This window comes from Gordonia effusa NBRC 100432 (genome assembly GCF_000241305.1).
Classification (GTDB): domain Bacteria; phylum Actinomycetota; class Actinomycetes; order Mycobacteriales; family Mycobacteriaceae; genus Gordonia; species Gordonia effusa.
Genome location: NZ_BAEH01000132.1, coordinates 1 through 56,255, shown reverse-complemented (window position 1 = coordinate 56,255; position 56,255 = coordinate 1). Strand labels below are relative to the sequence as shown.

The following is a 56,255-nucleotide window of genomic DNA, read 5'->3' as shown; positions in this document are numbered from 1 at the left end:
CAGGAGGACATCGCCGGGCGTAGGACGATCGAACACCGCACCCGAGCGTTCGCTAGGTCATCGCGTTGAGTAGCGTGCCTCACAGTGAGTGAAAGTGAGGCCCAGATGTCCGAGAATTCCGAGTCGACGGTTGCGCCGCTGAAAGCCGCCTCGACGGTGGTGCTGGTCCGCGACGGTGAGCAGGGCATCGAGGTGTTCTTGCAGCGCCGCGTCAAGCAGATGGCATTCGCGGGTGGGATGACGGTGTTCCCCGGCGGTGGCGTCGATCCACGCGACGGCGGCGCGGATATCGCGTGGTCGGGGCATGGAATCGATTGGTGGGCAACACAATTCGGCACCGACGAGGATGTTGCGCAGAAGCTGGTGTGCGCCGCGGTTCGGGAGACCTACGAAGAATGCGGTGTGCTCCTGGTCGGCACCGCCGACGGTTCACCGCTCGACGTGACTAGTTTGGCTCCGCAGCGCTCGTTGCTGGAAGATCGGACTCTGTCCCTTGCCGAGTTCCTGGCGGCGAATGATCTCACCCTGCGTGCCGATCTCCTTGTCCCGCTGGCACACTGGATTACGCCGAAGAATGAGAAACGTCGCTACGACACCCACTTCTTTCTCGCCGCACTGCCCGCAGGTCAGGTTGCCGATGATCGAACAACAGAGGTCGAGGAGGCATACTGGCGTTCTGCCGCTGGGGCCCTTGAGGATTGGGCGGCCGGGAAGTGTTTTCTGCTGCCCCCCACGTGGACTCAGTTGCGAGAACTGGCGAGATACTCCACGGTCGCGGATTTGCTTGCGGTGCAACGAATCATCGAGCCGATTGAGCCCGAGGTGCCGTCCGACGGCAACTTCGCAGGACTCGCGTTCACCGATTCCGTCGAGTATTTCGCATCGCTGTCCAGCCAGAACCGAGACGAGCTGAAGTTCTAGGGCGACGAAATCCGTTGTCGGCGAATCGACGTTACGATTGCGCGTCCTCGAGCGGAAGATCGTCGCGATCGGCCCAGTCCAGCAAGGTGTCGAGGCGATATGCGACGTCGTCGATCTGCGCATGTAAATCGCCGAGCTCGGCGTAGCGTGCCGGCATCGTCGCGATGGTGAAGTCATCGGGGGCGATATCGTCGATCTCGTTCCAGCGCAACGGAGCTGAGACGGTCGCGCGTGGGTTTCCTCGTACCGAGTATGCCGACGCCATCGTGTGATCGCGCGTGTTCTGGTTGTAATCCACGAAGACGGCCGCGGGGTCGCGATCTTTGCGCCACCAGGTGGTGGTGACCTCTGATGGAGCCCGGCGCTCGACCTCACGGGCGAATGCGAGGGCTGCCCGCCGCACCTGCGGGAATCCCCACTCCGGTGCGATACGTACGTAGATATGCAGCCCCCGGCCACCGGACGTCTTCGGGAAACCGCGCATCCCCAATTCGTCCAGGATCTCTTGCACCACGTGCGCGACCCGCTGGATGCGGTCAAACGAGCAGTCGGGCATCGGGTCGAGGTCGATCCGCCACTCGTCGGGCGCTTCGGGATCGAATCGCCGTGAGTTCCACGGGTGAAACTCGACGGTCGACATCTGCACCGCCCAGATGACACTGCCCAGCTCGGTTACGCACAGCTCATCGGCGGTGCGGCCGTAGCGCGGGAAGTAGATCTCGCAGGTTTCGATCCAATCCGGAGCGCCCGCGGGGAGCCGCTTCTGGTGCACCTTCTTCTCGGCGACGCCCTTGGGAAAGCGGTGCAGCATGCACGGTCGGTCGCGCAGCGCGCGCACTATTCCGTCGCCAACCGAAAGGTAGTAGTTGACGAGATCGAGTTTCGTCTCGCCGCGCTCCGGGAAGTAGATCCGGTCCGGACTGGAGACGCGAACCGCCTTGCCATCGACGTCGAGTTGGATCGGCTCGCCATGTGCGCCCACGACGTTGAGCATAGCCGGGACGGCGGGGGTGGCGGCTACAACTCGTCGTACCGGGCGAGCGCTTCGAGGCGCTGCGCGGCGTGGTCGACGATGGGGGCCGGGTAGTCCGCGCTATCGAATGACTCGGAATGCTTCCACGGTTGATGAACGGCTTTTCCCTTGATGCCGCGCAGTTCGGGTACCCAACGGCGGACATAGTCGCCGTTCGGGTCGAATCGTTCACCCTGGCCCGTCGGATTGAACACCCGGAAGTAGGGAGCCGCGTCGGTGCCGCAGCCGGCGGTCCACTGCCAGCCATGTTGATTCGACGCGAGATCGCCGTCAACGAGGTATGTCATGAAATGTCTTGCGCCCCACCACCACGGCAGATGGAGATCCTTGGTCAGGAAGGACGCGACGATCATCCGCACTCGGTTGTGCATCCAGCCTTCGGCGAGTAACTGACGCATCCCGGCATCGACGATGGGGTACCCGGTCCGGCCCGAGCACCAGGCCTCGAACGCCGCATCGGCGTGCGGTCCAGAGTCGTGGCGGAGGTTGTCGAATTTCTTGTTGTAGTTGTGCCGGGCAGTATCGGGGCGGCGATACAAGACGTCCGCGTAGAAGTCGCGCCAGGCCAGTTCACTGCGCAAGGTTCGGGCGTTTTCGTCACTGCGCGAACGTATGTCGTGCAGGATCGTCCGCGGATGTAGACACCCGAATTTGAGATAGGCCGACAACCGCGTAGTCGTGTCCAGATCGGGCCGGTCGCGCTCGTCGGAATATGAGTCGAGATCATCGTGCAGGTAAGCACGCCAACGCTTTTGGGCAGCTCGTTCGCCGGCCGCGAGTAGCTGGGGGCCATCGCTGCCGGGATCGCCGAATGCGGAATCGATTGCCACCCTGCCCGTTACATCGGTCGGGTCGAGCCACCGTACCGTGTTGGCGTCGGTGTGAGCGGGTGTGTGCCAACCGTGATCGAGCCACGCCCGCCGGAACGGCGTGAACACCTGGTAGGGATTCCCGGTCTTGTTGACGATGCGTCCCGGTGACACCGCGTACGGCGAGCCGGTGGCAATGAGTGGCACACCGGATCCGGTGGCACTCAACGCGTCCCGGACCGCCGAATCTCGTCCAGTGCCATAGGGGCCGAAGTCGGCGCTGATATGTACCGAGTCAGCATCGACCTGACGAACCAGCGCGGGTATCGCTTCCTCCGGCGGCCCACGCAGGATCAGCAGCCGTCCGTTGAGATCGTCGTTGAGCGCGTTCACACACCCGGCGAGAAAGGCCATTCGCGGCCCACCGGCGGTACGCAATAGAGCGTCGTCGAGTACGAACACCGCGATTGCCTCGGCGGTACGGTCAACCGCGGCGAGCAGCGGTGGCAGATCCGCGAGGCGAAGGTCGCGCCGGAACCACATGATGGCGGGACGGGTCATCGGCTCACTCCCGCAGCGGTACGGACACGACGACCTTCGTCGGTGCGGATGACCCGCCGGGTGGTTCGACGCTGACCGAGATCGCCGATGTCGCTTCGATATTCGGCACCGAGACCTGGGTCGACGGGGTAATCGCCGCGGCATCCATCACACCGAGGGATTTTGGTGCGCCGGCTCCCGGTATCTGCCACATCTGGTACGCCGACTGCGCCGCGGGTGCTGGGACGTCGTTGAGTACCACGACGGCGGAGTTCGCGCTGCGTGAATAGAGGACCGTCATCGTGCCGCCGCCGGGCACCGCGGCCGTCGACGTCCGCAAGTCGCGCGCCGACATCAGTTGTTCGGCCGCCGACGGTGGCGATGTGGGGGATTGGCCGAGCCGCGAGGCGATACCGATGCCGCCGAGCACCACCGCGACCACGGCAGCGGCGGCGGCCAACGCGACGTACAGCCGCCGACGCCGTGCGGTCAGGTCGGTGACCGTGCCGCCGACCGACGCCGGGGCGACCTCGGCCATCAGTGATTCGTAAGCGCGAGCGGGCGGGGCTAGCGCGAGAGTTGCCGAATGTGCGGCCAGCGTCTCCCGAACCTCGGTGACCACCGATTCGAATCGTCGGCGCACGTCGGGCGCCGCAGCCGCTAACGCGATCGAGATGTCGCGCCGCTCGGCGTCGTCCAGTGCGTCGAGAGCATAGACCTCGGCGAGGTCGACGAGTTCCTCAGAAGACAGCTCAGGCATCGTTGTTCACCCCCGACACACACTCGCGCAGTCGGCGTAGGCCGTCTCGGATCCTGGCCTTGACCGCTGAGAGCCCAAGGCCGAGGTCGGATGCCACCTCCCGATAGGTCCGGCTGTTGTAGTACGCCGATTCGACCGCCAGCCGTTGAGCGTCACTCAAGGTGTCCAGGCAGTCGACGACCACCGCTGAGTCGGAGCGGTGCACAACCGTATCGGCAACATCATCACGCGGCGGCATATACGTCGCCGCTGAGTAGGTGGCGTCCCGGGTGCCCGCCGACTGTTCCGCGCGCACACGATCGACGGCGCGCCGGTGTGCGATAGTCAGCAGCCAGGCCATCACCGAGCCGGTGGAGGAGTCGAAGGATCTGGCCGAGCGCCAGACGTTGAGATAGACCTCTTGCAGTACTTCTTCGCTATATCCCGGATCGCGCAGCACGCGCAGGACCAGGCCGTAGGTACGTGCGGATGTGCGGTGGTAGAAGTCGCTGAATGCGGCGGTGTCGCCGTCGCCGACGCGGACGAGCAGTGCGTCCAGTGTCGCGGTTTCGGCAGACGCCCGCTGATTCATCCGTGTCCCTTCGATCGCGTCCGCGCGGACCCGCATTCGCTGGCGCCCGGTTCTCTCGACGTGCTCGGTCCGGTCCGTCCTGGTCGCCATCATCTCAGACCTTGGGCGGCCACGGGATGAAAAAGCTTGTGCGGCGCTGGTATTCGGCGAATCCAGGGCGGTCGGCCATATGTTGTTCTAGTAAGCGAGCCCCGGTGCCGACGACGAGGAAATATGTCATCAATACCGGCGACACGATCATCAACACACCCGGCCACGTCGCGGCCGATATGCCGTAGATACCCCACCATACGCACGCGTCGCCGAAATAGTTGGGGTGACGTGTCCACGCCCACAGTCCACGATCCATCACCACACCGCGATTGCGCGGGTCGGATTTGAACCGGCGTAACTGCCAATCGCCGGTTGCTTCGACAACAAATCCGGTGACCGACAGCGCGGTGCCGATCGCGACCAGTAGCCAGCTGACGCCGCTGACCGGACCACTGACCGCAGCCACTTGCACCGGCAGCGAGATGACCCACTGCGCGAGCGCCTGAGTAAGGAAGATGCGAGTGATCACCGTGACCGGGCGTGCGCCACCATGACGTTCCAGTAGGGCCACATAGCGTGGATCTTCGCCCGCGCCAGCGCTTTTGAGCCACATATGCCACGACAGACGCAGCCCCCAGACGGACACGATTGCCGCGAGCAGGATTCGTCGGGTCAGATCGCCGTCGCCGGCGACCAATGCGACGAGCGCGACCGCGACCAGACCAACGCCCCAGGCGACGTCGACAACGTTGTACCGGCCGATCCGACGTCCGACAAGGTAGGTGACGGCTTGAACGAGGGCGAGTACGGCAGCCGACAAGGCGGCGACATAGAAGAAGTCAGACATGATGATCCTCTTCGGCGCGCAGGGTGAACTGTTCGACGTCGAGATAGTTCGACCGGAAACCCGCCTCGGAATAGGTGAGATAGAAATGCCACATCCGCACGAACACGTCGTCGCTGCCGGGTGGGAGAGACGACACCCCGACGGTGTCGAATCGGTGCCGCCACAGCATCAGTGTCTGTGCGTAATGCGCTGCCATGCTTAGGCGATCGACTACCCGCAGTCCTGCCGCTGCCGCGTTGTCGTCGATAGCGCGAGTCGAGGGGAGCAGGCCGCCCGGGAAGATGTACTTCTGAATCCAGGTGTGCGTGTTGCGGCTGGCCAGCATTCGATCGTGCGGCATCGTAATCGCTTGCAGGGCAACTCTTCCGCCGGGAGTGAGGAGGCGGCGAAGCGTGGCGAAGTATGTCGGCCAATAGGCGTAGCCGACGGCCTCGATCATCTCCACCGACACCACCGCGTCGTACTGCCCGGTCACATCGCGATAGTCGGTCAGCGTGATATCGACGCGGTCGGACAATCCGGCCGCCCGCACCTTCGCTTGCGCGGCCCGAAGCTGTTCGCTCGACAGCGTGACCGAGTGGACATGTGCGCCGCGGGCTGCCGCGCGCAAGGCCAATTCACCCCAGCCGGTACCGATTTCGAGTAATCGAGTTCCCCCGCCGACGCCGGCCTGGTCGAGCAGGCGATCGATCTTACGATGTTGCGCGGTGGCGAGATCATCCCATCGTGCGGCGTCGGGATTGTCGAATAGTGCGGCCGAATACGTCATAGTATCGTCGAGAAAGCTGGCGAAGAATTCGTTGGAGAGGTCGTAGTGGCGGGCAATATTGTTGCGCGAGTTGGCTATTGCCGGGTCGTCGGCATCAGGTGGTGAAGCCAGGTGCAATGTGCGTAGCCGTTGTAGCCAGCGTGGTACCGACGTCGAGATTACCCCAGCCAGCCGGGTCAAAACGTCGACGAGGTCGGGCGAATCCCATTCGCCGGCCATATAGGACTCGCCGAGTCCGATCAGTCCGTGTGTCCCCACGCGTCGGGCGAAGGCATCGGGGTCGGCGATCATCATCGTCGGGGCGTCGATATGTGATGGTGTGCCAGAGGCTAATTCGACGCAGATGCCCGCTCGGTCAGCGGCCCGCCGCAACAGCGCCATCGTTATTGGCGCGGCAAGGCGGGCGCGTAGGCCATGGGGCACCGCTGCCACATCCGGCCACGTGCGAGTGTCCACCGCTGGCGGTCGTAGGTGGAATTCCATCGTCATGAGTGTCTCCTCACTCGGCTGTTGGGTCGGGGGATGATCTGAAGTCCTTTGCGCCACAAGGTGATGCCCTGTAAGCGAATTCGCGCCGATACCACAATCGGGGCGAGTGGCGCGCGTAGCTGCGCGGTGAGTACGCCGCGCGTAGTCACCGCGGTTCGCGTGCCGCTGACCGCCGCGTGAAACGGCGGTCCGCTCGGCGGATACCAGGTGATATCGATTCGCAGGCGGTCGTCGGGCTCGGGTACCCGCATCGAGTAGCTGCCGCCGACGACGTTGAACGGGGAGACGTAGAACTCCTTGTCGACCTGTGCCCGGTCCTGATCATCGGGAACCACGGCGTAGCAATGCCGCCCGCCGTAGGTGTTATGTACTTCTGCGAGAACCGCATACAGTTGCCCGTCGCGGCGGTGGCACCAATACAGCGTGAGTGGATCGAAGACGTAGCCCAGCGTGCGGGCGTTGAGCAACGCGGTGACCGTCCCCGGTTGCGGGGTGATCCCGTGACGTTCGAGTTCGGCGTCAACTCTGTTCCGCAGGGTGTCGCGGCCATGCTCTGGCGGGCTCAGATGGTCGCGTGCGCGAAAGCTCGCGAAGGGCCGTAGCCACCGAGTGATCGGTGGGAGGTCATCGATATCGATGAACCAGGACAGGCTCCGGTAGCGGAATCGGTTGACAACCGGCGCGGTACGTCGGTGAGTGATCTCCGTGCGATACATCGCTGGGGTATGTGTCATCGGCGAGCCAGTGCTATCGGCGAATTCGACTTGGGTGTCCAGCGACCACCGAGTCGCTGCGCGGCCCGGAGCCCCGCGAGCGCACCGTCCTCGTGAAATCCCCATCCGCGATATGCTCCGGCGAAAGCGATTGTGCCTGAATCGATTTCGTCGAGCGCAGCGGCGGCGTCGACCGCCGCCGCGGTGTAGAGCGGGTGTTCGTAGGACATCTCGTCGATAACCATGGCCGGATCAACGAACTCGGATCCGTTGAGGGTCACCAACATTCGAGGGCCGCCAGCTGACAGGCGCATGAGACGGGTCACGTCGTAGGTGACAACGACGCCGTCGGGAGTCGCGCGATTCGACGGCGGTACTAGATAATTCCACGACGCGCGGGCATTCGCGGTTATCGGCAATACCGATTCGTCGGTGTGTAGCAATGCCCGGTTGGGCGAATAGGTGATGGCGCTCAACAGTTCTCGCTCACGAGAAGTCGGCTGGGCCAGTAGTCGTAACGCTTGATGCGGATGAGTGGCGACGACGGCCCCGTCGAACTCTTCGGATGAGCCGGCCTCGGTCGTCACGGTGACGCCACCGGATCGTCGAGTCAATGCCGCAACCGGAGTTCCGATGCGAACGTCAGGTAACTCGGCGGCGACCCGGTCCACGTAGCGCGCCGAGCCGCCGACGACGGTGCGCCAGGTCGGCGACCCGGTGATAGAGAGCATGCCGTGATGGTCGAGGAAGGTGAACAGATACCTCGCCGGATAGTCCAGCGCGTCGGCCGGATCGCAGGACCAGACCGCGGAGACCAGCGGGGTGATGAAGTAGTCGTGGAAGTCCGCATCGAATCCGACGTCGTCGAGGAAGCCGCGCAGTGATACCGGCATGGATTCCGGTTCGGCGAGTAGTCGTCGCGCGGCGCGGTGAAATCTGGGCACCTGGGTGAGTAGGCGCAGATATCTACGATTGCGCAGCGAACTCGATGAGGGGATCAGACCGCGGATACCTTTGCCGCCCGCATACTCCAGGCCGACGTCGGGAATGGCGACCGACATCGACATATCCGATTCGCGGGTTTGCACGCCGAGTTCGTCGAAGAGCCGAATGAGGGTGGGGTAGGTCCGCTGGTTGTGCACGATAAACCCGGTGTCGACCTGAACGGTCGTGGCGTTAGGTAGCGGCACATCGTGGGTGTGCGCGTGCCCGCCGAGCCGATTGTCGGCCTCGAAGAGGGTCACGTGGTCGTTGCGGGCCAGCACGTAGGCGGCCATCAGCCCGGAGATTCCGGAACCGATAACGGCGAAGCGTCGGGGACTGTCGGAGGACATCGGCATATGGGGTATTCGGAGCCGCGTCCAACCCGGATAGGTTGTGGCTTTAGGGTTGTAGGCATGCCTGAGTTCGTCACGCTAGAAGCCCATCCAGATCATCCCGGCGTCGGCACCATTTCGCTCAACCGACCGCCGATGAACGCGCTGAATCGCCAGGTGCAGACCGAATTGCAGGCTGCGGCCGAGGAAGCTTCGGTTCGGGACGACATCAAGGCGGTCGTGATCTACGGTGGGCCGAAGGTGCTCGCCGCGGGCGCCGACATCAAAGAGATGACTGACATGTCCTATGCGGATATGGCCAAGGTCGCCGGTCGGTTGCAGCGCGCGTTGGGGTCGATCGCCGATATCCCCAAGCCGACCGTCGCCGCGATCACCGGATATGCGCTTGGCGGCGGGTTAGAGGTTGCTCTCGGTGCGGATCGTCGGATCGCCGGTGACAACGCCAAACTCGGTGTCCCCGAGATTCTGCTCGGCGTGATCCCGGGCGGGGGCGGCACGCAGCGGTTGGCTCGACTGATCGGCCCGTCGAAGGCTAAGGACCTTGTGTTTACCGGCCGCTTCGTCGGGGCGGAGGAAGCGCTGGCCATCGGTTTGGTCGACGAGGTGGTTGCTCCCGACGATGTTTACGACGCCGCTGTGAAGTGGGCCGCGCAGTTCGAAAATGGCGCATCGGTGGCATTGCGTGCGGCGAAGGCGGCGATCGACCAGGGGATTGAAGTTGATCTGGCCTCCGGCCTAGCCATCGAAGAACATGTCTTCGCCGGTCTGTTCGCCACGGAGGACCGGAAGATCGGAATGGATTCGTTCATCGAGAACGGTCCAGGTAAGGCTCGATTTACCGGCAAGTAAGATTGCCACACGTTCTACAACCGGAAGCGAAACCCATGACTGCGAATCTCACGCCATCCTCTGATCCCAAGCCGAATCCCCACGCGACTGAAGAAGAGGTGGCCGCTGCGCTCAAGGACACCAAACTCGCCCAGGTGCTCTACCACGACTGGGAGGCGGAGACCTACGACGAGAAGTGGTCGATCTCCTACGACGAGCGTTGCATCGACTATGCGCGTGGCCGCTTCGATGCGATCGCGGGCGACGAGAAGCTGCCTTATGGTCGGGCGATGGAGTTGGGCTGCGGCACCGGTTTCTTCCTGCTCAACCTCATGCAGTCGGGTGTCGCGGAGAAGGGGTCGGTCACCGACCTTTCGCCGGGCATGGTCAAAGTCGCGCTGCGTAATGCCGAGGGTCTGGGCCTCGACGTCGACGGTCGCGTCGCCGATGCCGAGAAGATCCCGTACGACGACAACACCTTCGACCTCGTCGTCGGCCACGCGGTGCTGCACCACATTCCCGACGTCGAGAAGTCGCTGCGCGAAGTGCTACGGGTACTCAAGCCGGGCGGGCGATTCGTCTTCGCCGGTGAGCCGTCGACCATCGGTGACTTCTACGCCCGCTGGATTTCCCGTGCCACCTGGTTCGCGACCACTAACATCACCAAGCTGGGGCCGCTGCAGAGCTGGCGTCGGCCGCAGGCTGAGTTGGATGAATCGTCGCGCGCGGCCGCGCTGGAAGCCGTAGTCGATATTCATACCTTCGACCCCGACGATCTGGCGGGTATCGCCCGGTCGGCCGGTGCGGTCGAAGTGAAGACCGCGACCGAAGAACTGGCGGCGGCATTCCTGGGCTGGCCGGTGCGCACCTTCGAGGCGGCTGTTCCGCCGGAGAAACTGGGCTGGGGTTGGGGACGTTTCGCGTTCGGCGGCTGGAAGCGCCTGAGCTGGCTCGACGAGAACGTGCTGCGCAAGGTCGTGCCGCCGAAGTTCTTCTACAACGTCATGGTGACCGGGGTTAAGGCCGGGTAGGCCCTGGCCCGTGAGCTACCAGTTCACACTCGACGACGTCGCCTTTCTGACGTCGCGGCTTGGCGCGAAAGCGCTGGAAAATGTATCGGCACTTGAGCTTTCGCCGACGTCGATGATCGCCGATGTCGATGAGGTGAAAAGCCGCTACTCGCAACACGAGGCCGCGCTTATCGAGACGGTGCGGTGCCGACGTCGCGCGCGGGCGAAATTGCGTGACGTCGACGAGTTGCTGCTTACCGATGACGCCGCCCAGCAAGCAACGCCGACGTCGGTCGCTGCGCTACGTGCCGCGGAAATCGGCTCGCGGTTCGCGGGAGCGATCGTCGCAGACGTCACGTGTTCGATCGGTGCGGAACTTCGCGAACTCGTTGCTGCCGAAGGTATTTCGGCGGTTGTGGGTAGCGACATCGACCCGGTGCGATTGTCGATAGCCCGGCATAACGTACCCGGCGCGACCCTCCTGCGCGCCGATGCGCTGACCCCGACGTCGCGTGCCGACGTCGTGATCGCAGACCCGGCGCGTCGTATTGGTGGCTCACGAACCTTTCGGTTGGAAGATCTGCAGCCGTCGTTGCTCGGGCTACTGACCACATATGGCGGTCAGCCGCTGCTGGTGAAATCGGCGCCCGGCATCGACTATCTGGCGCTGCGGGCGCGCTTCGGATTCGAGGGGCAGGTGCAGATCACGTCGCTCGATGGCGGTGTGCGCGAGGCGTGTCTGTGGAACGACGTTGCAGCCGAAGGTGTTGCGGCGCAACGTGCGACGGTGCTGCGGACACAGACGGACGGCTCCGTACGCGTCGAGGAGGTCACGTCGGCCGACCCCGATGACTCCGATGTGCGCGACGTCGGTGAGTGGATCATCGACCCCGACGGCGCGGTGGTGCGAGCCGGTCTGGTGCGTCATTACGCGGCGCGGCACGGCCTTTGGCAGCTTGATCCCCAGATCGCATATCTGTCGGGCGACTCGGTCCCGTTGGGGCAGAGGGGCTTTCGAGTTATTGAACAGGTCGGCGTCGCAGAGCGGGCGTTGCGCACGGCGCTCGCAACATTGGACTGCGGGACGCTGGAGATCTTGGTCCGCGGGCTCGATGTAGACCCGGATAAGTTGCGAAAGAAGCTCAAGCTCAAGGGTTCTCGCGCGCTGACATTGGTGCTGACCAGGATTGGCAAACAGGGCGTCGGATTTATCTGCGAGCCCGGAGTCCGGTCTTAAGGAGACTTCGGATTCCAAGAATCTGGATATAGTCTGCGCGAAGAGGGCAAACTGCCCCTGGCACACCGACTATTTCCAGAATTCGACGGACCTGATAGACCTCATGGACCCGACCGGCAGCCCCGGACAGTGGCTCTACTCGAACTCAGCCTTGCTGTCGAAGAAGTAGACCTTGCCGATATTGGTCGCAACCGCGATCTGTCCCTTCGGCGACACTGCGACGCCGGTCGCGAAGCCGACCGAATCCGGAAGGGAGAGAGTGCGTTTGGTCTTTCCATCGGTTGACGACACCTCGACCAGCGACAGCGAATCCTTACCCGCATCGCGCACGACCGTCCATGCGGTCTTCGCCTCCGTCAGCGTCGACAGGCTCACCGATTTGAGGTCGTCGCGCTGCCACACCTGCTCGGCATGGTCGCCGGCATCGTGGAGCATCCGCAGCGGTGCGCCGACGACACCGGCCGGAATGATGTCGCCGCTCGGCGAGACTGTCATCGTGCCGAAGCCGTAGCCGCCGTTTTCGAAGCGCCACTTCACTTTTCCGGTGTCGGCGTGCAGCGCGTAGATCTGTCCCAATCGACTGTAGGTATAGACGGTCTTGCCGTCCGCCGAGAGCGTTGCCGGTCCGACGACGCCACCGGGAATGTCGGCATGCCAGGCTTCGCGGACGGTGCGCTTTCCGTCGACCACCGAGTAATCCAGTGCCCGAATCTGGGACGCGATCGTCCCTTCGGGCCAAAAGTTGATGAACATCCGCTCGGCGTTCATATCCACCGCTGCCGGAGCTGGAATGGCGCAGCGCGGCCCGTTGGTGACGCAATCACCGAAGCCGTAGGTGCCGTCCTCGGGATGAATATCCGAACGTAACCGCACCTCCGGCGCGGCAAACGTGTTGGTCTGGGTGTTAAGCAGAAGGATCTGCCCCTGCGTCGTCGCCACTAACACGACGCCCGGCGCGACGAACTTGGACGAAAGCGGGACGCCGATCACCGGCATCCGCCAGCGGATCGAACCGCCGGCGTTGAATGCGAGGAACGTGGTGGACTCACCGACATACGGCTGGTCGAATTGATCGACAAGCAGCGAGTTGACGGCGATACCGTCCCGCATGCGTTTGCAGAAGTTCTTGCGTCCGGAGTTCGGATCGAGCACGAAGAGGTTACATCCGCTCGGTGTCGTGGCGGTGACTCCGACGTTGGACTGATTCGACAGCGTGATCGGTGCGGTGATCGGGCCGCCAGTCGGCCGCGACCATCGCAATGCGAGGTCGTCGGGAACGCTCGGATACGCATAATTGGAGTTCGCCGCATTGCCGCCGAAGCTTGACCATCCCGGGCTAGCCACCGAGCGAACGTCGATGTGGCCGTCGGAGCAGGAAACCAGGGCGGTCGCGGTCACCGCGACGGTGGCGACTCCGACGGCGACCCGAACTGCACCGGATAGTCGGCGGACCACTGCACGCATCTGTTCTCCTCGCTGACTCGACGCCGTTGGTCTGGCATCAACGCATGTGAGCCTATCGTGTGCCCGCGCACCGCCGACCGACCACGGGTACGCCCATTCGGCGCGCCGATGTGGGGCGATAAAATCGCATGGCTATCCGATGCGGATTGCGTAGTGCGATGGGAGATCAATCGATGACGACGATGTGGAACGCGTCCTATAAGTCGCGCTGGCGGGCGGGCCGCCGACGTGACCCGATGCAGGCGCGTTTCCTGACTCGCGACTCACTGCGCTGGGTGCTTTCCAATCGTGCGTACACGCCCTGGTACCTGGTGCGTTACTACCGGCTCTTCCGCTTCCGGGCGGCCAATCCGCATATCGTGCTGCGCGGCATGGTCTTTCTAGGACGCAACGTCGAGATCCATGCGACGCCCGAGTTGGCGCGGATGGAGATCGGTCGATGGGTGCATATCGGCGATGGCAATTCGCTACGCGCACACGAGGGTTCGATGCGTATCGGCGACAAGGTGGTCTTCGGCGCGAACAACGTCGTCAACTCCTATCTCGATCTGGAAATCGGTGCGTCGACACTGGTCGCCGACTGGTGCTACATCTGCGACTTCGACCACAAGATGGACAATATCGAGATGCCTATCAAAGACCAGGGGATCGTCAAGGGGCCGGTGCGGATTGGCGCCGATACCTGGGTTGCGGCGAAGGTGTCGGTGTTGCGTAATACGACCGTCGGCCGCGGTTGCGTCCTCGGCTCCCATGCCGTTGTGAAAGGCGTCATCCCGGACTATTCGATTGCGGTCGGCGCCCCGGCCCGCGTCGTGAAGAATCGGCTCGACGATTGGCATGCGAATGCCGCCCAGCGCGCGGAACTAGAGCGCGCGCTGGCCGACATCGAACGTAAGAAGGCCGCTGCGGAAGCCGAGGAGCGGTGAGACCGACTTTCCAACGCCGTTCAGTCAGATAAGACGGCGACGTCGGGGGTGCTCTCCGAAGAGCTGACCGCCAGTTCGTAACTCAGGCCGCGACACAGGTACGAGCGAGTGCCGCGTCCTGTTCAGGCGTGCCACCTGATGCACCCAGGCCTCCGATGAGCGCACCGTCTTTGTCGAATAGTGGCACGCCGCCACCCATCAGGAGGAGTCCGGGGGAGTGGATGTGATCGAAATGCGGTGCTGGAGAGCCGATCTCGATCGGCGATGCGAGCGCCTCGGTCGGAGCCTGGAACATAACCGCGGTGCGCGCTTTCGCCTGTGCCAACTCGTTCGAGGCCAGCCACGCGCCATCCATCCGGGCGAAGGCGACCAGATTGGCTCCGGTGTCGAATACCGCGAACACAGCGTTGAGCCCGTCGGCCCGGGCCGCGGCGATACCGCGAGCGATTAGGCTCTCGGCGTGATCGAGGGTGATTTCAGGCATTCTGCGTCCACTCCGTGTCCTGCCACTGTTTTGCGGCGTCGATGGTCGCGAGAGGGCGCATGGTTCGGTAGAGGTGCTCATCCGCCGGAATGATCTCGACCATCGCATCGATCATTTCCTGCGGGTCGGCCTGGTCCGCGAGGCTGTCGCCGAAATCAGGCATTGGCACAACCGCCTTATCGGCGTCGTACCACTGGACGTAGCTCTCGGCCCCGGTGTCGTTAAACCCGGTGCCGAAGACCCCGGGATTCACGGTTGCCACCTGAATGCCGTGGGGGCTTAGTTCTGCCTTCATCGATCCAGCGATTGCTTCGATGGCGTGCTTGGTAGCGCAATAGGCTCCGAGGAACGGAACTACCAGTATCCCGCCCATGGATGAGGTCCAGACAACTTTTCCGGACTTCTTCTCCACCATCTTGGGGACGATCGCCTGCGCTAGCTCCAGATGACCGAACACATTGATCTCGAACGATTCCCGTACACGCCTTAGTGGGATGTCCACCATCGAGCCTCCCTCCATGACTCCGGCGTTCAGAACCAGGACGTCGGGCTCATACGTCGCGGCGTGCGCGATGTCGATCTCGTCGAGGAGGTTCAGCTTTATGACCTCGACCTCAACTCCCGCTGCTGCGGCATCGGCGCGAAGACTTCGCACCTGTGGCCAGGTCTCGGCGGTAGCCACCACCTTGTGTCCGAGTCGTGCGAGTTCAAGCGCGGTGCCTCGGCCAAATCCGGAGCTCGCTCCGGTGATCAAGATGCTCTTAGACATGGTTTCCTTCCGGTAATAATGGATGCATCGATAGGACTGATGTGTCAGTATAGTATTTCACGAGGCTGGCGACCGGAGGAGGGTGATTCATAAGTTCCTTGACGCAGACGACGGCTAACGGTCCGTTCCTGCTCGTGTCGCGCGCGGAGCAGAGCTACCTCACCCTTCGAGCTGACTATTTTGATATGTGAACAACGTGGTGAAATCGGCTCGGCACGCGCGTCCATTTTGCGCGGCGGGTGTTGATGCACAGACTTCGTCAAACGAGCGCCTTTTTCGCCCGAGCGGTAATTGATTAGTGCCACACTGCTGGCTCGATTTTGCGGGCGTCATTAATCTGTGCGCGACGAGTGCAATTCGCAAATACTCGACTGCTGAAAATGGTTGACATATGTCAAATCGGCCATCCGGTATTCGTGATCGTGCGATTGGTTAACCCCAATAGGTGGCACTACCACGGTCTTCTGTGACCACTTGGCGAAAGCGGCATTTGGACATATGTCCCGCTGGCTATGCTCGAATGGGAAGTCGAAGGCCGCCGCTACCAATTGGATGAATCCGACGTATCTCGGACTCTGGAAGAGCGTGCCCGTTTCGCAATATTTGAGCGTTTTGTCTGATCTAATTGGTAGTGTCACTGATGAAAATTTAGAGACTAGGAATTCTCATGAAAAGGCTTCTTACCCTGTTGGCTGCGCTATGTTGCGGGGCGCTATTCCTTGCGGGCTGCGGATCGTCCGACAATGACACCGATGTGGCATCTGAGTCGTCGTCCGTCAAGAAGGCGCGAGTGGTGGTGTACGGCGATCCAAGCAAGCCCGATCCCAAGGTGAAAGGTTGGGACACGAGCGGCAATCCGATCAACGGTGGGCCTGTCGGAGCCGATGGCTCTACTGGTAATAACCTGACACGCGACTATTGCTCGGCCAATCAAGATCCAGCCTGTCCTGCCGGCTCGTTTGTCGGTCCACACGTCAAATATCACTCCAAGCACGGTGGGTGGGATGACAGTGGAAAGCCGGTAAATGGTGGGCCGGTTGGCGCTGATGGCTCAACTAACAACAATTTGACACAGGAGTACTGCGCGAAGAATCAGGATCCGGGCTGTCCAAAGGGTAGCTACGTCGCGGCGAACGCGATCAAAGATCCCAAAGGTGGGCCAGGCTATGTCAAATGCGAGGGCACGATCTGCACTAACCCTAATCACGGCGCCGGTGGCGACCGGGGTAGTTGGGATGCCGATGGCAAGCCTGTCAATGGTGGGCCAGCTGGAGCAGACGGGTCAACGGGCAGCAATCTCACTCGCGAATACTGCGCGAAAAACCAGAATCCGGCCTGCCCGGCAGGCAGTTTCGTCGCACCTAACGCGGTCAAAGACCCGAAAGGTGGGTCGGGCTTTGTGAAGTGCGAGGGCACGGTCTGTACGAATCCGAATCACGGGGCTGGCGGCACGCCGGGTGTTTGGGATGCGGATGGTCAGCCCGCGAACGGTGGACCGAGCGGAGCTGACGGCTCAACGGGCAACAACTTGAGTCAGGACTACTGCGCGACGAATCAAGACCCGGCGTGCCCGGCAGGCAGTTACACGGCCGATGAATCACAGGGAGCGCCGCCGACAACGGACAATAGCGATGACACCGGAGACCAGTCGGATCCGACCACCGACGATGACGGGCCCAACTGAGTGCCGTTCGCCCGACAACGCTGAAGTGGTCAGTGAACTGACCGACCAATCGACGGGTCGATCTGGCGAGACCTGATACGAACGGTGCACCCACTTAATGAGTGGGTGCACCGTCGTCGGGCAGGCGCGGGCGGGGTGCCAGTCTTAGGGTTGCTAGTGGCACGCGCTGATTGCGCGACGGTCCACCGGATACGCGGTAGGCAATGCGTCGGCCGAGATCCCGTAAATCGCGAGTGCATCAGCCGGTGAGTGGGTGTAACGCGCCGGTGGCGAATTCCCGCCAGCTTAAATCGAGTATCGGATCAGAGGATGCGACCAATATCGGGTAACAACGGTAACAACTTTACCAATTTCCTCCCGATGGTGGACCGCTTCTTTAAATGAGAAGTAGGGGCCTAGGTATTGATGTCGAACATCAGATGGTGCTCGTCGTCGTTGGTCTCGAGAATCATCTTCCACTGCCCTGTCGGAGGTGTTAAGCGCTGTGCCAAACCCGCCGAATTCGCGAGCCGCGTCTTCGAATATGTCTGCGACAACCCGGGGTGCGTCACGCTTTCGAGGTGACCGAATGTGTCATCTCGTTGGGACGCGATTCGGCGTCGTTTACTTCCCGCGTCGGCGGAACGAAGCGCCGTTGTTATGAATGTCGACGTTGGCGGACTGATCGGTCAGTGCGCAGCTCGTGAGTCTGCCCATATTCTCGCTTGGCCCCGCGACAACGGTCGTCTTGGCCCCGCAATGAGACGGAAACTCCGCAATTTTGGGTTCTTATTGGAATATACCCAACCCCCACGGTGGGGATCATAGACAAAGAGACAACGTTGATTGCCAATAAAGTAGCTTGCTCAGCCCAATAGTAGCTTGTGCGTGCTTTAGGTGGTCCCTTTTTAGGCGCAGCGCAGCTACGTCGATATTTCTCCAGTCTGTAAATCCAGGACACTGATGTATCACTGCACGGGGGCGTGCACGGTCGGGTGGTTCGTTGCTCGAAGATCAGCCGGGCAGGACGCTGCGGCCTTCGCTCGGCTGAACCACAACGAATCCGGGGCCGTGGAAGGCGAGTTGGAACGCTTCACCTGAGCCGCGGCCGATGAGTGCCCCGAGCTTCAGATCGTTCTTTATGGTCGGCTGCAAACCGGCCGACCAGCACACCGCGGCCTGCGGGTCGACGAAGGTCGGCTGTTGTGAGCAGTCCAGCACGAGGGGCGTGCCATGGCAGGTGATGCCCGCGGTGCCATGACCGGCCACCTCGAGGTTGAACAGACCGCCAGCCAGCATGCCAGCGTTGCCGATCGTGGTGATCTTCCACTGAAGCTCGGCGTCGAAGGCCAGCAGGCTCGAGGTATTGATGGTTATGGCGTCGCCTTCGAGCTGCAGGGTGAAGACATTGTGGTTGTTCTGTGCGAAGTAGACCTCACCCTGACCCGAAACGCGCATCATCTGACCGCCCTCATTGGTCACCGCGCGTTTGAGGAAGTTGCCGACGCTGCCGGCTCCCTCATGTTTGAACTGGAACTGGCCCTGGTAGGCGACCATCGCGCCTTTGGCGGCGAGGACGTCGGGGCCGAAGCCGACCCGGAGCATCTTGGTGGATTGCAGGCTCCATCGTTCCTGGGTGGCGACCGCTTGGTTGGCCTGGTCAAAGATATTGCTGCGCATCGGTTCTCCTGTTGACAGTGCGACGATGCGGTAATCCTACGTCAGGCATATGTCGGATTTGCGAGGCTGGGGCCGGGCCGACTGGTGAAAATCGGGAAAATAACACCCCGGCGAGGGCATATTGCCCTTGCCGAGTAGTTATTCGGACGATTTTCTCGGAAGGGGTTAGGCCGGCTTATTCGGATCGCGTTCGGGCAGTGGACGTTCCACGATATTGGGACGGCCGATGGCGTGCCGGACCCTGCGTTTGGCGGCCAAGTAGACGCCGGCGGTACGTTCGGCGACCTCGACCCAGGAGAAGTCCTCGGTGAGTTGTGCCCGCGCACGTCGCGCACGCGCCGACGCCGCTGCCGGATCGTTGAGGGTAGCCCGAACCGCTGCGGCCAGTCCGGTCACGTCGGCCGGCGGGAAGGTCATCCCGGAGACCCCGTCGGTGACCGCTTCACCCAGACCGCCAGCGGTCGAAACCACAAGGGGCGCACCGGTTGCCGCGGCTTCCAGCGCGACGATGCCGAATGGCTCGTAGCGACTTGGCAGCACAATCGCATCGCAGCGGTGCATCAGATCGACGAGACCCTCGTGGTCGACGCCGCCGATGAACTCGACCGCTCCCGATACCCGATGCCGCTTGGCCTGCTCGGTCAGCCAGTCCAATTGTGTTCCCGCCCCGGCGATCGTCACCGTCGTGCCGGGGTGGCTACGCCGAATGCGGGGGAGCGCGGCGAGCAGATCCTGCACCCCCTTCTCATACTCCAGCCGTCCGGCGAATAGGAGTTCTGGACCGCCAGGGCGTTCGGATCGTTCCGCGAAAGGCCAAGTGGCAATGTCGATTCCGTTGTGGATGACGCTAATTTCCGGGATGTCCGGGCCGAAGAGGCGGTTCACCTCGTCGCGCATCGACGTCGAGCAGGTGATGAGCGCATCAGACTCAGCCGCGAGCCACCATTCAATTGAATGCACCTGTCGGTTGACCGGGCCCGACACCCAACCGCTATGCCGCCCGGCCTCGGTCGCGTGAATCGTGGAAACCAGTGGGATGTCGAAGAATTCAGCGAGTGCGATGGCCGGATGTGCGACCAGCCAGTCATGCGCGTGCACGACGTCGGGTATCCAGGGCTCGCCGGCATTGGCCGCACCGAATGCGGCCAGGGTCAGTCCCGCGCGGATCAGTGAATGGCCCATCGCGAGGGTCCAGGCCATCATGTCGCGGCCGAAGTCGAATTCGCTGGGATCTTCCGCGGCAGCGATTACGCGGACACCTTCGACCCGATGGTCGACGGTGGGGTGGGTGAGGGCATCGGTGCCGGTTGGGCGGCGAGTCAACACGACGACGTCGTGACCGGCGGCGGCCAACTCGATGGCGAGATTGTGGACATGCCGCCCCAGCCCGCCGACGACGACGGGCGGATACTCCCAGGACACGAGCAGGATTCTCATCGCAGATCCCTCCGGATGGCATTCGTTGGGAACGTGGCGGGTGCGGCTAATACGTCGCTTGCCGCTGGCAACCGACGCGCGTCGACCGCTGCGAAAAGATTATCCGCGCGGCCCCAGTTCGTCGCCAGTCGAACTGCGGTCGATGCGCGGCCCGACGCCGCGGCGTCGCAGATCTCCCGAGTGGCATGCGCGTGTTTATGGGCCCGGTCGGTGGCATATCCGGCCGCGGTGTCCTTGGAAACCATGAACGGCCAATCCGAGGACACCGTCAGTAACGCCTCGCGCAGAATCTGATCATTGACTCGATCACGGAAAGTGGTTGGGGCGCTTGCCATCTGCTTGTCGACGGTGTCGAGTGCGGTCTGCACCACTTCGGCATTCAGATCGACGAAATGCTCGACTTGCGGGCCGGCCCACACTCGCCAGTCCTTGCCCGAGCCCCACGACGAATCGGTGAGTTCGACTGGCGCGCCGAGGAACCCGCCTTGTCGAGCCCCGTCGAGAGTGCCGACGGTGACTCCCGCTTCGGGTAAGCGGCGCAAAACCCGCTCGAGCCACTGCGGACCCTCATGCCACCAGTGGCCGAAGAGCTCGGTGTCGAAGGCGGCGACCACCAGTGCGTCGCGGCCGATCCGCTCGGATTCGGTGATAAGGCGATCACGAACATGGCCGACGAATTCGTCAACGTGCCGGTCGAGTACGGCGTCGACGCGCGCGGGATCGTATGGAGCTTTGTCGGGACCGTCTACCGTGCGGCCGGTGACACGCGAGAGTTTGAGACCTGATTCGTGGTCGTAGGTGTGGAAGTCGCGGTAGGCGGCGTGGCCGGGATACCCGGATTTCGGCGACCACACCCGGTAGCTGACCTGCAGATCGCGGCCGAACGCGACGACATCGGTGTCGCCGACCGGACGGCCCAGAGCCGTGTCGCCGCGAAGCGTCGGGCCATCGACCATGAAATGCCCAATGCCGGCCGCGGAGTACTCGGCCTCCATCCCGGGGGTGAAGGCGCATTCGGGCGCCCAGATACCGGCCGGGGTGTGGCCCCAACGAAGTCGGGCGTCAGCGAGACCTTCACTTAGTGAGAATCGGCGCAGGCGAGGGTCCAGGAGCGGCTGGAACGGATGTGCCAGTGGGCCGCCGAGTAATTCGATGACGTCGGCGTCGATCAACGAGCGGATGGCAGCACTGCCGCCGTGGCGCCAGTGCTGCTCGAAGTCGGCCAAAGCCGTTGCGGCGGCGCGGTATTCGCGGTTGCCGTGCTCGCGGCGTAACGCGTCGCGACTGGTTGCCAGTTCCATCGCGCGTAGTTGCCAGTCGGCCAGCCATTCGTACATCGACGCGGTTGCGTGCGGGTCGTCGAGCTGGGCGGCCAAAACCGGTGTGATGCCAAGGGACACTTGGTTTTTCATGCCATCGGCGGCGAGACGTCGGAGGACGTCGAAGACCGGTTGATATGACGCGGCCCATGATTGATAGAGCCATTCCTCGCCAACCGGCCACCTGCCGTGGTTCACCAACCACGGCAGATGTGAGTGCAGGACCAGCGTGAACTGTCCGGGTACGCGGTCGGTCATGAGCCCCGAGTCGTCAGGGCCAGCAGATCCAGACTCGCGTCGACGTCGCCGGGGCGGATCGCGAAATCGGCCGTCGTCACGCCTGCGACGTCAGCGGTCAGCGATGCGGGCCATGGTTCACCGGCCAGCGCGCGGTTGATCTGCGCGTCGATGATCGAGCCGTCCCACTTGGCATCGAGGCCGAGCAGTGCGTCACCGTGGTGCACACCGAGCATTTCCGGAACCTCGAAGCCGTTCTCGACGAGAAGTTCGGTTAGTTCGAGCGCATTGAGTTCGCGGGTGTGGAATGGGTTGAGTGGAGTGTCGCGGCCGGGCGAGAAGGTGATGCGGTTCGGGGTAGAGATGAACAGTCGACCACCCGGGCGCAAGACGCGGGCACATTCGCGGATGAACAGTGGCTGGTCCCAGAGGTGTTCGATGACCTGGAAGTTGACCACGACATCGACCGATTCGTCGTCGAGCGGAAGGTCGATCAGGTTGCCCTGATGGACGGTTAGCTGTGGATATCGGGACCGAGTGTGTTCGACCGCGGACGAGTCATAGTCGACGCAGACAACGCCGGCGGCGCGGGTCGAGAGCATCGACGCCCCATATCCCTCACCCGAGCCGGCTTCCAGTACATCTTTGCCTTCGACAGCATCGAGGATGTATTCGTAGGCCACCTCGTGCCGTCGGAACCAGTAATTCTCCTCGGGGATTCCGGGGCTGGTCCGTTCGCCGGTCAATGCGAGTGTTGCCTGCTCATCGATGGTTTTCGAAGCATCGGTAGCGGGACTTGTCGATTCGGTCATCCCCTTGAGGGTAGCCGCAGGGTCCTGGGCCGCGACAATCGATCCGACCGAGCAGTCATATGTCCGCTCACAACCCATCAAACGGCTCTGTGTCAGCGACGATGTCGGGTGAACGCGTTTCAGTTTCGTGGGGGCGCTGCGATGCCTTGACTCGTCAACTACGACGGGTATCGCTTGGCGAGCGTGGGCCAAGCCGACGGCAGCGGTCATCGCCAAAATGCTGTTACCGTAATACTGACGTTGGCAATATCGAATATCAGCCCCACTGAGGGTTGGAATGAGTTGGAGTTGATTGTGCGGTCAGGGGTTGCGTCAGTTGCAGCGTTATTCGCTGTTCTGGTCCTCACCACGGCCTGCGCCAACGACGACTCCGCTGATGACTCTGAGACGCCCGCGGCGACGCCAACTGTCACCGGTCCGTCCTTCCGGGCGTGCGGCGGCATCGAATTGAATGAAGTTGCCACCCAGACCGGGTTCAGCGGCCTGCGATTAGTCGCCGAAACGACAGCGGAATGTCAATGGGTGGCGGGCAGTTCGGCGCGCGTCTCCTTCAATTGGTATCGCGGTTCTCCACTTGATCGCGAGCGCGGTGGGGTGGAGCTGACCAAGGACGATATTCAAGACATCACGATCAGTGGGCATTCGGGCTTCATAGCGTCGGCCGGTACGGTCTGTGAGACCGGAATCGGTTTCGACGCTGACTTCATCGAATGGAGTGCTCGGATGGATGAGGAAGGCGTCAATAACGTCGGCATCGATAAGGTGTGCCAGGCAGTACGCGAATTGGCGCGGATGTCGATCGAGCGTGCCAAATGAGGCGTATGTGGCCGGGGCTGGCGGCGGTACTCTGCGGAATTCTGGTCCTGACCGGATGTGGTGGTTCGAGCCAGGATTCTGCCGCGACGTCGTCGACTCCCAGCCGTCAGGCCCGGGTTGATACCGACAAGTTCGAACGGCTCAGTCTCGAATGCCAGTTGCTCACTATCACCGAAATCGCCAAGGCCGTCGGCGCTTCGATCAAGGACAACGAATTCAGCGGACCGATCTGCCGGTGGGAAGCCTCCGGTGATGTCTGGGTGAGTTTCCACTGGTTCGAGTGGAACACGATACGTCGGGAAAAATCGGTTGCCGCCTCGCTTGGCTACGCAACCGAGATTATCAAGATCGGTAGCGCCACCGGGTTTACTCAGACGAAGGCTGATCGACCGGGAACATGCGGAGTGACGGCCAAGTCACCGGGTCGCGGGATCTACACGTGGTTCGTGAATCGCCCTGCGGCCGTGGAGGATCCGTGCGCGGCACCGAAGAAACTGATGGAATTGTCGTTGGAGATGAGCGCGTAACAGGCGGCGTGCCCCCGGTCGTCAAGTGTCGACGTCCGAGCTCGCGAGGTCGCCGGTGTATCGAGTCGCGGTGATCCGACGTCGAGACCCCCGTCTCCGGAAAATCGTCCGAATAAGTCGCCGCCGAGGGCAAGTTGCCCTCGGTGAGTAACTATTCGGACGATTTTCCACGGCAAGCGGCGAACTCGGCGACGGAGTTCGCGTCCTTAAACTCACGCTGAGCCATTTTGTTGACCCCCTGCGCCGCCCGGTGGTGTTCTGAACGGGCATGCGACGACATCGAGTCGCCCACTGATAACCATCAAACCCGTAGCGCCACTTCATATTTGGCTCATTCCGCCCCAGGCGGCGAGCTGGTTGTCGTGTCGTGGCGAGGAGAGGACAGCATGACCACCGAACGCGTCGCAGACGAAGTCGAATTCGCCTACTGGGTACCCAATGTGAGCGGCGGGTTGGTCACCAGCGACATCGAACAGCGCACGAGCTGGGACTACGAATACAACAAGAAGCTCGCGCAGACCGCCGAAAACAACGGCTTCACCTATGCGCTCTCGCAGGTTCGTTACGAAGCGAGTTACGGCGCGGAGTTCCAGCACGAGTCGACGAGTTTCAGCCTCGCGCTGCTTCTGGCGACCGAGCGGTTGAAGGTCATCGCGGCCGTTCATCCCGGTCTGTGGCAGCCAGCTGTGCTGGCGAAACTCGGCGCGACCGCCGATATTCTTTCCAACGGCCGGTTTGCGGTCAACGTAGTGAGCGGCTGGTTCAAGGACGAGTTCACCCACCTGGGAGAGCCGTGGCTCGAACACGACGAACGTTACCGCCGAAGTGCCGAATTCCTTCAGGTGCTGCGCAAGATCTGGACCGAAGATGACGTCGATTTCCGGGGTGACTTCTACCGAATCCACGACTTCACGCTCAAGCCCAAACCGCTGAACACCCCCGAACGCCCCAATCCGGAAATTTTCCAGGGCGGCAACTCGCAAGCCGCTCGTCGCAACGGCGGCCGCTACGCCGACTGGTACTTCTCCAATGGCAAGGACTACGACGGTGTCACCGAGCAGATCGTCGACGTCCGCGCGGAGGCGCAGGCCAACAGCCGCGAGGTGAAGTTCGGACTCAACGGATTCATCATCGCCCGCGATACCGAGAAGGAAGCGCGCGACACCTTGCGCGAGATCATCGAGAAGGCGAATCGTCCTGCGGTGGAAGGCTTCCGGGACGCGGTCCAGCAGGCCGGCAACTCAACGTCGAGCAAGAAGGGGATGTGGGCCGACTCGAGCTTCGAGGACCTCGTGCAATACAACGACGGCTTCCGGACTCAGTTGATCGGCACCCCCGAACAGATCGCCGAGCGGATCGCGAATTACCGACGCCGTGGCGTCGACCTCATCCTTGGCGGGTTCCTGCACTTCCAGGAGGAGATTGAATACTTCGGCGAGAAGGTGCTGCCCTTAGTCCGTGAGATTGAGGCCGCGGAGCGCGAGAAGGATCAGATTCTGGTCGGGGTGTGACAATTTTCTCACCCAAACTGTGAGGTAGGCCCCGTTTGGTCTGTCGTAGCAACGCGTTAAAGTAGGGAGGACCCAAAGGCCTTACCCGCCGGTAAGTTGCCTGAACCCGACGCAGGAGGTCGACGAAGACCCATGACAAACATTGTCGTACTGATCAAGCAGGTTCCCGACACCGGGTCGGAACGCAAGCTCAATGACTCGGACTTCACCCTCGATCGCGAGATCGACCCGGTGATCTGCGAGATCACCGAGAAGGCCGTCGAAGAAGCCCTGCAGATCAAGGAAGCCAACGGCGGTGAGGTGACCGTGTTGACCGCCGGACCCGACAAGGCAACCGACGCGATTCGCAAGGCGCTGTCGATGGGCGCTGACAAGGCGATCCACATCAACGACGAGTTGCTGCACGGCTCCGACGCGGTGCAGACCGCGTACGTTCTGGCTGCTGCGCTGGGCACCGTCGAAGGCGTCGAGCTGGTCATCGCGGGTAACGAAGCTTCCGACGGTCGGGTTGGCGCGGTGCCGGCGATGATCGCCGAGTATGTCGAACTCCCGCACCTCACCTCGCTGCGTAAGGTCACCGTCGATGGTGAGAAGGTCACCGGCGAGCGCGAGACCGACGAAGGCATCACCAAGGTTGAGGGTGCTCTCCCGGCGATCGTAAGTGTGAACGAGAAGATCAACGAACCGCGTTTCCCATCCTTCAAGGGCATTATGGCCGCGAAGAAGAAGGAGATCGAGGTTCTGACCCTGGCTGACCTGGGCATCGACGCCGACGTCGTCGGACTGGCGAATGCTGGCAGCAAGGTCACCGCGGTGACCCCGAAGCCAGCCAAGCAGGCCGGCGAGCGCGTGGTCGACGAAGGCGACGGCGGCACCAAGGTTGCCGAGTTCCTGGTCGGTCAGAAGATCATCTAACTCAACCATCGATCTCGAGCGGCGGGCCTACGTCGGTAGCTGACCCCGCATCGGGCCGATCGTGTTCGAAGACACTCACACCACATACTCCAGGAGAGAAACCATGGCAGAAGTACTCGTGCTCGTTGAGCAGGATGCCGAAGGTGGGCTGAAGAAGGTCACCGCAGAACTCATTACCGCTGCTCGCGCGCTTGGCGAGCCATCGGCTGTCGTCATCGGGAAGTCGGGTTCGGCTGACGCCGTCATCGCCGGACTGACCGAAGCCGGCGCCGAGAAGATCTACGTCGCCGAATCCGACGAGAACACCGCTTACCTGCTGAGCCCGCAGGTCGACGTGCTGTCGTCGATCGCGGAGACCGCCTCGCCGGCCGGCATCCTGCTGGCCGCCGGATCGGACGGAAAAGAGATTGCCGGCCGACTCGCCGTACGACTGGGCGGCGGCGTGCTCGCCGACGTCATCGAGGTCAAGCCCGGTGGCGCCGTCCACTCGATCTTCGGTGGCGCGTACACCGTCGACGCCGAGGTCAACGGCACCGTGATCGCAACGGTCCGCCCGGGTGCCATCGAGGCTGCTCCGGCTGCCGGCGCGGGTACCCGCGTCGACGTCGAGGTGCCGGCACCGGCCGAGAACGCGGTCAAGGTGCTGTCGGTGGAACCCAACGTCGGTGGCGACCGTCCGGAACTCACCGAGGCGTCGATCGTCGTCTCCGGTGGTCGTGGCGTCGGCTCGGCCGAGAAGTTCTCGGTCGTCGAAGAACTCGCCGACTCGCTCGGTGCCGCTGTCGGCGCCTCGCGTGCGGCAGTCGACTCGGGCTATTACCCGGGCCAGTTCCAGGTGGGCCAGACCGGCAAGACCGTGTCGCCCCAGCTCTACATCGCGCTCGGTATCTCCGGTGCGATCCAGCACCGTGCGGGTATGCAGACCTCGAAGACCATCGTGGCCGTCAACAAGGATGAAGAAGCCCCGATCTTCGAGATCAGTGACTACGGCATCGTTGGCGATCTGTTCAACGTCGCACCGCAGTTGACCGAAGAGATCAAGAAGCGCAAGTAGTTCATAGGCGCTGTTCAACTCGATGACCCCCGGCGGTAAGCCGGGGGTCATCGCGCTTTTCACCATAGGTCGGGGCATGTTCACTACTCACCCCCCGACACGACAGTCGGCGGTTGCGGTGTAGTTGCCTGCTCTCGCTTTCATTCAAAACATGACTGGTAGCAGCGCAAATACGATTACCACCGGTGATCAACGCCGCACGATTCTGGCCGGGGGCGGCTACGTCCTCGACATCTCCAACAACCCGGACGACATCGTTGAAGCCCAACGCCTGCGCTACGACGTCTTCGCTGCCGAGCCCGGATTCTCCGATCAGATCGGCGACGCACAGACCGGCCTCGACGCCGATCGCTTCGACGAATTCTGTGACCATCTGCTGGCACGCGACGAGGAGACCGGTGACCTGGTCGGTTGTAGTCGGCTTCTGCCGCCACCCGGTGCGATCGCGGCGGGTGGGTGGTACTCGGCAGAAGAATTCGACTTGGGTGAACTCGACGTCATCCGGTCGCAGACCGTTGAAATGGGCCGGGCATGCGTCGCGGGTGATCAGCGCAGCGGATCAGTGACCGCACTGATGTGGGCCGCGCTCCTCGACTACCTGACGCAGACGGACTACCGGTATCTCATGGGCTGTGTTTCGGTACCGCTCGACGGTGCCGCGGTACGCGGCGGGGGAGCCCGCAACAGTCGCGGTGTCGACTTGCGCGGTATTCGTGACACCTTGGCGACCGACCACGCCGCACCGTGGCGCGCACACCCGCTGCGTCAGCCGATTATCGACGGAACACCTCTCAACGATATTGAGCCACCGGCCAAAGTCGTCGTTCCGCCATTGATGCGCGGCTACCTTCGGTTGGGCGCCAAGGTATGTGGCGATCCGGCTATCGACGACATCTTCGACGTCGGAGACTTCCTCACCGTCCTGGACAGTTCGGCCGGTGTCTCGCGATATCGAGAACGGTTGCAGGATACGGTTTCTCGGCTGACCACTCGGGGGATGGCATGACCGTCGCGACCGAGCATCGACACGCCTGGTTCCCCGCGAGCCCGTGCGACGCGAGTTGCGTTCGTTCGGAACTGCCCCGTGCTGGTCGATTTCGAGTGTCGCTTCGGGTGTGCGCGTTGGCGCTGGTCGTCGGATACCTCGTACTGACGGTGGTGTTCGTGTTGCCGACGCCGCGTGTGCTCCGACGTCGATACCTCAGGTCGGTAGCGCGAATGCTGTTGGGCGCTCTGGGAATTCGCATCGCCGTCGATGATCGGCGGCCGTTTCCGGCGCGAGCGCGAGGTCTGATCGTCGCCAACCATGTGTCGTTCCTCGATGTATTGGCGATTGCGTCGGTGAGCCCCGCCCATTTCGTGGCGAAATCGGACGTGATGGAAATGGGGCCGGTGTCACTGCTCGCCCGTGTCCTGGGAGTCATCGCGGTCGATCGCAGTTCACTGCGCGAGTTGCCCGGTTCCGTCGAGGCCGTTGTCGACGCGCTGCATCGGGACAAGTGTGCTGCCGTCTTCCCCGAAGGCACCACCTGGTGCGGGCGTAGTTCCGGGCGCTTCCGGCCGGCATTCTTCCAGGCCGCCATCGACGCCGGCGTGCCCGTGCTGCCGATGACCTTGGAATATAGCGACGTTGACGGAAACCTCTGCACCGCACCGGCTTTCATCGGCGATGATGAAATCAACGACACGATGGGCCGGGTGCTCGCGCAACGCTCGATGACGGTGACGGTGACGGTCCACGAGTTGCAGCTGCCGGTGGCCGATCGCCGACACCTGGCCGCGCGGTGTGAGGAATTGGTGTTCGGAACGCGCCCCGACGACCTCGGCCCGTTCGTCGTCGCCGACCCGCAGCGGCCTTACGCGCATGCCTTGGCCAGTTAGTCTCGCTGGTACTGTCCCCCTGAGGAGAGCAGGCGCTATATCGCCGTCTGCTCCCGCCACGGGGACAGTTTCAGCAGTTAGAGTTCAAGGCGCGGCACATCCCGGCTAGCTTCATCCATCTCGAAGAATTCGGCGCTGGCCATTCCGGTCCGCTTGGCAAGGACCGTCGCCGGAAAGGATTGCAGCGCAGCGTTATAGCGCGACACATTCCCGTTGTAGAGGCGCCGCGCCGCAGCGATACGGTCCTCGGTATCGCGGAGATTTGTGATGACCGCGCTGTAGTGCTCGGCTGAGCGCAGCTGCGGGTATGATTCGGCGACCGTGCGCAATTGTGTTACCGCGGTAGATAATTGGCTCTCTTGACGGGTTTCGTCGGCGATCACGTGATCGCTTAGTTCGGCCACAGCCCGCGTCGGGTCTGCTGATATGTCGCTGCCGGTGCGAAGTGCCACCAAGTTTGCCAGCGTTTGCGCCTCGTGTTTCGCGTACGCCTTGGCCACTGCGACAAGCTGCGGGATCAGGTCCCAGCGGCGCGCCAACTCGATGTCGACGTTGCGCCAGGATTCGGCAACGGTCGTCTGCATCGATACCAGGCGATTGCGTGCCCGGATCGGCCAAGTCGCAATTGTCAGCAGCACGACGGCGGCGATCGCGAGATAGAGCCAGATCATTGACCGTATTCCTCCCAGACATAAGGTGAAATGCCCTCGGCGACAATGCGTAACGCAGAATACATCCGAGTGGTATCGGCGCCGCGGGTGCCGCTGATGCTGATTGCGACAAGTTCATTGCCGACGATGGCGATTCGTGTGGTGGCGGTGACGGGAACGCCCAGTGCGAGTAGGCGGTCCATCGTCACCGGCGTGATGACGGCCTTCGCAAAGGCAGGGTCGGAACAGGTCACCCACCAGTACTTATTGAAATCGATGGATTCGAAGGGCACCGACGACCCGGCTTCGGTGCTGATAGTCGGACCGATAGTCAACGGCGGCAGAGCTTTCGGCAGCCGGAGAGCATAGACGTTTCGGTAGTGCGTCGAGAATTGCACCCAATTGTTGTTGACCCAGGTGTAGAAGATGTACCAGGCGGGAAACGCGCCGACCTGCCCGGTCATCCCGGTGCGGACCTTCTTACGTCGAGCCCTGGCGATGGTGAACGGCGCGATCGGCAAAGCGGGTATCGGCCAATCCGGTTTGTCGAGTACCGCGAAGCCATGAGCCGCCGACCATGTCGAGAGTTCTCGTTTGCGTAGGGCGCGGGTGATGGCACCGGCCGGACCGAACGCGAGTAACGGTGTCGCCAGAGCGATGGTGATACTCGGCACTAGGAAACCCAGCAGTGGCCAGTAGACAACCTGAACCACGACGAGTGCTGCAAAGGTGACCAGAGTCAGCCAATTGAGCACCGACTGCCGGGGAATATGCGACCGGTAGGGCGCCGGATCGTCGAAGGTCGGAACTGGCACGGACGTACCTTAGCCGTGGCGTCGGGGAGCGTCATTCAGACGAACGGCAGTCGTGCGGTTACGGCAGGAATTTGTTAGGCACCCGTGCGCGTTTATCCTTGACACGACTATGTCTTCATCCAGCCGCACTTCCGTCTACCTCGACAATGCCGCGTCGCAGGCCATGGTGCCCGCCGCCATCGAGGCGATTCTGCCTGTCTTGAGCCAGTCGGGTAACGCGTCGTCGTTGCACGGCGCCGGCCGGCAGGCCCGCCGCCTCCTCGAGGAGTCCCGCGAGACAATTGCCGCGGCACTCGGCGCGCGACCGTCGGAGGTGTTGTTCACCTCGGGTGGAACCGAAGCGGACAACCTCGCGGTCAAAGGCATCTTTTGGGCGCGCCACCGATCCGATCCACGACGACGTCGCATAGTCATCTCGGCTATCGAACATCACGCGATCCTCGATGCCGCCGAGTGGTTGGTAAGCGCCGACGACGCTGAGCTGGTTCTGCTGCCGGTCGACGGCGAAGGTTTCGTCAACCCCGACGATCTGCGTCGGGAGTTGGCCGAAAACGCCGAGCGAACCGCGTTGGTGTCGGTGATGTGGGCGAATAACGAGGTCGGCACCATTGAGCCGATAGCCGACCTGGCCGCGATTAGCGCGGAGTACGGCGTGCCCATGCACTCCGACGCTGTGCAGGCAGTCGGCCACATACCCGTCGACTTTGCCGCGAGCGGACTGTCGGCGATGAGTGTGGCTGCCCATAAGTTCGGCGGGCCGCAGGGAGTAGGTGTGCTCCTTATCGGCCGCGACGTGGCGTGTGTGCCGCTCACCCATGGCGGCGGACACGAGCGCGATCTGCGCTCGGGCACCCAGAACGTCGCGGGAGCGGTCGGCATGGCTGCCGCCGTGCGATACAGCGTCGAGCATCTGGACGATGCCGCGGCATCGACGTCGGCGTTGGCCGATCAGCTCGCCGACATTGTGCTGGCGTTTCCCGGAACCCGTCGAAATGGACCGTCGGGCGGACATAGACTGCCCGGCATTGTTCACGTGTCTTTCGACCGTTGCGAGGGCGACTCCTTGCTGATGTTGCTTGATGCCCAGGGGGTGGAGTGTTCGACCGGCTCCGCCTGTACCGCCGGCGTCGCGCAAGCGAGTCACGTGCTTCTCGCGATGGGCTTGTCGATGGACATTGCCCGTGGCTCGCTCCGATTCAGCTTGGCCCCGACGACGACAGCCGATGACATCGCCGTGGTCGCCGACGTCCTCGGCCCCATCATCGACCGCGCCCGCGCTGCGGGCCTGGTCAGCTCAAGCAAACGCGCTGCTGTGGCCCCAGCCGCGTCGCTCGTCGTTCAAGGAGGTAGCCGCACATGAGAGTTCTCGCAGCGATGAGCGGCGGAGTCGATTCCGCGGTCGCGGCGGCACGGGCCGTCGACGCGGGACATGAGGTGGTCGGCGTGCACCTAGCGTTGTCCACCGCGCCCGGTGCGTTGCGCACGGGTTCGCGTGGCTGTTGCTCGCGCGAGGATGCCGACGACGCGCGTAGGGCGGCGGATGTTCTTGGCATCCCGTTCTACGTCTGGGATTTCGCGGACCGCTTCAAAGAAGACGTGATCGACGATTTCGTCGCGGCCTATGCCGCCGGGGAGACGCCTAACCCGTGCCTGTCGTGCAACGAGAAGATCAAGTTCTCCGCGTTAGCTGAGAAAGCAGCGGCACTGGGCTTCGACGCGTTGGCGACCGGTCACTACGCGCGTCTCGCCGACGGCGAGCTGCGTCGTGCGGTCGACGACGACAAGGATCAGTCATATGTGCTCGCGGTGCTCACTGCCGAGCAGTTGTCACGCGCGATGTTTCCGGTGGGAGATACCCCCAAGGGCGACATTCGGGCGGAGGCGGCCGAACGTGGGCTGTCGGTTGCTAATAAGCCTGACTCGCATGATATTTGCTTCATTCCGACCGGTGACACTCGCGCGTTCCTGGGCGCGAAGATCGGTATCCGTCCCGGTGCTGTCGTCGATGCTGATAGCGGTGCGAAACTCGCGGATCACGAAGGGGTGCACGGCTTTACGATCGGACAGCGCAAAGGCTTGGGCATCGAAGCGCCGGCCGGCGACGGCAAGCCTCGGTACGTGACAGGAATCGACGCCGAGTCGGGCACCGTGACGGTGGGCTCGGCTGAGCACCTCCAGGTGTCGTCAATCATTGCCACGCATGCCATTTGGACGTCGGGGCAGGTTCCGGATGCCCCGTTTGATTGTGTCGTACAGGTCCGGGCGCATGGCGGTCTGGCTCCGGCGACTGCCTCGCCGATGGATGTCGATGGTGAGCCGGGTATCGAGATCGTGCTGCGTGAGCCGCTGACCGGCGTCGCCAAAGGCCAAGCGGCGGTGCTGTATTCGCCCGACGATGAGGCCGGCGACCTAGTTCTCGGTTCGGGCCGGATCGCGTCGACCGTCAGCACGCCGCAGGTGGCTCTCGCGCGGTGAGCGCCATCATGTCCGGCATTGGCGCCGGACTGGGGTCGATGCCCGGGACAGATCCGCGTGCAGCCGCAAAACTCGTTGCCGGTGAACTGGATTGGCCCTTCTTAGCTGAACTTCCCGCACGTGGCCTCGGTGCCGACATGATTGGCCGCACCGCTGCGGTGCTGGTGGATATCGCCCTCGACACCGCGCGTGTATCTCCCGGGGATACGACTACCTATCGGATCGCCGGACCGCCGGGCCGGTTGGTCAACCGTGCGCGTGGCTATCTCGACGCCGATCTCGACGCTGCCGAGGAGGTCTTCGAGCGCTCTGGCCTGCGTGGCGATGGACGGCCGTTCACCATCACTCTCTGCGGCCCTTATACTTTCGCGGCCAATGTGGAGTTGGCGTCGGGGCATAAAGTGCTCCACGACCGAGGCGCGGTACGTGACGTCGTGGCGTCGATGGCCGAAGGGTTATCCGAACTGGTCGCCGACGTCGAACGTCGTCTGGGGTGCAATGCCGTTGTGCAACTGGATGAACCGATGATCGGTGCGGTATTGGACGGCCGAATTAGGCCGCTTACCCGGCTCGACGTGATGCCCGAAGTGAGTGCAGAGGGTGCCGCGCAATTGCTGCAGTCGATGGCGGCGCGAATCGCGCGTCCGATCGTGTTGCATAGTTGTGCGGTACCACGGTGGGATCTCATCGAACACCTGACGGATTTCGCTGTGTCGCTTGATATTTCCTTGCTCGACGATCCGCAGCTCGATCGTTTCGGAAGTTTTATCGATCGTGGCGGTCGCGCCGTCGCGGGAATCGTGCCGACGGTCCGCCCGGCGAAGATGGTCAGCGCGGATCAATTGAGCACTCGGCTGGCAGAATTCATCGACCGAATCGGGTTGCCGCGCAATGTGTTATCGGAGCAGATCGCGGTGTCCCCGACATGCGGGCTGGCCGGTGCCGACAACGAGTGGTCGGCGCGGGCGCTGGCGATCGCCGCCAAGGTCGGGCAGTTGTGCGGCGAGGATCCGGACGCGTTGTAGCACCCTGCTGGAGTCTGCGTCGTCAGCCTCTGCGAGGGAAATATGCCCTCGCAGAGGCTGAGGTGACAGACTCGAGATGACTACCGCTCTGGGTTCCAGTTCGACCCCGCGATATGAGGTGCGGCCAGGCCGCACTTAATTGCCGACCACCGTGCGTCCCACTCCCGCGGGTGTTTCCGCAGCTCGTCGGTGACGGTCTGGACGAGTCCGTCAGGAGAAGCCCACGGGAACCGAAGGAAGATCTGATGGGTCTCTTCGCCTCCTTCAGTCAGCCGGAAGGCCACCGTCAACTCCGGTGGTTCGAGCGGATACCGGGACACCCAATCGACAGTTAATCCGTAGTGCGCCAACACTTCTGAGTTGATGGCGGTGTGCACGCGTCGAATCGTAGTGTCGGTGAGATCTTCCCAGCTGTGGTCGGCTCCGATGCGAGTCACCTCGGCGTCGTAGGCGGCGGCTTGGAAGGTCTTGCCGACGCTGGTGGGTGCCTTGAGAGACCAGTCCCAGTGAACGACGTCGCCTTCTCGGACTATGGTGACGTCGGTGCCGCCACAGATGTAATGGCCACAGGTGCACCGAGCGATCGGAACGCGAGTTGGTTGCTCGGACGCTACCAGTCGGTTGGTGGGGATGAGTAATTCGAAGGGGTCCATCCCCAGCCCGGCACCAAGGGAAGTCATCTCAACGTCGTCGATGTAGACCAGGACTTCGTGGCCATCGAGCCATGAGTCGGAAATCTCGCCTACCTCGAAGCGGATCGTGTTCGTCGCGGGCCGGGTGATGAACCGTCCGGCAGCTACCTGGGCACCCCACGGATCGCGGTCTGCGGGCTGGGGAATACCGAGTTCGGCTAGGGCCTCGTATACGAGTTCGGCGATTTCGTCGCGGACATCGTTGGGCGATGCCCCGGCGAGGATCCGCAGGTGCGGCGAATCGAGACCCTCGACTAGGCATTGCACTGCGTCGTCGATCAGCGCCTTGGTGTCATTGTTGTGTTCCCAACGAGAGCACGCGTCATACAACCGATGCTCGGGAGCTGCGTACCGAAAACTCACCTCTCGATTATGGCGGCTGTTGTCCATCCAATTTCGCCAGCGACTTCTTCGGGGATTACCGACCGCACCGCATCGGTTATCTGTCGCGGGTCGTCGGCGCTCACAATGATCGTCTTGATTCCTTGGATGGGCCCCTCAGCCGACGTCACCTCAGCGGTCGGCGCGAGGTAGATCCGGATTGCGGCGTCGCCGTGGGTCATCCGAAGTTCGCCCGACTCGGAATCGATGACGAATCCGGATCGCAGCGGGCCCGACTCCAATGCGCGCTCCACATGTAACACCGACTCGATGGGTACGCGAATCTCATGGAACACGCTGTCGCGCAAGAGGATCTGGCTCGCGTCGACCAGGTGTGGTTGGGTCTTCAGTGACGCGAGGATTCCGGCTATCCAGAGAATGGCGTAGATATGCAGTACGCCGACAACAATCGCCCAGGCACTGCCGGGCCATATCAACTGGATGATGAAATCGATCACGAGTCCCTCAACGAAACCCAGCGCCAGTATCGCCCAGAGCAATGGCTTAGCGTCGCGTCCATAGGTGTGGGCGGTCTGTGGTGTGCGCGTGAATAAACTTCGGCCGAGGCCGGTGAATAACCGCAGCTCGACGACGATCAGGCGTGCCAATCGACGAGGAAGGACACCTGAAAGTGCCGCTTGCGCAGCCCACCAGCGGCTATGGCCGTCCTTGGGAAGTCCGCGCAAACGTGTCACTGTTTTGGCCGCGACGGTGACGAGGATGACTGCGAGAAGTCCTTCGACGACCATAGCCGTCAGTGCCGCGTTCCGCGGTGATAGCCAGCCGCACCACGCGAGGATCATCGCTGCCGCGATGACGATGGGGGTTATCCATTTGAAGGTCTTGTGGACAGTCATGACTGATTCCTGATGTTGTCGGTGAGTAGCGTGAGACAGCGCCGCTGAGCGGCTGACAGGCCGGTCGACGCTGCGCGCAGAATCGCCGAGGCGGTAATCGAATCGCCGCTGTCGTCCACGAGCTCGGGTGGCGTGAGTGCTAGCAGAGCTGGTTGGAAACGAGTAAAGGCCTTCACGATCTCCTCGACTCTGGGCGACGACTCTGGCTCATCGGCGAGTTTCTCGAACTCGGCCGTCAGATTCAAGATCTGTTGTCGCAGAAGATCATCGGCCGCAATGCGGCTGTACATCTGAGAGATCTCAGTGGCAGAGTTCGCCGACACGGTGTGATCGAGTAGTTCTGCGATCGCCGCTTCACGATCGAATTGGGGATGTTCGGGGCCGAGTGTGTCGGTCAAAGTGGTGAGTATCGCCAGGAGGGCTTCTGATCTCATTTCGCCGTCCGCGTCGACCACCGCCGCAATCCGGTCTCGCTTGGCTTGGATGGCGTCCTGTTGGGCCGCGAGCGAGGAGTCGATCTCGGTGAGGATTTCGATAAGGTCCGCGTGGGAGTCGTCGGCTACCGTGTGCGCGACCTCGTCCAGGCTCATACCGAGATCGGTGAGGCCGCGGACTCGGAGTAGACGAATGAGATCGGTCAGGTCGTAGTGGCGGTACCCGTTGCCGTCACGTCGCGGTTCGGGCAGTACACGCAGTTGGTGATAGTGCCGGACAGTGCGCGGCGACACTCCGGCAAGTCCGGCGAGTTCGCCTATTCGCATGATTACCTCCGCTAGTCGTCTGTGCTGATACTGCGATCACACACCATGACGTAGCGGCAAGGTCAAGTCGGCTGTTGCCCCTCCAATTTCGCCACCGACTTCTTCGGCGCGATCTGTCGATAGCTGGCGTCGAGCAGTTCGCCGACTTCGGTCCAGTCGGTGTCCTCGTCCAGGATCAGTCCGACCCAGCCGTAGGCCCCGACGTAGGCGGGTAGATAGAATCGCGAATCTGCCAGTAGCGCTTCACGTTCGGCGGGGTCGGCGATGAACAGGATCGACTGATCGTGCCGGATCTTGCTGCCTTTTTCGCCGCCGCCGTAGTTGCCGAACATCTTGCCGCAGCGGAATGTCGGGCGGCCGTGCGCGACAACTTCGGTGGCGTCGGGGAAAGCAAGTGCGACCGTTCGAATCTTTGCCAGAACGGGATCGTCGTCGTCGAACATGATCGGGTGTGGCATAGGGCTGAGCCTAGTGCCTGCGCACGCGGTTCAGTAGCTGAATGTCGCGACCGGTTCGGTGCCGATCCACTCCCAGAGTTGCACGGTGCCACCGAGTTCGGCGTTGTCGAGCGCCGCGTCGGCGCCTAATCCTTTGGCGTTGAAGCAGATTGGACAGATGAGAAAACGTCCACCTGCGGCGGCGAATCGAGCGAACAGGTCGGGAAGTGGCGGGCAGCCTTCGCATGCGGTGCCGACGGCGGTGCCAGCGATTGCCAACCGCACCGCTTCTTTGGTGAGGAAGATCAGTGTCGAGCGTCCCTGCTCGGCCGCGCCGACGGCGACGAGCATTGCGACAGTGACCTTTTCGGGATCCTCCAAACCGGTCGTGAGGCTGATCGCAGCTTTGGCGAGTGACGCGTTCATGCGACTGTCTCCTGCCAGCCCGAGCACACCAGATCAATCGATGTGATGGCGTCGTCGACGGTGAGGTAGGCGTGCTGCTCTGCGGTCAACGGTGCGGCATCGGGCGAATCGGGTGTGCGCCGGACCGTCCAGTGAGCGTGAACGCGCGTACCGACCATGCCTGTCGAATGTCCGAGAACGTCGAAACGGCGACCGCCGCCAAACCACTGTTCGAACTGTGCGACGACTGCCGGTGCGCCGGTCAACTCGAATGGTCCAGGAGGAACGAGTGCGCGGAATCGTATGTCGGCCTTCAGTATTGAGCCGAGTGCGGCGAAGTCTCGGGTTGTCACGGCGGATACGAAGCGGTCAGGTAGGTCAGCGGTGGTTGATGGTCTGAGGGTTGTTGAAGTAGTCATGCATCTAGTTGTACGAGGATCGCCGGCATCGATCATCGGGTATTCACCCGATCTTCGACGCTTACTCCGCGGCGTCTATGAGACCGTGTCGCATCGCGAACATCGCGGCCGCCCCACGAGTGCTGACGCCGATCTTGGTGTAGATGTGCTCGACGTGACTCCCGACCGTGCGCCGGGTGATATGCAGTTGTTCGGCGATGTCCCGGTTCGATGATCCGCGCACCAGGAGTACGAGGACTTGAACCTCGCGATCGGTCAGCCCGGCAACGAGTGCGACGCGACGCGGAACTCGATGCCCGGCGGCCGCCAACACCGCTCGTGCCGCCCGTTCGTCGAACTTTCCCTCAATGACTTGCTGCCGCAGTATCGTCGCGCGCTCGGACTTGGGCACCGCGGCGCGATGTGGTCGCGCCTGCGCCATCGTTTGATACCAGTCCGCGACGGCGAGTATGCGCGCCGACATCGGCAATGCGGCGCCGGACAGTCCGCGCGGATATCCCGATCCGTCGATACGTTCGTGAACCATGCCGGCGAGTGCGCCAAGCTCGGCCAGCGAATGCTGGCGGCGCAGAATGCTTTCGGTCAGATAGGGGACCGACCTGATCCGTTCGGTATCCCCGGCGCTGAGCGGTCCCGTCTTATTCCAGATCCCCGTCGACACGCCCGTCCGGCCAAGGTGGGCGACGAGCGCGGCATTGCGAATCTGACGGCAGTCGGTCTCGGGCAGTCCTGCCGCCGACGCCGCGCTGAACGCGAGTTCGGCGGTGGCGCGGGAGTGCCCGGTGAACCATGCGGACTTCAGGTCGGCGTAGTCGCCGAAGACGAGCAGCGCGTCATCGAATTGCGCTGGAGTTAAAGGGGTTTCGATGTCCCGAGCCAGACGTGAGACCGTCTCGGCAGCGTCGATGCGATCGAGGTCGCCAAATATGTCGGGTGCGGCCGCGATCATGAGGTCGACCAGTTCAGGGTCGAACTCGGTGCCACGCCTGCGACGAAGCATCTCGGTGGCCGCGTCAACCCCGCCCTGAGCGTGGAGTACCTCGGCGTCGTCGGCGATCTGAACCGCGCGTACCACCGGATCGATATCAGCGCCCGCGACGTCACCCGGGGTGCCTCGCCCGTCCCAACGTTCGAATACCTGGGTCAGAGACTGCCTGACGTGTGATGACAGGGACAGGCGATCGGCGATGTCGCCGGTTGTTTGGCAGTGTGTGACAAAGGAATTGGCGCCGTCGGCGAATCCGCTCGCCAGTACTCGGCCCACCATCGTCACACCCTGTAGGGGTGGCCGTCCGCGCATCACCTGCGCGAACATGAACCGCATCATTTCCAAGCCGGCCTTGTCGATGAGGTAGCTCTCCGAGCGGATGCGCAGATCGTCGCCGAATGAGCGCGATAATTCGTGGGAATCGGAGATACATCCCACCCAGGCGAGTAACGAGACATAGAAGACGGCGGTTTGTTGCTCGGCGGAGAACCCGGCCAGTGTGCCTAGGCGGCGGGCGATCAGCGTTTGGCGCAAGACGTGCTCTTGCGACAGGCCCAGACCAAGGTCGGTGGCGATCGAGAGGGCAGCGACCAATTCGGCCATTCGAGGCATGTCCGCCGACTCGTTCACGCGTTAAGCGTATGACGACCCGGGCTCGGATGTCGTAGGACTGCGTTAGGCTTTGCGACGTGGCAGAGGTGAGCGCGCAGGCGCGTGAAGAGTGGTCCAAACTGGCCGACGAGGTCCGTGACCACCAGTTTCGCTATTACGTGAAGGACGCGCCGGTGATCACCGACGGTGAGTTCGACACGCTACTGCGCCGACTCCAAGCACTCGAAGACGCCAATCCCGGTCTGGCAAGCGCTGATTCGCCGACCAAGTTGGTCGGCGGCGGGTTCTCCACGGCCTTTACCTCCGTCGATCACCTCGAGCGAATGATGTCCCTGGACAACGTCTTCGACGAGGAAGAAATGCGGGCCTGGATCAGCAGAACCCAGGCGGCCGCGGGATCATCGGTCGAATTCCTCTGTGAACTCAAGATCGATGGCGTGGCACTAAATCTCGTCTACGAAAATGGTGTGCTGATTCGCGGCGCGACTCGAGGTGATGGCCGGACCGGTGAAGACGTCACGCTCAACGCCCGGACGATTGACGACATCCCACATCGACTCGCCCCGAGCGACACCTATCCGGTGCCAGCGGTTCTCGAAGTTCGTGGGGAGGTGTTCTTTCGGCTGGAAGACTTCGAAGCGTTGAACGCGTCGCTGGTCGCCGACGGTAAGGCGCCCTTCGCCAACCCGCGTAACTCGGCGGCGGGCTCGCTGCGCCAAAAGAATCCCCAGATAACCGCCAAACGCCGCCTCGGCATGATCTGTCACGGCATCGGGCATACCGAGGGTTGGCGTCCGGAGTCGTTGCACGACGCCTACCTGGCGCTCGGCGATTGGGGTCTTCCGGTCTCCACGCATACGTCCAAAGCCGTTGGTGCCGAACAGATTCTGGAGAAGATCGCCTACTGGGGCGAGCATCGCCACGACGTTGAGCATGAGATCGACGGCCTGGTCGTCAAGGTCGACGACGTCACCGCGCAGCGTCGCCTCGGATCGACATCGCGCGCGCCCCGCTGGGCCATCGCCTACAAGTACCCGCCGGAAGAGGCAACCACCAAGCTGCTCGACATCAAGGTTGGCGTCGGGCGGACCGGCCGCGTTACCCCGTTCGCCTTTATGGAGCCCGTGCTCGTCGCCGGATCGACGGTCTCCCGGGCGACGCTGCACAACGCGTCCGAAGTCGTGCGGAAGGGCGTTTTGATCGGCGACACCGTGACCATCCGCAAGGCGGGCGATGTGATTCCCGAGGTTCTCGGACCGGTGGTCGAGCTGCGGGATGGCTCCGAACGTGCCTTCGAGATGCCAACGCGCTGCCCAGAATGCCACACCGAATTGCGTCCGGAGAAGGAGAGCGACGCGGACATCCGGTGTCCCAACCAGGAGACGTGCCCCGCACAACTGCGGGAGCGGCTATTTCACCTTGCCGGACGCGGCTCCTTCGACATCGAAGCCCTCGGTTACGAGGCTGCCACAGCATTGCTATCCGGCGGCGTGATCACCAACGAGGGCGACCTGTTCTCGCTGACTGTGGACGACTTGGCCAAGACCGAGCTTTTCACTACGAAGGCCGGCGCGCTTTCGGCAAATGGTGAACGGCTGTTGGCAAACCTCAACGGCGCCAAGAACGTTCCGTTGTGGCGAGTCCTCGTCGGTCTCTCGATACGGCATGTGGGGCCAACGGCTGCCCGCGGGCTGGCAACCGAATTTGGCTCACTGGAGGCCATCGCGTCGGCCGATGAGGAGCGTCTGGCAGCGACCGATGGTGTCGGCCCCACTCTGGCCAAGAGTGTGATTGATTGGTTCGCTGTCGATTGGCATCGCGAGATTGTCGAAAAGTGGCGTGCGGCAGGCGTTTCGATGGTCGACGAACGCGATCAGTCGATCGAGCGAACTCTCGAAGGTAAGACGATCGTGGTTACCGGTTCACTCGTCGACTTCTCCCGTGACGGCGCCAAGGAGGCGATCTTGGTGCGTGGCGGAAAAGCATCGGGCTCGGTGTCGAAGAAGACCGACTATGTGGTCGTGGGCGATTCGCCGGGAAGCAAGGCAGAGAAGGCGGAATCCCTGGGCGTACCTGTCCTCGACGAGGATGCCTTCAAACGTCTGTTGGAGACCGGTTCTCCGTAGTCGACTGTGCCGCCAATAGGATGCTGCGCGCCTTCGAGACGGTATGCGGTAGCCAGAGACCCTGTACCGGTACGAGTGGCGGCGAGGAGAAGTCGATGACTCGGACGTCGCCGGACATCGCCGGGCCGGCATCGTCGGTCACGAACGCGCAGGCCTGCGGGTGATAGATCACCGCGCTCGTGGGAGGCGCGCCCTGAACACGGCTGATGATAAGCATTGGATCGAAACCCGCACGGCGGCAATGAGATACCAGGTAGTCGGTATAAAATGACCGATGCTCCGGCGCCCACACGACGATTGGCCGATCGGCGAGTTCTGCGATATCCACCACGGCCCGCCCGGCCCACTCGTGTGTGGCGTTCACCGCGAGCCGCAGCGGCTGGTAGGTGATGATCGCCGACGCCAGACTCTCCGGCGTCGCCACGCCGCGTCGCAAGACCATATCGACGTCACCGTCGAGCAGCATCGGTTCCAACCGGGATGGATACACCTGACGCAGGGTGACCGAGACGTCGCCGCATTCCCGTACCACCGGTTCGACAAGTCGGTACGCCTCGTTGCCCGACAGCGCGGGTGAATGGCCGACCCGGAACTCTTCGGGTCGTTCCTGGGCGACCCGACGTACGGCGGTGACCATGTGATCGGCGCCAGACAGAAGTGGCAGCGCATGATCGTAGAGCTCTCGGCCAGCGCGGGTCAGTTCCAGCTTGCGTCGGGAGCGATCGAATAGCGCCACACCGAACTCCCGCTCAAGGCTTCGAATACCGACTGACAACGCTTGCTGGGTAATGAAATTCTGCTCGGCTGCCACCGCCAGCGAAGGTGCGGATGCCGCGGCGACGAATTGTTCGAGCTTGCGGAGGTCGAGTCTGGGTGACGGCATATACAAACCTTAGTTGACTAATGACCAGTTTTTATCGATGGTTGTTTGACTAATCTCGTCATAACGTCGTAACCGTGACTAACACAACGAAACCACTTGCCGGAAAAACAGCCGTCGTAGCAGCGGGCGCCAAGAACCTTGGCGGCCTGATCAGCACCCAACTCGCCGATCTCGGCGCCAACGTCGCGATCCACTACAACAGCGATGCAACGGCCGCCGCCGCGCGTGAGACCTCGGCCGCGGTCGAAGCCGCGGGTGCCAAAGCCATCATCTTTCAGGCCGACTTGACCAAGCCTGCCAACGTGACCGCCCTCTTTGATGCGACGACAGAGGCATTCGGCGGAGTCGACATCGCGATCAACACTGTTGGCAAAGTGCTGCGTAAGCCGATCATCGAGACCACCGAAGACGAATACGATTCGATGTTCGATATCAATGCCAAGGCCGCCTACTTCTTCCTGGCCGAGGCCGGACGCCGGCTTAACGACGATGGCGCGGTAGTCACCATCGTTACCGCGCTACTCGCCGCATTCACCGACGGCTATTCCACCTATGCGGGCGGCAAGAGCCCGGTGGAGCATTTCACCCGCGCGGCGTCGAAAGAGTTTGCGGCACGGGGAATCTCGGTCAACAACGTGGCACCGGGTCCGATGGACACGCCGTTCTTCTACGGTCAGGAGACACCCGAGCGCGTCGAATTCCACAAGTCGCAGGCGATGGGTGGCAGACTGACGTTGATCACCGATATCGCGCCGATCGTGACCTTCCTGGTGACCGAAGGCCAGTGGATCACCGGACAGACCCTGTTCGCCAACGGTGGCTACACGACTCGCTGATTAGTCGACCAGACTCAACCAATCTGACTTAGAAAGGCTCTATCGTGACCACACCAATTCCCGCTCCAGTTGCGGCACTGCTCGACGCCACCAACGCCGGTGACCTCGACGGCTTCCTCGACTCCTTCACTCCCGACGGCGTAGTGGATGACTGGGGCCGGGTGTTCGCCGGTCGCGACGCTATCAAGGGCTGGAGCGACAACGAGTACATCGGCAAGAATATGACGCTGGATGTCACGTCCACGACCTCGAGTGGTGACGACGTTGTCGTTGTGGCCACCGTCGGTGGTGACGGTTTCAACGGACCATCGACCTTCACGTTCACCGTCGACGGTGACAAGGTGGCGCGGATGGAGATCCGGGAGTAGTGCTCAGCTCTTGCTTGACAACACCGTCGACACAATGCCGGTGAGATAACCGAGTCGGGCGATCTCCGACGGTCGGAAGTCGGGTCCGCCCATCCGGCCAAGGAGCAGCGCCTTTCGGCCGTCGCCCAGCGGGGCGGCGGCCATTCGGGTATCCATGTCACGCCACGGCTCAGGAACCCACGCGGCATCGGAATCGAGCTGCACAGGCCGCGCCAACGGGAGCCAATCCGCCTGTGCAAGATGCGTTTCCGGCGATCCGGAGCTACCGAATAATTGAACGACGCCGGTTGGTCCGGCGGTGAGCACCGTTGCCCACGACACGCGCAGCACGCGCGGGGCCTCGTCAACGAGTACCTGCAGGCGTTTGGTGGCCGCTGCGGTGGCTACGTGGTCGACCAACTCCAACTCGCGATGGGTGTCGAGCACACCGTCGTAGGGGCGGATGGAATCCACCCGAACGCCGGTGACATTTTCTGCTGCCGTGATCAACGCATCAGGTAGCGAACCCGGTGACAGGTCTACGACGATGTCGTCGACGGCATATCCCTCGCCTCGTTCGACGACCTCCAAGGAGGCGATGTCTGCGCCGACCGAGCCCAGTGCGACGGCGAGCATGCCGAGACTACCGGGCCGATCTTCGAGATATACGCGCAGGAGAAAAGCCACGTGAGGCATTGTCTCACCGCGCGTGGTTGTCCGCTCACCCGAGGGCGGTGGGCGGTCTGGCTGCGCGATCGGCAGGCCTGTGACTGGGCGAGCCCGTGCCGCCGATAGGCTGATAGGCAAGGACTTGCATCAACGTAAAGGGGACGATCGCCAAGATGTCCGCAGACTCCCAAGGCGCGAAGCCGACCATTTCGCGTGACGAGGTGGCCCACCTGGCCAAATTGTCGCGGTTGGCGCTGAGTGACGACGAACTCGATCACTATGCGACACAACTAGATTCGATCCTCGCTCACGTGGCCCAGGTAGCGGAGGTAGCCGCGGACGACGTTCCGCCGACTGCCCACCCGGTGCCGTTGGCCAATGTGCTGCGTCCCGACGTTGTCGCACCATCGTTGACCCCGGAGCAGGCGCTTTCCGGCGCCCCCGCCGTCGAGCAAGATCGATTCGCCGTTCCGCAGATCCTTGGGGAGGAATAGTGGCAGACCCACGCAGTAGCAACGAGATCACCGGTCTGACGGCGGCTGAGCTGGCGGACAAGATCGCTGCCCGCGAGCTGTCGTCGGTCGAGGTTACGCAGGCCCACCTGGATCGGATCGCTGAGATCGATGACTCGCTTGGCGCATTCCTGCATGTCAGCGGGGCGGAAGCACTTGTGGCCGCGAAGGCCGCCGACGACTCCATCGCAGGTGGCGAGCCGGCGTCCGCGCTAGCCGGCGTGCCGATCGCGCTCAAAGATGTCTTCACCACCACCGACGCGCCAACCACCTGTGGATCGAAAATCCTTGAAGGATGGGTCCCGCCCTACGACGCCGCGGTCACCGAGCGGCTTCGGGCCGCCGGTCTGCCGATCCTCGGCAAGACCAATATGGACGAGTTCGCTATGGGATCGTCGACAGAGAATTCGGCCTATCAGGTGACCCGCAATCCCTGGGACACCGACCGTATTCCCGGTGGTTCCGGCGGCGGTAGCGCCGCGGCACTGGCGTCATATCAGGCACCACTGGCGATCGGCACCGACACGGGCGGATCTATTCGGCAGCCGGCCGCTGTCACCGCGACCGTCGGCGTGAAGCCGACCTATGGCACGGTCTCGCGTTTCGGTCTGGTCGCGTGTGCGTCGTCGTTGGACCAAGGTGGCCCGTGCGGGCGAACGGTGCTCGACACCGCATTGCTGCACGAAGTCATCGCGGGACATGATCCGCGTGACTCGACGTCGGTCGACGCGCCGGTGCCCAACCTGGTCGCGGCCGCGAAAGCTGGTGCCACACAGGACCTTTCCGGTGTAAAGGTGGGGGTCGTCAAAGAGCTGCAGGGTGAGGGATATCAAGCCGGCGTGCTCGATTCGTTCAACGCCGCGGTCGCGACGCTGACCGAGCGGGGCGCCGAAGTGGTCGAGGTCTCGTGTCCGCACTTTTCCTATGCGCTCGGCGCCTACTACTTGATCCTGCCGTCGGAGGTGTCGAGTAACCTCGCTCGCTTCGACGCGATGCGGTACGGCCTACGTGTCGGCGATGACGGTTCGCATAGCGCCGATGAGGTAATGGCGCTGACTCGCGAGGCTGGATTCGGACCGGAAGTCAAGCGCCGCATCATGATTGGCACGTACGCACTGTCGTCCGGCTATTACGACGCCTACTACGGTCAGGCGCAGAAGGTCCGTACGCTCATCGCGCGCGACTTCGCCAGCGCTTACGAGCAGGTCGACGTCCTGGTGTCGCCGACCACTCCGACTACCGCCTTCAAACTTGGCGAGAAGGTCGACGATCCGCTGGCCATGTATCTCTTCGATCTATGCACCCTGCCGGTGAATTTGGCTGGGGTAGCTGCGATGTCGGTGCCGTCGGGCCTGTCCGACGACGGACTTCCAGTCGGCTTGCAGATCATGGCTCCAGCGTTGGCCGACGATCGACTGTACCGAGTGGGCGCTGCCTACGAGGCGGCCCGCGGGCCAGTGGGGTAGTACGCGTCACCGGGTACCGGTCGCTTGCTCTACCCCGTACCGATGTCCGTCTCCGGCGGGAACGTTCAGTGCGCCAAGCAGATCCACTGACGTCTGAATAAAACTGACCACCGGGAGCCACGGAACGTGATGGCCCCGACGTCCGATGACCTGGGTATCGTCGGTCATCCGCGCCGGCCGCCACAGCAAGGTCGGCGACCAGCGAGGTACTGGATCGGAGGCATTCGCCAGTACTGTGCGACCAGTCGCACGAAATGGCACCGAATCGCCCGGTACGCCGACCTCGATCGTCTGCGCCACCTCGACGCCGTGTTCGGAAGCCCACACTCGGGCGGCATCGGCGCCGATCGCCCCTAGACTTTGCCCGTACAGCACCAGCTTTGGCCGGTGTGCGCGCTCGATATTGTGCATAGCCGCATCAACTTCGGCGACGAGCGCGATAGCGGCGCGGCCAGCGGCATCGCGGTCGGAAACGAACGCACGCCACGATGAGACCGCGGCGTACTGCAATCCCAGGATCGGGAGATCCTTACCGAACCTCATCCGGAATCCGTTAACCGCGCTGGTGTCGATCCAACCAGAGCCGGTGGGCACCGCGATCACGACGGCGCTCCGGGTCAGTCCACCGTCGGCGACCCAGTTGGCGACGACATCGCGCGCACGCTGCTCGATCGATCGGTCCGAGTCCAACGATCCGTACAAGGCCGCCACGTCCGGAGTATTCGTCCCCTGAGGCTGTGCGGCGGCAAGGCCGGGCGACACATAGCCGACGACGACCGTTCCGATGAGTGCGAGGGCCCACGCGACCAGACGTGGCCACAATGCGATTACCGCGAAAACCGCCGCCGCCGGCAATCCGGCTACGAACGCCCAGTCCGGTCCGGCGCCGGCGACATCCAGCGCGTCGCGTAGCGAGTGCTGCCACCAAGCGGCACCCGCAGCGAGCATTCCGAACGATCCGGCGACGATCCCCAGCGCCCACCGCCGGGCCCGGGCCGAGCCGCCTCCGACGAACCGGGCCACCAGCAGACCGGCGAAGGTGCCAAGTCCCACGCACACCGCGACGAGGACGCCCGCGACCAATGCGCCGCGTGGCAGCTGCCCCGGGTAGAAACCGATAGCCGCACCCGCCAGCGCACCGAGCGAGGCGCTGACTGCAGGGGCGCGCATTACCGTTGTCCCAGAAGGGATTCGATGCCGCGCTGACCAAGCCCGACGACGATGTCGAATGTGGTTTCACCGCTCGCGGGTGCGCCGTCGTGCTGGCGCCAGGTATTGAGTCCCAGCGCGGCCTGCGCGACACTCGCCGACGCCGTACACGTCGGATCAGTGCAGCTAACGGTCATCCGATCGATCAGCATGGAGTCGAGAGCCGTGCGCGCCCAGCCGCCGAGTGGATGTCCCGAACGGTCCGCGTAGCGAAGTAGGTCATAGCCCAAGTCGTGGGTGCGGCACAGTGGTTCAAAGCGAGCCGGCAGCGGGACCGGCGACGAGCACGAACCAGACGGATTGGCCGGAAATCGTCCGTCGGCCATCTGCTCGACGATGGGCCGGTAGCCCATCGTCGTCGCGAATGACGGCGGCAGATGAGTGAGTGCGCTCGCCGGGTCGGAGCCGACCAGCGCGGCAACTGTAGCGGCGGCGGCTGGGTCTTCGGCGCGCGGTGGCGCCGAGGAATGAGCGGTGCCGGGAGCAGCCAGCGCAAGTATCGCGACCGATCCCATAGCCAGCGTGAAGATGGTCTGTTGCAGCAACTTTCGTAGCCGTGTTGAAGTCATGACAAGGACGCTATGAGCGCCGGTCGCCGTCGGACATCGGACCAGAGAGCCGACCACACCTGGCTTCTTGGTGCGACGTGGCGCCGGCGAGTCGACCTTGCGGGGGAGAAGAATCTCGCTCAGAAGTATGACGACACGGCGTGCGTCGACGCCTACGGTTGCAGGCATGGGTAAAAAAACTGCGATGCTGCGGCGGGGCCGGCGAAACGTCGTTCGGCTCGGTCGTGCGGCCGCGCATAACGTGTCCGACCTGCCCGCACTGCAGGATCCGGCTATTCACGCGTACCTATCGCGATCGACCAATGTGTTCTTTCTGGTTGTTGCGCTCATCATGTGGTCCGTCGCCTGGCCGACGCTGCCCGTGACCCACGACGTATTCGCCTATCTGCTTCCAGTGCTTTCCGGTGGCGCGGTTCTTCCGGTGGCGCTCGCGTGGGCCAGTCCGACGATTGGGTGGGGTATCTCGGTAGTTACCGCTGTGGTGATGACGCTGTTCGTCCCGACGGTCAACGGCTGGCCGTGGTCGATTCAGGTCACTCATATCATCGCGTTGCTGGTGCTAACCGCGATGACGTGCCTACGTGGCCCAATCAGACAGATTCCGTTAGTAGCGGCATGCACGATGGTCTTGCTGTGGTTCGCCGCGCCGCCTGATCAACGCGGCGGTTGGATCTTTGCCATCGGGTTCATCGCCGTGGTTTCGGCATTGCTGCGGTACCTATTCCAGTCGCGGCGACTGCTAGCCGAACGTACCGAAGAAACCGAACTGGCGCAATCACAGCAGGCCGTTCTGCGTGAGCGCGCCCGGATTGCCCGAGATCTGCATGATGTTGTGGCACACCGGATGTCGACGGTGGTGGTGATGGCGCAAACCGCGCAATACCGGCTACCGGAGGAGCTTGGACCGCTGACGATCGCCGAATTCGACGGCATTGCCGTCGCGGCCCGTGAGTCGCTTGACGAGGTACGTCAGTTGCTTGGTGTGTTGCGATTGGACAACGGTGCACTGGCAGCGCCGAATCCCGGTATGGCAGAGATTGATTCACTGATTTCGGCCACCCGCGGCGCCGGTGTGGCAGTCACGTTCACCGACACCACCGACCACACACAGATCGGGGAGTCGTCGGCCTTGGTGATTTATCGCATTGTGCAGGAATCATTGGCCAATGCGACCCGGCATGCACCCGGTGCTCAGGTCATCGTCGCGCTGGTGGGAACGCCCGATGCGACGGTACTGACGGTCGTGAATTCGGTCCCGATCACCGAATCGCTCGACGCCGGCGGTAGCGGCGTCGGACTCCTTGGCATGGACGAGCGTGCGAAGAGCGTTGGGGGACAAGTGGATACCGGTCCGACATCCGACGGCGGATTCGCGGTGCACGCGGTGATCCCGAATCGTCCGGGGGTGCGGGAGCCGGTTGTGATCGAACCGCCGACGACTGACGCGAACCAATCGACGTCGGAGGCCGGTGATCGGGTAGACCTATCGAAACCTGTTGATAGTGAAGAAGTTTCATCGCAACCAGCAGCGTCGGAGGATGAAACCGTCCCGGCCGACGGTGCTACTTCGGGATAGACTGCTGCGGTGTCGATTACGGTAGTCGTCGCTGACGACCAGGCGATGGTGCGCGCCGGATTCTCCGCACTGCTCGCCGCAAGCTCGGATATCTCCGTGCTCGGTGATGCCGACGACGGCGTCGCGGCGGTCGAGATCGTCGGTCGATTGAAGCCCGACGTGGTGCTGATGGATGTGCGTATGCCGCGCAAAGACGGTTTGTGGGCCGCTGAACAAATCATCGCTAGCGGGTCATCGACAAAGGTGTTGATGCTGACCACTTTCGACATCGATGACTACGTCTACGAGGCACTGCGAATCGGGGCGTCGGGTTTCATGCTGAAAGACGCCCCCGCCGAGGAACTGACCCGCGCGGTGCGGGTTGTCGCGGACGGGGATGCGCTACTCGCGCCGTCGATCACCAAGCGCCTGATCGCCGAACTAACCGCGACGCGACGTCGCCCGGTGCGCAGCCGTGCCGCCGACGGTCTCACCCCTCGTGAGCGCGAAGTGCTCGATCTGGTTGCTGACGGTAAGTCGAACGGTGAGATCGCGGGAGAGTTGTTCGTCTCGGAGCAGACGGTGAAGACCCACGTGTCGAGCGTCTTGGGAAAGCTTGGATTGCGCGACCGTGCCCAGGCTGTGGTGTTCGCGTACGAGAATGGGCTGAAATAGTGTTCGGTTGATCCTGTAGAGCCAGCGGGCGCTGATCCAGACAGCGCGCGGGAGCGTCGTCAGCACACTACATTTGAGGCGGTGTCCGTCGAACTCTCAGGCCCGAAAGGTGACATATGGCAAAGCGGCTCGGCATCCTCACGTCCGGCGGTGACTGTCCAGGGCTCAACGCGGTGATTCGGGGTGCGGTCCTCAAAGGCGAGACCGTGCACGGCCAGGAGTTCGTCGGGTTCCTCGACGGGTGGAAGGGCCTCATCGAAGGCAACGCCATCACGCTCGACCGCCGTTCGGTGCGTGGCCTGTCCAGCCAGGGCGGCACGATAATAAGGACTAGCCGCGTCGGTCCGTACCGCGAGCCCGACGGCGGCGCGGAGAACATCAAGAAGCGGATGAAGCAGCTGGGTATCGACGGAATAATCGCTATCGGCGGTGAAGGTACCGCGAGCGCGTCGAAGAGGCTGTTCGAGGACGGCGTGAATATCGTCGGGGTGCCTAAGACGATCGACAACGACCTCGCCGCAACCGATTACACCTTCGGCTTCTCCACTGCCGTTGAGATAGCCACTGAGGCGATCGACCGTCTGCGCACCACAGGCAATTCCCACAAGCGCTGCATGGTGCTTGAGGTCATGGGCCGGCACGCGGGGTGGATCGCACTGTTCTCCGGTATTGCCGGTGGTGCGCACGCGATCCTGATTCCTGAACAGCCGGAGACCATCGAACAGATCTCCGAGTGGGTCCGCAGCGTCGTGCACCGTGGTCGAGCACCGATGGTCGTCGTCGCCGAGGGTTTCAAGTTTCCGGATATGGACGAGGCGCACTCCACCAAGGGACTCGACGGATTTAATCGTCCCCGACTCGGCGGCATCGGCGAAGTACTGGCGCCGTTGATCGAGGAGCACACTGGAATCGAAACGCGCTCAACAGTTTTGGGACATATTCAACGTGGCGGTGCGCCGTCGGCATTCGATCGGGTGCTGGCGACTCGGCTGGGCATGGCCGTCACCGACCTGATCGCCGACGGTGGCTGGGGCCAGATGGTCGCGCTGCACGGGACGAATATCGCACGCGTAGATTTTGCGGAGGCGCTGGCCGACCTGAAGACGGTGCCACCAGAGAGCTACGCGGACTACCGGCAATTGTTCGGCTAGCCCTGAAAACCGCACCGTCTGCCCCCTCCGAGGGCATGTTGCCCTCGGATAGGCGATACGGTGCGGTTTTCGGGGGCCGACGAAACACGAGCGACGTCCACGCTCGGTTTCGTCGGCGGATCAAGGTAGCCGACGTCAGGCCGGCGGGAAGGTGGTCGGATTGTCTTTGCTGAAGTCGACGGTGGTGGTTTGGCCAGCTCCGATTACAGGGACGGGGGCCACCGGTTCTTGCGGGATGATGATCCACAACGCCAGATAGACGAGGACCTGAGGTCCGGGGAGCAGGATCGAGACAACGAACGCGATGCGAACAAGTGTTGTGTCCCAACCGAAGTACTTTGCCAGGCCAGCGCACACGCCGCCGAGCCAATTGTCGCCGCGCGAGCGGTACAGCTTGCGTGGGGCGTCGACGATCGGCGGGGAGGTCGATGCCGGGCCCTGCGAGCCGGTCGGGAAGGCGTCAGCGGTCATGGTGTACTCCTCAGTCGATTCTTTCCTGCGTTGTGGATCCCACGGTATTGCCGACGCCCGGGTTGGCGCATCGGTGAAGTCCCCCAACCGCGCCTGAGATTCCGCCAGGCTGTGTTGGCCGACGGTAAGGGCGGCGCCCAGTCTTGCTCAGTCGCCGCATAAACTGATCAGCATGACTGCGGCGACAACCGATTCACTGCTCGACTACGACGACGTCATCGCGTCATACGACCCGGTGCTGGGTATGGAAGTACACGTCGAGCTTGGTACGGCGACCAAGATGTTCTGCGGCTGCCCGACGACATTCGGTGCTGAACCCAATACCCAAGTGTGCCCAGTGTGTATCGGTCTACCGGGGTCGCTGCCGGTGGTCAATGCCAAGGCCATCGAGTCAGCCATCCGCATCGGACTGGCGTTGAACTGTTCGATCCGCCCGTCGTCGCTGTTCGCGCGCAAGAACTATTTCTACCCCGACCAGCCGAAGAACTATCAGATCAGTCAGTACGACGACCCCATCGCCTACGACGGGTACCTCGACGTGGTGCTACCCGATGGCACGCCGTGGCGGGTGGAGATCGAACGCGCCCATATGGAAGAGGACACCGGCAAGTCGCTGCATATCGGCGGGACCGGTCGTATCCACGGCGCCAGTCATTCGCTACTCGACTACAACCGTGCGGGCGTGCCGCTGGTCGAGATCGTCACCCGGCCCATCGAAGGTACCGGTGAGCGCGCACCCGAGGTAGCTCGCGCCTATGTGACCGCGCTGCGCGATTTGCTCAAGGCACTCGACGTATCCGACGTCAGGATGGATCAGGGATCTTTGCGCTGCGACGCCAACGTCTCGCTGAAACCAACGGGTGCAACGGAATTCGGTACCCGCACCGAGACTAAGAACGTCAACTCGCTCAAGAGCGTCGAGGTGGCCGTTCGCTACGAGATGCGGCGGCAGGCCGCGGTCTTGCGTGACGGCGGTGAGGTGATCCAGGAGACCCGGCATTTCGCAGAGGCCGACGGCACTACCTCGGCTGGCCGGCGCAAAGAGACCGCCGAAGACTACCGGTACTTCCCGGAACCGGATCTTCCTCCGGTACAACCGGATTCGGCCTGGGTCGAAGAACTGTCGAAGACTCTTCCGGAGCTGCCGTGGGTGCGCCGCGCCCGCATTCAGGCTGAGTGGGGTGTCTCCGACGAGGTGATGCGCGACCTCGTCAACGTCGGCGCGATCGACCTCATCATCGAGACGACCGAGGCGGGTGCACCCGCCGAGGCCGCGCGCAGTTGGTGGGTGTCTTTCCTTGCGCAGCAGGCGAATACGCGAGAAACCGAATTAGCTGATCTGCCCATCACCCCGGCGCAGGTCGCCAAAGTGATCGCACTGGTCACCGAGGGCAAACTCACCAACAAGCTGGCTCAACAAGTCGTCGTCGGAGTACTCGACGGTGACGGCGAGCCCGAGCAGATCGTGGCCGACCGCGGCCTCGAAGTGGTGCGCGATGATTCCGCGCTGCAGAAGGCCGTCGACGACGCATTGGCCGCTAACCCCGACATCGCCGACAAGATCCGCTCCGGCAAGGTCGCGGCGGCCGGCAAGATCGTCGGCGACGTTATGAAAGCGACTAGGGGACAAGCTGATCCGGCGCGGGTGAAAGAGCTCGTGCTGGCCAGTGTCGGCGTCGAGTAGGTAGGCGAGTAAGGCTCCTACTGGCCGCGCACCCAATCTGGTTGCGGGCGACCGCACAGGTATGCGTCGTACCTAGTCCCGCTCATTCAAAGGAGACATAGACGGCATGAACCTGATGACACGTTCGTCGGTACTGACTGCCTTGCCGTATTGCTTGTTGACCGTCGCGAACTGCAGCAGCCCGTTGGGCAAACCGGCGATTCGGCCCAGCGCTCCGTACTGATCCTTCAGCACCACGTTAGGTTTTTGCACCGTCGGCTTGGACGGTGTCGGTTCGATGATCCCCTCGATGTGTTTGGTGCGAGTGGTCGTGACGTAGATGGCGTTGCCAGCTACCGCGCAACCAGCGATCTGTGGTTTGTCGGGCCAGGTCCAGATAGGTTTGAGACCCGACTTGCTATACACCGACAGCCGGTCTTCGATGGCTGTTCGATCGGCGATGTAGAGACTCGAGGTGGTCGCGCTGGCGCACAGCGACACATTCGATCCGAGCCCGGAAGCCAGGATTTTGGGCCGCGCGTTTCCGCCCGACGTCAACGAGGTGATCGACAAGAGTTTGCCGGCCAGCGATCCTGGATCGGTTGCCGCCGCGGGGTTGCCAGTATTGCCGGTGGCAACGATCAACTCGTTGGCCGAGTTGAAGAACATCGCGCCCATATTGCCCATAGGCCCCTTGGGGATACCGACGAGGATTGGTTTGGCGACATCACCCGGCGCTATCCGCACAACTCGGTTGTCGGTGGGAGTGGTGATCAAGGCGTAGAGCAGACGGTCCTGTTCGTAGGTTGGCGACTGTGCGAAAGCGATTAGCCCGCCGTCGCCGGAACCGTCGACGTCGAAACTCGCCACGACTTTGTGTTCGCTATATCGCTTGGCGGTGATGATCTTGCCGGTGGTCCGCTCGGCGACGACGGTGGTTGCTCCCTGCGCATCGCCCGGAACCAGATCGCCGGTGGATGCCAGACAGGTGGTGATGACATTGGGATCAGGGTCGACGCACGGACCGGGTGGGGGCGGCGACTCGGTTTCGGTTGACTGCGGAGGAACAGTTGTCGTCTGGGGAGCGCCCTTCGGCTCCGAGCTAAAGGCGCCAGCCTGGGCCTGTTTGTCCTGCTCGGTGAAATTTGTACAGCCGGTAGCGACCAGCAACGCAGTCATCATCACCGAGAACAGCACAATGCGATAACCGCGCGAACGACCGCTTTTCATGGACACCACAGTAGGGGATGGACGCGGTGATACCGCGTGAGGAGCGTGTCTGGCCGACCATTACTGGCCTAGTTTGGACCGACGATCGATGTAAGTGGCATCGAATTGTGATCCGGCGTCGGTGAGTGGTTCCGGCATTTTTGTCGGCTACCTCTTAAAGTTGATCTACGTGAGCAAGCGAAACGAACGGACGGACTCGGACTCCGAACTGGCGTCGAGTCCCTATGACGAACCGACGTCGGAGTTTTCTGTCCCGTCGGGGATGCGCCGGGTCGAGGACCTTGATGACATCGACCCGACTGAGCTGGCCACCACGCCGCTGGTAGTGCCCAGCAAGAGCAAATTGGACCGACGTCCGGTGGGTGCCGAACGCGGCGCCGACGACGCCGACAGCCTCGATGCGGCCGACGACCTGGTGTCCCGTGAGCCGACGGCGCGAGTAACCAAGCGAGCACATCCGCGTACCCCGACGCCGATCACCGAACTGGGCGGGGAGCCTCCTTTGCCGCTAACCAGGCCGCTAGACGATGACGACTCGCTCACGCAGCCGGTTAACTTCGACGATGCGGACGACGAGCCAGACACAGTCGCATTGCCCGCTGACTCGACGACTAAATCCAAGCGAGTCGACGATGCGGTCGATGATCGTAACGTCGAGACCCGTCGCGGCACTCTCGATAGCGGACTTCTGTTGTTGCGGGTGGCCGTCGGTCTCATCGCATTAGCGCATGGCACGCAAAAACTGTTCGGCTGGTGGAGTGGTCCGGGGCTGAGCGGATTCGAAACCTTCTTGCTCAATGCCGACAACCCGGCGATCGGTTTCGCTCCCCAGGCAGCTCATACCCTCTCGATCGTCGGGCCGATCATCGAAACCGGTGCCGGCGCGCTGCTGGTACTGGGCCTGCTCACGCCGTTGGCGGCATCGGGCCTCCTCGGCACGATGATCATCGCCGCCACCTACAAAGTGGCGTTGCACGGCAGTTT

58 protein-coding genes (1 of these 58 running past the window's edge) are annotated in these 56,255 nt (G+C 62.8%); 27 read left to right on the top strand and 31 right to left on the bottom strand.

From position 1 onward, the window contains the following. Positions 1–23: the 3' end of an ABC transporter ATP-binding protein gene (locus GOEFS_RS21990; protein ID WP_007320162.1), read on the top strand. The gene continues 826 nt to the left of window position 1, outside the view; 23 of the gene's 849 nt are visible here — the last part of the coding sequence; its start codon lies beyond the left edge, outside the window; it ends in the stop codon at positions 21–23. An 82-nt stretch (positions 24–105) separates the two neighbouring features. Continuing rightward, positions 106–921, top strand: coding sequence for an NUDIX hydrolase (locus GOEFS_RS21985; RefSeq protein ID WP_040525983.1), 816 nt, complete (start codon positions 106–108; stop codon positions 919–921). 31 nt (positions 922–952) lie between these two features. Here GOEFS_RS21985 and ligD read toward each other — a convergent pair whose 3' ends face one another. Genes ligD through GOEFS_RS21945 form a run of 8 tightly spaced genes read right to left on the bottom strand, consistent with a single transcriptional unit; the run spans position 953 to position 8,819 of the window. Next, positions 953–1,915: a non-homologous end-joining DNA ligase gene (gene ligD, locus GOEFS_RS21980; protein WP_007320160.1), complete on the bottom strand. Its 963-nt coding sequence runs from the start codon at positions 1,913–1,915 to the stop codon at positions 953–955. A 23-nt stretch (positions 1,916–1,938) separates the two neighbouring features. After that, the gene (locus GOEFS_RS21975; RefSeq protein WP_007320159.1) at positions 1,939–3,324 is read right to left on the bottom strand and encodes a cryptochrome/photolyase family protein; all 1,386 of its coding nucleotides are present in this window, start codon (positions 3,322–3,324) and stop codon (positions 1,939–1,941) included. A 4-nt stretch (positions 3,325–3,328) separates the two neighbouring features. Continuing rightward, a complete protein-coding gene (locus tag GOEFS_RS21970; protein WP_007320158.1) occupies positions 3,329–4,063 on the bottom strand; it encodes an anti-sigma factor in 735 nt (244 codons plus the stop codon). After that, positions 4,056–4,670: an ECF RNA polymerase sigma factor SigK gene (gene sigK, locus GOEFS_RS21965; protein ID WP_007320157.1), complete on the bottom strand. Its 615-nt coding sequence runs from the start codon at positions 4,668–4,670 to the stop codon at positions 4,056–4,058. The genes GOEFS_RS21970 and sigK overlap by 8 nt, the downstream gene beginning before the upstream one ends. Positions 4,671–4,728: 58 nt before the next feature. Continuing rightward, positions 4,729–5,514 (bottom strand): DUF1295 domain-containing protein, encoded by a 786-nt coding sequence (locus GOEFS_RS21960; protein WP_007320156.1) that lies wholly within the window; start codon positions 5,512–5,514, stop codon positions 4,729–4,731. Continuing rightward, the gene (locus GOEFS_RS21955) at positions 5,507–6,772 is read right to left on the bottom strand and encodes a class I SAM-dependent methyltransferase (RefSeq protein ID WP_007320155.1); all 1,266 of its coding nucleotides are present in this window, start codon (positions 6,770–6,772) and stop codon (positions 5,507–5,509) included. Before GOEFS_RS21955 ends, GOEFS_RS21960 begins: the two co-directional genes overlap by 8 nt. After that, positions 6,769–7,506 (bottom strand): DUF1365 domain-containing protein, encoded by a 738-nt coding sequence (locus GOEFS_RS21950; protein WP_007320154.1) that lies wholly within the window; start codon positions 7,504–7,506, stop codon positions 6,769–6,771. The genes GOEFS_RS21955 and GOEFS_RS21950 overlap by 4 nt, the downstream gene beginning before the upstream one ends. Further along, complete coding sequence (locus tag GOEFS_RS21945; RefSeq protein WP_083837401.1) at positions 7,503–8,819, bottom strand: NAD(P)/FAD-dependent oxidoreductase; 1,317 nt, start codon at positions 8,817–8,819, stop codon at positions 7,503–7,505. Before GOEFS_RS21945 ends, GOEFS_RS21950 begins: the two co-directional genes overlap by 4 nt. Positions 8,820–8,882: 63 nt before the next feature. On the opposite strand from GOEFS_RS21945, the gene GOEFS_RS21940 reads away from it, so the two are divergent. Genes GOEFS_RS21940 through GOEFS_RS21930 form a run of 3 tightly spaced genes read left to right on the top strand, consistent with a single transcriptional unit; the run spans position 8,883 to position 11,897 of the window. Next, on the top strand, positions 8,883–9,671 hold the full coding sequence (locus tag GOEFS_RS21940; protein ID WP_007320152.1) for an enoyl-CoA hydratase/isomerase family protein: 789 nt from the start codon (positions 8,883–8,885) through the stop codon (positions 9,669–9,671). A 35-nt stretch (positions 9,672–9,706) separates the two neighbouring features. After that, positions 9,707–10,681: a class I SAM-dependent methyltransferase gene (locus GOEFS_RS21935; RefSeq protein WP_040525951.1), complete on the top strand. Its 975-nt coding sequence runs from the start codon at positions 9,707–9,709 to the stop codon at positions 10,679–10,681. Positions 10,682–10,691: 10 nt separating this feature from the next. Then, a complete protein-coding gene (locus GOEFS_RS21930) occupies positions 10,692–11,897 on the top strand; it encodes a THUMP-like domain-containing protein (RefSeq protein WP_007320150.1) in 1,206 nt (401 codons plus the stop codon). A gap of 135 nt (positions 11,898–12,032) precedes the next feature. Here GOEFS_RS21930 and GOEFS_RS21925 read toward each other — a convergent pair whose 3' ends face one another. Then, on the bottom strand, positions 12,033–13,361 hold the full coding sequence (locus GOEFS_RS21925) for an outer membrane protein assembly factor BamB family protein (RefSeq protein ID WP_007320148.1): 1,329 nt from the start codon (positions 13,359–13,361) through the stop codon (positions 12,033–12,035). A 173-nt stretch (positions 13,362–13,534) separates the two neighbouring features. Between GOEFS_RS21925 and GOEFS_RS21920 the strand changes: the two genes are divergently transcribed. Further along, entirely contained in the window at positions 13,535–14,287 is a 753-nt protein-coding gene (locus GOEFS_RS21920; protein ID WP_040525978.1) for an acyltransferase, read from the top strand. Between the two features lie 82 nt (positions 14,288–14,369). On the opposite strand, the gene GOEFS_RS21915 is transcribed toward GOEFS_RS21920, so the two are convergent. Together GOEFS_RS21915 and GOEFS_RS21910 are read right to left on the bottom strand one after the other, a co-directional pair. Beyond that, positions 14,370–14,771, bottom strand: a complete 402-nt coding sequence (locus GOEFS_RS21915; protein WP_007320146.1) for a GlcG/HbpS family heme-binding protein — start codon at positions 14,769–14,771, stop codon at positions 14,370–14,372. After that, entirely contained in the window at positions 14,764–15,540 is a 777-nt protein-coding gene (locus GOEFS_RS21910; RefSeq protein WP_007320145.1) for an SDR family oxidoreductase, read from the bottom strand. Before GOEFS_RS21910 ends, GOEFS_RS21915 begins: the two co-directional genes overlap by 8 nt. 667 nt (positions 15,541–16,207) lie before the next feature. On the opposite strand from GOEFS_RS21910, the gene GOEFS_RS21905 reads away from it, so the two are divergent. Further along, the gene (locus GOEFS_RS21905) at positions 16,208–17,224 is read left to right on the top strand and encodes a hypothetical protein (RefSeq protein WP_007320144.1); all 1,017 of its coding nucleotides are present in this window, start codon (positions 16,208–16,210) and stop codon (positions 17,222–17,224) included. Positions 17,225–17,619: 395 nt separating this feature from the next. Here GOEFS_RS21905 and GOEFS_RS23550 read toward each other — a convergent pair whose 3' ends face one another. The 5 genes from GOEFS_RS23550 to GOEFS_RS21885 form a co-directional block, all read right to left on the bottom strand. Then, positions 17,620–17,775: a hypothetical protein gene (locus GOEFS_RS23550; protein WP_170323215.1), complete on the bottom strand. Its 156-nt coding sequence runs from the start codon at positions 17,773–17,775 to the stop codon at positions 17,620–17,622. A gap of 442 nt (positions 17,776–18,217) precedes the next feature. After that, complete coding sequence (locus GOEFS_RS21900; protein WP_007320143.1) at positions 18,218–18,883, bottom strand: AIM24 family protein; 666 nt, start codon at positions 18,881–18,883, stop codon at positions 18,218–18,220. Positions 18,884–19,048: 165 nt separating this feature from the next. Further along, entirely contained in the window at positions 19,049–20,320 is a 1,272-nt protein-coding gene (locus tag GOEFS_RS21895; protein WP_007320142.1) for a glycosyltransferase family 4 protein, read from the bottom strand. Beyond that, on the bottom strand, positions 20,317–21,897 hold the full coding sequence (locus GOEFS_RS21890; RefSeq protein ID WP_007320141.1) for a 1,4-alpha-glucan branching protein domain-containing protein: 1,581 nt from the start codon (positions 21,895–21,897) through the stop codon (positions 20,317–20,319). The genes GOEFS_RS21895 and GOEFS_RS21890 overlap by 4 nt, the downstream gene beginning before the upstream one ends. Continuing rightward, positions 21,894–22,688 (bottom strand): class I SAM-dependent methyltransferase, encoded by a 795-nt coding sequence (locus tag GOEFS_RS21885; RefSeq protein WP_050950034.1) that lies wholly within the window; start codon positions 22,686–22,688, stop codon positions 21,894–21,896. The genes GOEFS_RS21890 and GOEFS_RS21885 overlap by 4 nt, the downstream gene beginning before the upstream one ends. 294 nt (positions 22,689–22,982) lie before the next feature. Between GOEFS_RS21885 and GOEFS_RS21880 the strand changes: the two genes are divergently transcribed. The 7 genes from GOEFS_RS21880 (at position 22,983) to GOEFS_RS21850 (ending at position 29,392) form a co-directional block, all read left to right on the top strand. After that, entirely contained in the window at positions 22,983–23,504 is a 522-nt protein-coding gene (locus GOEFS_RS21880; protein WP_007320139.1) for a DUF3558 family protein, read from the top strand. Between the two features lie 5 nt (positions 23,505–23,509). Then, positions 23,510–24,031, top strand: a complete 522-nt coding sequence (locus tag GOEFS_RS21875) for a DUF3558 domain-containing protein (protein ID WP_007320138.1) — start codon at positions 23,510–23,512, stop codon at positions 24,029–24,031. 386 nt (positions 24,032–24,417) lie between these two features. Further along, on the top strand, positions 24,418–25,542 hold the full coding sequence (gene sfnG / locus GOEFS_RS21870; RefSeq protein WP_007320137.1) for a dimethylsulfone monooxygenase SfnG: 1,125 nt from the start codon (positions 24,418–24,420) through the stop codon (positions 25,540–25,542). Positions 25,543–25,674: 132 nt separating this feature from the next. Next, a complete protein-coding gene (locus tag GOEFS_RS21865; RefSeq protein ID WP_007320136.1) occupies positions 25,675–26,457 on the top strand; it encodes an electron transfer flavoprotein subunit beta/FixA family protein in 783 nt (260 codons plus the stop codon). 103 nt (positions 26,458–26,560) lie between these two features. Beyond that, complete coding sequence (locus GOEFS_RS21860; RefSeq protein WP_007320135.1) at positions 26,561–27,511, top strand: electron transfer flavoprotein subunit alpha/FixB family protein; 951 nt, start codon at positions 26,561–26,563, stop codon at positions 27,509–27,511. A gap of 151 nt (positions 27,512–27,662) precedes the next feature. Then, positions 27,663–28,517 (top strand): GNAT family N-acetyltransferase, encoded by an 855-nt coding sequence (locus tag GOEFS_RS21855; RefSeq protein ID WP_040525946.1) that lies wholly within the window; start codon positions 27,663–27,665, stop codon positions 28,515–28,517. A gap of 95 nt (positions 28,518–28,612) precedes the next feature. Further along, complete coding sequence (locus GOEFS_RS21850; RefSeq protein WP_245549945.1) at positions 28,613–29,392, top strand: lysophospholipid acyltransferase family protein; 780 nt, start codon at positions 28,613–28,615, stop codon at positions 29,390–29,392. A gap of 77 nt (positions 29,393–29,469) precedes the next feature. On the opposite strand, the gene GOEFS_RS21845 is transcribed toward GOEFS_RS21850, so the two are convergent. Both GOEFS_RS21845 and GOEFS_RS21840 read right to left on the bottom strand, forming a co-directional pair. Further along, entirely contained in the window at positions 29,470–30,063 is a 594-nt protein-coding gene (locus tag GOEFS_RS21845) for a LemA family protein (RefSeq protein WP_007320132.1), read from the bottom strand. Then, positions 30,060–30,857, bottom strand: a complete 798-nt coding sequence (locus GOEFS_RS21840) for a hypothetical protein (RefSeq protein ID WP_007320131.1) — start codon at positions 30,855–30,857, stop codon at positions 30,060–30,062. The genes GOEFS_RS21845 and GOEFS_RS21840 overlap by 4 nt, the downstream gene beginning before the upstream one ends. A gap of 109 nt (positions 30,858–30,966) precedes the next feature. Here GOEFS_RS21840 and GOEFS_RS21835 point away from each other — a divergent pair, with 109 nt between their 5' ends. The 3 genes from GOEFS_RS21835 to GOEFS_RS21825 are packed head-to-tail and all read left to right on the top strand — an operon-like array spanning position 30,967 to position 34,357. Continuing rightward, positions 30,967–32,217, top strand: a complete 1,251-nt coding sequence (locus GOEFS_RS21835) for a cysteine desulfurase family protein (protein WP_083837394.1) — start codon at positions 30,967–30,969, stop codon at positions 32,215–32,217. After that, positions 32,214–33,332: a tRNA 2-thiouridine(34) synthase MnmA gene (gene mnmA / locus GOEFS_RS21830; RefSeq protein ID WP_007320129.1), complete on the top strand. Its 1,119-nt coding sequence runs from the start codon at positions 32,214–32,216 to the stop codon at positions 33,330–33,332. The genes GOEFS_RS21835 and mnmA overlap by 4 nt, the downstream gene beginning before the upstream one ends. Next, positions 33,329–34,357 carry a uroporphyrinogen decarboxylase/cobalamine-independent methonine synthase family protein gene (locus GOEFS_RS21825; RefSeq protein ID WP_007320128.1) on the top strand — a complete coding sequence of 343 codons (1,029 nt, stop codon included), beginning with the start codon at positions 33,329–33,331 and terminating at the stop codon, positions 34,355–34,357. Before mnmA ends, GOEFS_RS21825 begins: the two co-directional genes overlap by 4 nt. A gap of 80 nt (positions 34,358–34,437) precedes the next feature. On the opposite strand, the gene GOEFS_RS21820 is transcribed toward GOEFS_RS21825, so the two are convergent. The 7 genes from GOEFS_RS21820 to GOEFS_RS21790 all read right to left on the bottom strand — a co-directional run bounded on the left by GOEFS_RS21820 (position 34,438) and on the right by GOEFS_RS21790 (position 39,927). Continuing rightward, positions 34,438–35,412: a hypothetical protein gene (locus GOEFS_RS21820; RefSeq protein WP_007320127.1), complete on the bottom strand. Its 975-nt coding sequence runs from the start codon at positions 35,410–35,412 to the stop codon at positions 34,438–34,440. After that, positions 35,409–36,287, bottom strand: coding sequence for a hypothetical protein (locus GOEFS_RS21815; RefSeq protein ID WP_007320126.1), 879 nt, complete (start codon positions 36,285–36,287; stop codon positions 35,409–35,411). The genes GOEFS_RS21820 and GOEFS_RS21815 overlap by 4 nt, the downstream gene beginning before the upstream one ends. Then, on the bottom strand, positions 36,284–37,048 hold the full coding sequence (locus GOEFS_RS22700) for a helix-turn-helix domain-containing protein (RefSeq protein ID WP_007320125.1): 765 nt from the start codon (positions 37,046–37,048) through the stop codon (positions 36,284–36,286). The genes GOEFS_RS21815 and GOEFS_RS22700 overlap by 4 nt, the downstream gene beginning before the upstream one ends. A gap of 62 nt (positions 37,049–37,110) precedes the next feature. Continuing rightward, positions 37,111–37,506: an MmcQ/YjbR family DNA-binding protein gene (locus tag GOEFS_RS21805; RefSeq protein ID WP_007320124.1), complete on the bottom strand. Its 396-nt coding sequence runs from the start codon at positions 37,504–37,506 to the stop codon at positions 37,111–37,113. Between the two features lie 30 nt (positions 37,507–37,536). After that, positions 37,537–37,911 (bottom strand): DsrE family protein, encoded by a 375-nt coding sequence (locus tag GOEFS_RS21800; protein WP_007320123.1) that lies wholly within the window; start codon positions 37,909–37,911, stop codon positions 37,537–37,539. Beyond that, positions 37,908–38,309, bottom strand: a complete 402-nt coding sequence (locus GOEFS_RS21795; RefSeq protein ID WP_007320122.1) for a nuclear transport factor 2 family protein — start codon at positions 38,307–38,309, stop codon at positions 37,908–37,910. The genes GOEFS_RS21800 and GOEFS_RS21795 overlap by 4 nt, the downstream gene beginning before the upstream one ends. Positions 38,310–38,370: 61 nt before the next feature. Continuing rightward, positions 38,371–39,927, bottom strand: coding sequence for an HD domain-containing phosphohydrolase (locus GOEFS_RS21790; protein WP_245549944.1), 1,557 nt, complete (start codon positions 39,925–39,927; stop codon positions 38,371–38,373). A gap of 59 nt (positions 39,928–39,986) precedes the next feature. Between GOEFS_RS21790 and ligA the strand changes: the two genes are divergently transcribed. Then, the gene (ligA, locus tag GOEFS_RS21785) at positions 39,987–42,035 is read left to right on the top strand and encodes an NAD-dependent DNA ligase LigA (RefSeq protein WP_007320120.1); all 2,049 of its coding nucleotides are present in this window, start codon (positions 39,987–39,989) and stop codon (positions 42,033–42,035) included. Here ligA and GOEFS_RS21780 read toward each other — a convergent pair. Further along, positions 42,004–42,918 (bottom strand): LysR family transcriptional regulator, encoded by a 915-nt coding sequence (locus tag GOEFS_RS21780; RefSeq protein ID WP_007320119.1) that lies wholly within the window; start codon positions 42,916–42,918, stop codon positions 42,004–42,006. The genes ligA and GOEFS_RS21780 overlap by 32 nt on opposite strands. A gap of 74 nt (positions 42,919–42,992) precedes the next feature. Between GOEFS_RS21780 and GOEFS_RS21775 the strand changes: the two genes are divergently transcribed. Together GOEFS_RS21775 and GOEFS_RS21770 are read left to right on the top strand one after the other, a co-directional pair. Continuing rightward, positions 42,993–43,754 carry an SDR family oxidoreductase gene (locus tag GOEFS_RS21775; RefSeq protein WP_007320118.1) on the top strand — a complete coding sequence of 254 codons (762 nt, stop codon included), beginning with the start codon at positions 42,993–42,995 and terminating at the stop codon, positions 43,752–43,754. 44 nt (positions 43,755–43,798) lie between these two features. Further along, complete coding sequence (locus GOEFS_RS21770; RefSeq protein WP_007320117.1) at positions 43,799–44,122, top strand: nuclear transport factor 2 family protein; 324 nt, start codon at positions 43,799–43,801, stop codon at positions 44,120–44,122. Positions 44,123–44,125: 3 nt separating this feature from the next. Here GOEFS_RS21770 and GOEFS_RS21765 read toward each other — a convergent pair whose 3' ends face one another. Continuing rightward, complete coding sequence (locus GOEFS_RS21765) at positions 44,126–44,797, bottom strand: ACT domain-containing protein (RefSeq protein ID WP_040525944.1); 672 nt, start codon at positions 44,795–44,797, stop codon at positions 44,126–44,128. Between the two features lie 146 nt (positions 44,798–44,943). On the opposite strand from GOEFS_RS21765, the gene gatC reads away from it, so the two are divergent. Continuing rightward, positions 44,944–45,264, top strand: coding sequence for an Asp-tRNA(Asn)/Glu-tRNA(Gln) amidotransferase subunit GatC (gene gatC, locus GOEFS_RS21760; protein ID WP_007320115.1), 321 nt, complete (start codon positions 44,944–44,946; stop codon positions 45,262–45,264). Then, positions 45,264–46,748, top strand: coding sequence for an Asp-tRNA(Asn)/Glu-tRNA(Gln) amidotransferase subunit GatA (gatA, locus tag GOEFS_RS21755; RefSeq protein ID WP_007320114.1), 1,485 nt, complete (start codon positions 45,264–45,266; stop codon positions 46,746–46,748). The genes gatC and gatA overlap by 1 nt, the downstream gene beginning before the upstream one ends. 6 nt (positions 46,749–46,754) lie before the next feature. Here gatA and GOEFS_RS21750 read toward each other — a convergent pair whose 3' ends face one another. Together GOEFS_RS21750 and GOEFS_RS21745 are read right to left on the bottom strand one after the other, a co-directional pair. Further along, positions 46,755–47,918, bottom strand: a complete 1,164-nt coding sequence (locus tag GOEFS_RS21750) for an alpha/beta-hydrolase family protein (RefSeq protein WP_007320113.1) — start codon at positions 47,916–47,918, stop codon at positions 46,755–46,757. Then, complete coding sequence (locus tag GOEFS_RS21745) at positions 47,918–48,526, bottom strand: hypothetical protein (RefSeq protein ID WP_245549943.1); 609 nt, start codon at positions 48,524–48,526, stop codon at positions 47,918–47,920. The genes GOEFS_RS21750 and GOEFS_RS21745 overlap by 1 nt, the downstream gene beginning before the upstream one ends. A 166-nt stretch (positions 48,527–48,692) precedes the next feature. On the opposite strand from GOEFS_RS21745, the gene GOEFS_RS21740 reads away from it, so the two are divergent. From GOEFS_RS21740 to GOEFS_RS21730, 3 genes are all read left to right on the top strand, one after another. Further along, positions 48,693–50,102, top strand: coding sequence for a sensor histidine kinase (locus tag GOEFS_RS21740; RefSeq protein WP_245549942.1), 1,410 nt, complete (start codon positions 48,693–48,695; stop codon positions 50,100–50,102). 9 nt (positions 50,103–50,111) lie between these two features. Further along, the gene (locus GOEFS_RS21735) at positions 50,112–50,756 is read left to right on the top strand and encodes a response regulator (protein ID WP_007320110.1); all 645 of its coding nucleotides are present in this window, start codon (positions 50,112–50,114) and stop codon (positions 50,754–50,756) included. Between the two features lie 116 nt (positions 50,757–50,872). Beyond that, positions 50,873–51,907 (top strand): ATP-dependent 6-phosphofructokinase, encoded by a 1,035-nt coding sequence (locus GOEFS_RS21730; RefSeq protein WP_007320109.1) that lies wholly within the window; start codon positions 50,873–50,875, stop codon positions 51,905–51,907. 135 nt (positions 51,908–52,042) lie between these two features. On the opposite strand, the gene GOEFS_RS22995 is transcribed toward GOEFS_RS21730, so the two are convergent. Beyond that, entirely contained in the window at positions 52,043–52,378 is a 336-nt protein-coding gene (locus GOEFS_RS22995; RefSeq protein WP_007320108.1) for a PspC domain-containing protein, read from the bottom strand. Between the two features lie 172 nt (positions 52,379–52,550). Here GOEFS_RS22995 and gatB point away from each other — a divergent pair, with 172 nt between their 5' ends. Then, positions 52,551–54,062: an Asp-tRNA(Asn)/Glu-tRNA(Gln) amidotransferase subunit GatB gene (gatB, locus tag GOEFS_RS21720; RefSeq protein ID WP_007320107.1), complete on the top strand. Its 1,512-nt coding sequence runs from the start codon at positions 52,551–52,553 to the stop codon at positions 54,060–54,062. 72 nt (positions 54,063–54,134) lie between these two features. On the opposite strand, the gene GOEFS_RS21715 is transcribed toward gatB, so the two are convergent. Then, complete coding sequence (locus GOEFS_RS21715) at positions 54,135–55,271, bottom strand: PQQ-dependent sugar dehydrogenase (protein ID WP_373278238.1); 1,137 nt, start codon at positions 55,269–55,271, stop codon at positions 54,135–54,137. Between the two features lie 169 nt (positions 55,272–55,440). Here GOEFS_RS21715 and GOEFS_RS22695 point away from each other — a divergent pair. Continuing rightward, positions 55,441–56,255: DoxX family protein (locus GOEFS_RS22695; RefSeq protein ID WP_138918109.1), on the top strand; the 815-nt coding region annotated here is incomplete at its 3' end.

Coding starts and splice junctions, on each gene's coding strand:
- GOEFS_RS21940 (WP_007320152.1), top strand. CDS start 8,883: ATGCCTGAGTTCGTCACGCTAGAAGCCCATCCAGATCATCCCGGCGTC.
- ligD (WP_007320160.1), bottom strand. CDS start 1,915: ATGCTCAACGTCGTGGGCGCACATGGCGAGCCGATCCAACTCGACGTC.
- GOEFS_RS22995 (WP_007320108.1), bottom strand. CDS start 52,378: ATGACCGCTGACGCCTTCCCGACCGGCTCGCAGGGCCCGGCATCGACC.
- GOEFS_RS21745 (WP_245549943.1), bottom strand. CDS start 48,526: ATGACTTCAACACGGCTACGAAAGTTGCTGCAACAGACCATCTTCACG.
- GOEFS_RS21920 (WP_040525978.1), top strand. CDS start 13,535: ATGACGACGATGTGGAACGCGTCCTATAAGTCGCGCTGGCGGGCGGGC.
- sigK (WP_007320157.1), bottom strand. CDS start 4,670: ATGCGGGTCCGCGCGGACGCGATCGAAGGGACACGGATGAATCAGCGG.
- GOEFS_RS21900 (WP_007320143.1), bottom strand. CDS start 18,883: ATGCGCAGCAATATCTTTGACCAGGCCAACCAAGCGGTCGCCACCCAG.
- GOEFS_RS21730 (WP_007320109.1), top strand. CDS start 50,873: ATGGCAAAGCGGCTCGGCATCCTCACGTCCGGCGGTGACTGTCCAGGG.
- GOEFS_RS21855 (WP_040525946.1), top strand. CDS start 27,663: ATGACTGGTAGCAGCGCAAATACGATTACCACCGGTGATCAACGCCGC.
- GOEFS_RS21765 (WP_040525944.1), bottom strand. CDS start 44,797: ATGCCTCACGTGGCTTTTCTCCTGCGCGTATATCTCGAAGATCGGCCC.
- GOEFS_RS21885 (WP_050950034.1), bottom strand. CDS start 22,688: ATGACCGAATCGACAAGTCCCGCTACCGATGCTTCGAAAACCATCGAT.
- GOEFS_RS21845 (WP_007320132.1), bottom strand. CDS start 30,063: ATGATCTGGCTCTATCTCGCGATCGCCGCCGTCGTGCTGCTGACAATT.
- GOEFS_RS21975 (WP_007320159.1), bottom strand. CDS start 3,324: ATGACCCGTCCCGCCATCATGTGGTTCCGGCGCGACCTTCGCCTCGCG.
- GOEFS_RS21740 (WP_245549942.1), top strand. CDS start 48,693: ATGGGTAAAAAAACTGCGATGCTGCGGCGGGGCCGGCGAAACGTCGTT.
- GOEFS_RS21815 (WP_007320126.1), bottom strand. CDS start 36,287: ATGACTGTCCACAAGACCTTCAAATGGATAACCCCCATCGTCATCGCG.
- GOEFS_RS21985 (WP_040525983.1), top strand. CDS start 106: ATGTCCGAGAATTCCGAGTCGACGGTTGCGCCGCTGAAAGCCGCCTCG.
- GOEFS_RS21955 (WP_007320155.1), bottom strand. CDS start 6,772: ATGACGATGGAATTCCACCTACGACCGCCAGCGGTGGACACTCGCACG.
- GOEFS_RS21780 (WP_007320119.1), bottom strand. CDS start 42,918: ATGCCGTCACCCAGACTCGACCTCCGCAAGCTCGAACAATTCGTCGCC.
- GOEFS_RS21935 (WP_040525951.1), top strand. CDS start 9,707: ATGACTGCGAATCTCACGCCATCCTCTGATCCCAAGCCGAATCCCCAC.
- GOEFS_RS22700 (WP_007320125.1), bottom strand. CDS start 37,048: ATGCGAATAGGCGAACTCGCCGGACTTGCCGGAGTGTCGCCGCGCACT.
- GOEFS_RS21715 (WP_373278238.1), bottom strand. CDS start 55,271: ATGAAAAGCGGTCGTTCGCGCGGTTATCGCATTGTGCTGTTCTCGGTG.
- GOEFS_RS21895 (WP_007320142.1), bottom strand. CDS start 20,320: ATGAGAATCCTGCTCGTGTCCTGGGAGTATCCGCCCGTCGTCGTCGGC.
- GOEFS_RS21945 (WP_083837401.1), bottom strand. CDS start 8,819: ATGTCCTCCGACAGTCCCCGACGCTTCGCCGTTATCGGTTCCGGAATC.
- GOEFS_RS21910 (WP_007320145.1), bottom strand. CDS start 15,540: ATGTCTAAGAGCATCTTGATCACCGGAGCGAGCTCCGGATTTGGCCGA.
- gatB (WP_007320107.1), top strand. CDS start 52,551: ATGACTGCGGCGACAACCGATTCACTGCTCGACTACGACGACGTCATC.
- GOEFS_RS21890 (WP_007320141.1), bottom strand. CDS start 21,897: ATGACCGACCGCGTACCCGGACAGTTCACGCTGGTCCTGCACTCACAT.
- GOEFS_RS21865 (WP_007320136.1), top strand. CDS start 25,675: ATGACAAACATTGTCGTACTGATCAAGCAGGTTCCCGACACCGGGTCG.
- GOEFS_RS21915 (WP_007320146.1), bottom strand. CDS start 14,771: ATGCCTGAAATCACCCTCGATCACGCCGAGAGCCTAATCGCTCGCGGT.
- GOEFS_RS21860 (WP_007320135.1), top strand. CDS start 26,561: ATGGCAGAAGTACTCGTGCTCGTTGAGCAGGATGCCGAAGGTGGGCTG.
- GOEFS_RS21875 (WP_007320138.1), top strand. CDS start 23,510: ATGTGGCCGGGGCTGGCGGCGGTACTCTGCGGAATTCTGGTCCTGACC.
- GOEFS_RS21960 (WP_007320156.1), bottom strand. CDS start 5,514: ATGTCTGACTTCTTCTATGTCGCCGCCTTGTCGGCTGCCGTACTCGCC.
- GOEFS_RS21805 (WP_007320124.1), bottom strand. CDS start 37,506: ATGCCACACCCGATCATGTTCGACGACGACGATCCCGTTCTGGCAAAG.
- GOEFS_RS21905 (WP_007320144.1), top strand. CDS start 16,208: ATGAAAAGGCTTCTTACCCTGTTGGCTGCGCTATGTTGCGGGGCGCTA.
- GOEFS_RS21800 (WP_007320123.1), bottom strand. CDS start 37,911: ATGAACGCGTCACTCGCCAAAGCTGCGATCAGCCTCACGACCGGTTTG.
- mnmA (WP_007320129.1), top strand. CDS start 32,214: ATGAGAGTTCTCGCAGCGATGAGCGGCGGAGTCGATTCCGCGGTCGCG.
- gatC (WP_007320115.1), top strand. CDS start 44,944: ATGTCCGCAGACTCCCAAGGCGCGAAGCCGACCATTTCGCGTGACGAG.
- GOEFS_RS21795 (WP_007320122.1), bottom strand. CDS start 38,309: ATGACTACTTCAACAACCCTCAGACCATCAACCACCGCTGACCTACCT.
- GOEFS_RS21970 (WP_007320158.1), bottom strand. CDS start 4,063: ATGCCTGAGCTGTCTTCTGAGGAACTCGTCGACCTCGCCGAGGTCTAT.
- GOEFS_RS21750 (WP_007320113.1), bottom strand. CDS start 47,918: ATGCGCGCCCCTGCAGTCAGCGCCTCGCTCGGTGCGCTGGCGGGTGCG.
- GOEFS_RS21950 (WP_007320154.1), bottom strand. CDS start 7,506: ATGACACATACCCCAGCGATGTATCGCACGGAGATCACTCACCGACGT.
- sfnG (WP_007320137.1), top strand. CDS start 24,418: ATGACCACCGAACGCGTCGCAGACGAAGTCGAATTCGCCTACTGGGTA.
- GOEFS_RS21925 (WP_007320148.1), bottom strand. CDS start 13,361: ATGCGTGCAGTGGTCCGCCGACTATCCGGTGCAGTTCGGGTCGCCGTC.
- GOEFS_RS21835 (WP_083837394.1), top strand. CDS start 30,967: ATGTCTTCATCCAGCCGCACTTCCGTCTACCTCGACAATGCCGCGTCG.